Raw genomic sequence first — 43861 nt, forward strand, 5'->3', positions numbered from 1 at the left:
GCGCTTGGATGGCTCCTCAAGATCAACCCCACGAACAATTTGTATTCCCTGAGGAAGTTCTACCTCGCGGTAACGCTCTTTAATATCAAAAGCCGACTATGACACGAATTAGAGTTGTGGTTGCTAAAAATTGACACCACCCAGATTAAATAATCTCCTTGTAATAAGCCAATAAAGTGTCAATATTCCCCCTTCTCCAGTGATCTCCCATCTTTTGGTGGGGGATTTTTTTCTGTATATGGTTAATATCTCTAAATTTATGTGTTATATTAGCTGAAGGTGATAAACCCGGAGTAAATACTCTGCCCTTTTAAAACTAAGACCGCTTAGGCAATAAGGAGGTGATGCCCATGATAGAAAGTAGTAAATGCATGGGTCATCAGGTTGCAGTTAGCCGGCTGTGCGCCGGAGCTGTTCTCTAAAAGTTAGCCTTAGTCATCTTGAGAGACTAAGTTAGCTCAAGTAGCTAGGCAAGCTTGGAGTTCCTTCCGGCAGTCTGGTTGCAACCTGAAGACCCGCTAGACCGCTCTGATATTAGATCAACTGATCTAAATCAGAGCGGATAGTTTTTTGTAGGTGATTTTTATTTTATTAACGGTTTCTCTTTGTCAGATACAAGATGTAACAAATCAAATATTATATCGGAATTTTTTGATATGGCACAACTACTGACTAAAGCGGAAATTCAAGAACAGGCAAAAATTGTCTCAGGTTGGACTGTTGAAGATTCCAAGTTGCAGATTACCCGCAAATTCAAGGATTTTATCCAAGCAATCGAGTTTGTCAATAAACTGGTGGAGCCGGCTGAGTCGGCAGGACATCATCCAGATATAGAGATTTCCTATAATAAAGTAAAGATTACACTCACAACACATGATGCAGGTGGGTTGACGCAAGCAGACTTTGATTTAGCACAGGTGATTGCTAAAATCAACTAAGTGATTTCTTCTGATATCTGGCACTAGGCAAGTAAAAGTCACCGCGACACAGACAAAAGCCGACTATCCTTCTCCTGATGGAGACGTAGCTGGTAGCTTCCTTAAGAGTGGAGGTAGGGATTTGAAAAATCTTGATTCCTAATTTTGTGTTTATTCAAACAGTACCAAGCGGACTACCCTGCTAGAAGGCTTTGCCTAGGTGTTGTATAGCCGAGCCAGTATTTTCTAAGGGACTTCCAAAAAATAAATTATCCCAATTTCTGGAATCAACACGACTATTCCTCCCCCATGCTCCCTGCTCCCCTGCCTTAATGCGATGGAATATTTTTTTAGTTGGAAGTGGAAGTCCCTAACTCGTGTGCCATTTCTACTAGGGCTAAGTGCAAGAAGTAATTTTTACTGACAAGCTGCTAAGTGTCTAAAGCTTTAAGTAAATAGGGAGCGAATGACCTAAACCCTACTCCCTGCTTAGATATTTAGATAAGTAGGTGTGACAGTTATTAAGGCGATCGCTCTAATCTTGCCATCTAAATCAGATGTTTTATAATGTTAGGATATGAAGATATGTTTTTGCATAAGTTAATCACATAAGTTTTTAACCCTAAGTTAACCGTTTATTAGCTTTGCAAAAACTAAAATTGTAGTAGTGGCAACAATGCCTCATCGACAGGTTTCAATGAGATGCCGGATTTTTGAGAATTAGGTGCAATCGAAGCCAATTATCTAAACAAGGTGTGAGGAGTAAAGGAAAATGTCTAATCTATTATGGAAATCCTTAGTGGTTAGCCCAGCAGTTTTGGGAGCAACATTGTTAGTTTCGACAACAGCAATGGCGGCTCCAAGCCCAACGACTGAAGCATCAGCAACCAAACAAGCGGGTGTAACGGGAGTTGTCCAACAGCCAGATACATTAGCTCAAACAACAATAGATCAAGTTAATCGCTACAGCAACGAAGGCAAGCAAAATAACTCTCAGTCTCAAGTAACATCGGTTTCGCAATTTTCCGACGTCCAACCCACCGACTGGGCATTCCAAGCATTGCAGTCCTTGGTTGAGCGCTATGGTTGTATTGCAGGTTATCCAGATGCAACTTATCGCGGTAATCGTGCTTTAACCCGGTATGAATTTGCTGCTGGTTTGAATGCCTGTTTGAATCGGGTTAATGAATTGATTGCCACAGCAACAGCTGACATGGTGACTAAACAAGATTTAGCTACCTTACAACGGTTGCAAGAAGAATTTTCCGCAGAATTGTCAACCCTACGCGGTCGTGTAGATTCCTTAGAAGCGCGGACTGCTGAATTGGAAGCTAATCAGTTCTCGACTACTACCAAACTAGTCGGTGAAGCGGTTTTTGGCGTTACTGATGTGTTCGGTGGTAATACTGGTGACAACAACAATACCGTCTTCCAAGATCGGGTACGTTTAGACTTACAAACCAGCTTCACGGGTAGAGATGTTTTACATACTCGTCTTGCAGCAGGTAATGCAGCACCCTTTACACAATTTGATAAAGCTGGGAATCAAATCGCTACTGCTGAAGGCACACAAACGTTTCAAGTTGGTGCTGGCGATGGTAACAACAGTGTCAAGATAGACCGCTTGACCTATGAATTTCCCATCGGCCCAGCCCACGTTTACCTCGCAGCTAGTGGCGGACGACACAGCCATTATGCTTCTGTCAACAACCCTTACTTTTTCGACCAAACCGACGGCGGTAACGGCGCTTTATCTACCTTGGCTTCTGAAAGTCCGATTTATCGGATTGGTGGCGGTGCAGGTATAGCGCTCAATCTCCCCCTTGGTAAAGGTGGGGGAATTTTGGGAAATAGTTCAATCACTGCGGGTTACTTGGCATCGGAAGGTAATAATCCTGGTCTTGGTCAAGGTCTGACCAACGGCGACTATGCAGCTCTTGGACAGTTGAACTTTAGTGTAGGCGATCGCGTGGCTTTAGCTGCTACCTATGTTCACGGATATAATGGAGGCGGCAATTCTTTATTCAATTCCGGTTCCACGTCAAACCCAGAGATTCTTGCAGTAGGTACTCAACAAGCTAACACTTTAATAAATGCAGGTTCTAGCAACTCCTACGGTGTGGAGGCTGCGTTTAGACCTAGCGACAAACTCTCAGTTAGTGGCTACGTCTCTTACCACGATATCAACGGTTCCGGTGTAAATGATAATTATCAAGCCTGGAGCTATGGTCTTGGGGTAGCCTTACCTGATTTCGGTAAAAAGGGTAACGTTTTAGGTCTTTTCGCTGGTGCAGAACCCTATTCCTTTAACCGACCAGGTTTTGTTGGTAATGATATACCCTATCACTTTGAAGGCTTCTACAAGTATCGTGTATCGGATAACATCTCTGTTACCCCTGGTGTAATCTGGTTAACCTCTCCTGGTCAAAACAGCAATAACGATGATGCAATTATCGGTACACTCAGAACAACTTTCACCTTCTAGAATATTGACTATCCACTGAGAATTTTGAACTTTATTGCTCCCCGCCATCAGGCGGGGCTTTTTGTTGTCGGTAGCAACAATGAATAAACCCCAGTATCTAACCGGAGTATACTATAAAAGTTAGGAGTTGTGAGTTAGAAGTTATGAGTTATGACGGTTTTTAGATGAATAGACCAGAATAGGGTAGGCATTATAATGTCCACTCTACAAGTGACTTACGTTGTGAGCAACTTTGTCTGAGCGAGCTTTTCTAATAGAGGTTGGCGTATAAAGTTACATATTACGTAATATCCTAACTCTGCCAATTTTAGATTGAAGGAAAAGCGTTCGACTGAGCGCTCACGCCGAAGTCTAAAATCCAAATTGAATCACTCCTAACTCCTGTACAGACGCGATTAATCGCGTCTCTCCTAACTCCTAACTCCTAACTCCTAACTTATTGCTGCTTGTGGAACTATCGTGTAAATCGGAATACGCAATTCTGGCCTTATTAGAGATGGCCGCCCATTACGAAAGCGGCGAACCTCTGCAAATTCGACAAATTGCAGCACAACAAAACATACCCGATCGCTATTTGGAACAGCTGCTAGCAACCTTGAGGCGTGGGGGTATAGTCAAGAGTCAGCGCGGATCAAAAGGTGGCTATCTGTTAACGCGAGAACCCCGGAAAATCATCCTTTTTGAGATTTTGGAATGTTTAGAAGGGTTAGAGGTGCTGACTTGTGAAGAAAACGTTAATCCCAAAACGGTAGACAGTTCGGTTATAGAAGAAATTTGGCAAGAAGCAAGTCGCGCGGCAAATTCAGTGTTGCAAAAATATACGCTCCAGGATCTTTGTGAAAAACGAGATTCGCGGCGGCAGTTCGATATCATGTACTACATTTAGTCAAGAGTCATTGGTCATTTGTTGATGACTAATGACCAATGACTTATAACTAAATAACTAATAACTAAGGACTAAATTATGCGAATTGCTCGTAACATTACAGAACTGATTGGTTGTACACCCCTAGTGCAGTTGAACCGCATTCCCCAAACAGAAGGATGTGTTGCTCAAATTGTGGTGAAACTGGAAAGTATGAACCCATCGGCATCAGTTAAAGACCGAATTGGGGTGAGTATGATTAACGACGCCGAAGAAGAGGGGCTGATTACTCCTCTGAAGACAGTATTGGTAGAACCCACCTCTGGAAACACAGGAGTTGCCCTAGCAATGGCAGCAGCAGCCAAAGGTTATCGATTAATTTTGACAATGCCAGAGACAATGAGTGGGGAACGACGGGCAATGTTGCGGGCTTATGGAGCAGAACTGGAACTAACACCAGGTATGGAAGGCATGAGTGGGGCAATTAGGCGAGCGCAGCAAATAGTTAATACTACACCAAATACCTATATGTTGCAGCAGTTCCGCAATCCAGCCAATGCAAAAGTGCATCGGGAAACTACAGCAGAAGAAATCTGGGAAGATACCGATGGAGAAGTAGATATGATCGTGGCAGGGGTGGGTACAGGTGGTACGATCACTGGAATAGCAGAAGTGATTAAAGCACGCAAGCCTAGTTCTAAGGCGATCGCTGTTGAACCAGCCAATAGCCCAGTTTTATCTGGGGGACGACCAGGACCACACAAAATCCAGGGAATTGGTGCTGGGTTTATTCCCCAAGTATTAAAGATAAAATTGATTGATGAAGTAATTAGTGTCACCGATGAAGAAGCGATCGCTTATAGTCGGCGTTTGGCAAAAGAAGAAGGGCTACTATCTGGCATTTCCAGTGGAGCCGCTTTATGTGCAGCAATTCGCGTTGCCCAACGTCAAGAAAATAAGGGACGTTTAATTGTGATGATTCAGCCCAGTTTTGGGGAGAGGTATTTGAGTACGCCGTTGTTCCAAGACCTGGAGGCAAGGTTAGCCGCTAGCGTCAGTTAACGATACATTGAATTAATGGTGAATTATAAGCACGTTTCTAACCACTACGAAACTCTCAAAGTTAGTCCAAGTGCCAGCCAAACGGAGATTAAGCAAGCTTATCGCCGCTTGGTTAAATTGTTTCATCCTGACAGTCATCAGGAAACAGCCGATCACGAGCAGATTATCCGCATCAATGCAGCTTATGAAGTTTTAGGGGATAATCAAAATCGCCGCAATTATGACCAACAACTGCAAAATGAGTCTCAAACATTAAATAGCGATCGCCTACAGCGTACAGCATCAGCTCAAAAGCATTACCAGACAAGACGAAAAACAGGACGGCAAGCTGACGAGCAAGTAGACGAATGGCTGCGCCGAGTTTATCAACCAGTCAATCGCCTGCTTTGTGGTATTCTCTATTCCCTAGAAGAACAAATGGATCAATTAGCCGCTGATCCCTTTGATGATGAATTGTTAGATGAATTTCAGGAATATTTAAAAATCTGTCGAGATGACCTCAAGCAGGCACAAATTACTTTTCGCTCCCTACCGAATCCCCCTAGTCTAGCAAGAACGGCGGCTCACCTTTACTACAGCCTTAATCAAGTAGCAGATGGACTCGAAGAGTTAAGTTACTTTCCTTTAAGCTACGATGAGCGTTATTTACACACAGGTCAAGAACTATTCCGCATAGCTACGAGATTACACTCTGAGGCACAAGCGTCTGTAAATTAATCAAGCTCAGAATACACTCTAATGATTTGTTATCCCACCTTTTCTAAATTTGAACTTTCAAAGGAGACACTAAGACAGAAGCTACATTCAATAGTTTGGTTTAACGCGCTGCATTCTTTGCCTGTGGTAAGGCGAGAAAATATGCTTTTCTGATGCAGTAACATTCAAACTCCGTCCAGTGTTAAGTTAAACCACATTTATTTTGCATAATCTGAAATTGTACATTTATTGTGGGGTGGGCGACAGAGCGCCCAAGATATGCAAGTTAAATGTGGAACAGCTTATTAGATCGATTAGAAGTTTTACAACCAAATGATTGGGAAAAAGTGCGTCAACACATCCAGCAAATATGGTCTTCTCTTGAAGAATAAAAGATATGACTTCTTCTCTCCATTACATCCCTCAATCTGATCCGCCGCTTCCTCCTTGGGAAACGCTACCAACGATGTATGATTTACCAAGTGACAACCCAGAGGAACCAGGCTTGCCAGACGATTTTCACTTTTTACAACCCTTACTTTTATACTTAACTTTTCAGCCAATTAACTGGAATCCAGAACTAGTTTACAGTGCTGCTGACCTTAATCTCTACTATGATCTTCAGCATCCTTTGTGGTATAAGCGCCCAGATTGGTTTGGTGTCGTAGGGGTAGGAAAATTATACAAAGGGCAAGACTTACGGTTAAGTTATGTAACTTGGCAAGAGCCAGCAAATCCCTTCGTGGTTATTGAGTTATTATCTCCAGGTACGGAAGACGAAGATTTAGGCACAAGAAGAGAAAGTGCAGCAGATAAACCTCCTAGCAAATGGGAAGTTTATGAACGAATTTTGCGGATTCCCTACTATATTGTTTTTAGTCGCTACACTAATGAGCTTCGGGCTTTTCAGTTAGTCGGCGGTCACTATGAACCGATGAATTTGACTGATGGATGCCTACTAATGCCAGAGATAAATTTAAGTTTAGGCTTATGGCAGGGTTCATTTCGAGATATTGAAAGGTTGTGGTTAAGGTGGTTCACTTTAGAAGGAGAATTAATTCCCGCACCTACAGAAGAAGCTGTTGCTGCAACTGAACGAGCTATCATTGCTGAACTAGAAGCTACAGAAGCTAAACTAGAAGCTACCGAAGCTAAACTAGAAGCTACAGAAGCTAAACTAGAAGCTACCGAAGCTAAACGAAAAGCAGAACGATTAGCACAACGTTTGCGTCAGTTAGGTGTGAATCCTGATGAACTAGATGAATTCTTGTAGCTTGAGAAATTTTTGTCTGATACGCAGCATTATTTTCTGCTTTTGAGGAATCACCTGTACTGAAAACTTTGATAGCCGATACCAACGCAGTTATTTAATAACAATATTTGCTCTCAGAAAGATCAACTTTTGAGTGCAATGTCTACGACGAGCTGCGCTAATGCATATTCAGCACTTGAAATACATATAATATTTCCTTCAGGAAGTCTATAGCAACGTCAGTTTTTCTGAAAAACGATGATGTCATGCTATATCGTTACTGTTGCCAAAGTCATTGTAAATTTGGTTACTAGGGGTAAGATAAGCTTCAGCAGCAAATCCAAAAGGCGATATTCGCAGATATTACCGCAGACACTGCTTATGTTGTGGCTGCTAAAATACTTAAGTATAAGTAGTATGCTCAAACTACCCCGGTAAAAATCGTCTGTTTAGTCACACAAGACTATTAAAAAATTGTAGAAAAGTGTATTTCCTTGTCTCCATAGTGGTGCTAATCTCAATTTGAAGGATATTATCAGCCTTTATCTGCTAGAGTTTCTGACTTTCAGCAAACTAGATAATTTATCAATAAGAAAATCGCTAGGAGTGCCATGAAATGTCACATTACCCTATCACAAGACCAGAAATAGCTGCTGGAACTCTAATCGATAACCGCTATATTATCCAAAAACTTCTAGGACAGGGAGGATTGGGGCGAACTTACTTGGCGTTTGACACTCGTCGGTTTAATGAAGCTTGTGTTCTTAAAGAATTTGCACCCATTGGCACAGGGGAGAGTGGACTAGAACAATATCGCAACTTATTTAAAAGAGAGGCAAAAATTCTTCATCAATTGCAACATCCTCAAATTCCCAAGTTTTTGGCTTGCTTTGAAGGAGATGGTCGGTTATTCCTAGTACAAGAGTATGTTGACGGTAAAACATATTCTCGGCTGCTGGGAGAACTTCAACGTCAAGGAAGAAATTTTTCTCAAAAAGAAGTTATCCAGTGGCTAAAGAATCTGCTGCCTGTTTTGGAATATGTCCACCAGCACAACATCATCCATCGAGATATTTCTCCTGACAACATCATGTTACCTGATGGCAAGGATCTGCCAGTGCTGATTGATTTCGGTGTTGGCAAGCAAATTGTTGACATGAATGAGGGGAGAAATTCCAACCACCAGGTAACGTTTGTTGGCAAAATGTCCCTTGTAGGCAAAGTCGGATATGCTCCCCGCGAACAGATTAGCTTGGGTTTATGTTCCCCCTCTAGTGACCTTTATGCTTTGGGGGTAACTGTTATTGTACTACTCACAGGTAAAGATCCATCCTTACTAATGGATCAGAATTCCTTAGAATGGAACTGGCATTATTATACTTCTATTACTGATAGCTTTGCTCAAATACTCGATTGCATGTTGGCAGATAGACCTAACAAGCGATACCAAACAGCTAGGGAAGTTCTTATAGATTTAGAAGGGATTGAAGAACCAGAAGTGGCAATGTCTCCTGCAATCATGCTTGATGATTTACCTACTACGGTATTTAACCCTGAATTTCAGGCTATGTCGGCAATATCGCCGTCATACAACCAACCTGGAGAAACAATTTTTAGTTTATCTAGTTCACCTGCTAGTCCGCAAATTGGGCAAATTGAACAACAACCTTCACTCAAACCAGCATTTATCAAACGTTGTCAGGAACAGTTAGCCTACCACATCGGACCAATGGCAAATCTGATTATAGAAGAAATATTAGCTCAAAATCCTGACATTTTACCTGACCAATTTGTTGAACTCATCACCAGAGAAATTCCTGACTTTAAAGCAGCTTTTGAATTCAAAAAAAGCTTATTCTCATAAATATTTACACCAGCACGAATTTACGGATAAATTTTAATCTTATAACTAATTCTGTGGGTTTAAGTCAAGAGACTTAATAAAAGTGGTAAGGCTTTTTGGCGGCGTCTAAATACCCATTACGAATTAAAAATTATTTTAATCCTTTGTACCTCCCTGAGTGCGTTTGATTCTTTTCATTGCCATTTCTAAACTTAACTGCATCCGTTTAAAAGCTTTAGCTAAATTACCGATTTCATCATTAGACATCTGCTCAAATTCAACTTCCATATGTCCGGTACTGACTTCTTCGGCTATGCGAGTCATGCGTTTGAGAGGCATAACAACTTGTCGATTCAAGAACAAGTTGACTAACAGGATAGTCGCTATAAATATAGTTGATACAATTAGGATAATTAGTAAGGAAGACTGATGAGCTTTATTGATGACATTATTTGCAGGTACTGATATGATTTGGGCGCCGACAATTTCATTCAGCTTCCACCCAAATCCATTAGCTGCACCATAAAGAGTAATCATACTTTGAGGGGCAACTTCAGGTGTGCTATGACACTTCAGACAGCTTTCTTCAGAAATTGGTAGCGGACGAGCAATATAAAAGATATCCCCACCAGGAATTGAGCGAAATCCACTCACTTCTTTGAGGTCTGATTTATTTCTAAACCTTTCTACAATTTCCGTCTCAAAACCATCAGCCTTATCCCGAAGATTTGTGGGATTGAGAGTTGCTTCTTTATAAAAGAAATCACGGTAGTCTCTTGTTCTCCGTAAAATTTCAAAGACTTCCCGTGCTGAGTATGCAGGCACACTTTGCGGCAAAAACTCAGTAGCCAATTTATCAGCTAGCTGTGGATTCACTTGAGTATTGGTGTATTTCCGAACAGAGCTCATTGTTTCCATGAGCATGAGACCAGTTGAGCTAATATCTTGTTTAGCATTTTCTCTGAGCAAAGAAGAAAGAGCAAATCCACTCAAGCTCAAACCGAATGTCAGAATTACCACTAGTAGAATTGTAAATTTTTGTTTCAAATTCAGATTCTTTAGCATAATTTCAGATTACCTACAAGTCAAATTATTATGACTAAATATGGCTAAAGTCATTGTTTACTCTAGCATGAGCAATCAATTAAAGATTTTAGTGTAAAGGTGATAGTTTAGCTAAAACTATCAGGGTATACCCAACTTTATATTAGTAATTATTGAGGTTAATGAAAATGTTCTTTAAGTAACTAAGTTCCAAAAAGCGACAACAGCAAAACAAAATGGAATTTCCCAAAATTCCTGTGGGCTGTTCTGATACCGTGCCAAAATAAATACCAGGAATTGTCAAATATTACTAATGGTGTGGAATGCAGGAAAGTCTTTATTCGGTGGACGCTACATTATTCAAAGCCAACTAGGCGAAGGTGGAATTGGCATTACTTATCTTGCCAGAAATCAAGGGAATCAACTGCGAGTGATTAAAACCCTCAAAGAAGAAATCTTAAATCACCCCGCTTGGATACTCCACCGAAACAAGTTACGGCAAGACTTCCGTGATGAAGCAGTTCGACTTGCTGTGTGTCACCATCCTCATATAGTACAAATAGAAACCATCTTCGATGAGGGAAATTTGCCTTGCATGGTGATGGAGTATATCGAAGGCGAAGACTTAGGACAGCGCTTGAGACGGATGGGGGTGCTATCAGAAGCAGAAGCGCTACTGTACATCCGGCAAATTGGTAACGCTTTGACGCTAATTCACTCTAAAGGACTGCTGCATCGGGATCTCAAACCACGTAATATCATGCTCCGCATCGATAAATCAGAAGCAGTGCTGATAGACTTTGGCATCGCTAGAGAATTTATTCCCAATATTATCCAAAGGCATACAGTGTATCGCACTCCTGGTTTTGCCCCACCTGAGCAGTATGAATCAGAAGCGCCACGAGGAGAATACATTGATATCTACGCCCTAGCTGCTACTTTGTATAATTTGCTTACCGGTGTTATCCCGACAAGTGCAGACGATCGCCGTCACAATATTAATTTAGAACCACCACAATATTTTAATCCTCAGATCAGCAACAAGGTCAATCAGGCGATTATGTGCGGCATGGATTTGGAGTCAACCTATCGTCCCCAGTCTGTGCAGGAGTGGTTGGATTTACTGGGATATGATCGTGGTGAGGATGTAACAGCAATATCATCTACCTTAGTGATAACGCCTAAATTTCCACCATCTCGACCTGTTGGATTAGAGCAACAGAACTGGCAATGTGTACAGACCCTCAAAGGTCATTCTAGTATGGTTCAGGCGATCGCCATTAGCTCAGATGGGCAATTTATTGCTAGTGGCAGTAATGACAAGACGATTAAACTTTGGCAAGTGGGTACTGGCAAACTAGTGCGTCAACTGGGTCGTTGGTCTTCTGGTCATTCCAATATGGTTCATTCCGTCGCCTTTAGCCCAATCTCCCCAAACCTTTATTATCAAGAAAAGTCAGGGAAATCGGTAGGAATCGCAGATCGGAACTGGGGGATTTTGGCTAGCGGTAGTTGGGATAACACGATCAAATTGTGGGATGTAAACACAGGCAAAGAAATTCGTACTCTCATTGGTCATGCTAATTGGGTGAATTCCGTTGCCTTTAGTCCAGATGGCAAGTTTCTGGCTAGTGGCAGTGCTGACTGCACAATTAAACTGTGGCAGGTACACACAGGCATAGAAATCCAAACTATTACAGGTCATTCTGACTTAGTTTCGTCAGTCGCCTACTCTCCGAGAATGCCAACAACGAATAGCAAGGATAGACAGCTAGTGGCTAGTGGCAGTAATGACTACACCATCAAACTGTGGCAAGTATACACAGGCAAAAACATTTGCACACTTATAGGTCATTCCTTCTTCGTCAACTGTATCGCCTTCAGCCAGGATGGGGAAATTCTCGCTAGTGCCAGTGCTGACAACACGATTAAACTGTGGCATATAAATACAGGCAGAGAAATTCGTACTCTCATTGGTCATTCTGATTCAGTTTGGTCAGTCGCCTTTAGCCAGGATGGGCAATTTCTCGCTAGTGGCAGTTGGGACAAGACTATCAAACTGTGGCACGTAGAGAGTGGCAGAGAAATCAGCACACTTACAGGGCATTCCAACTATGTTAGATGCGTCGCCTTCAGTCCCAATGGCCAAACCCTCGTTAGCGGTGGTGATGACGACACTATCAAGATTTGGCGACGGGGATATTGACACTCTCCGACCTGAAGGTGCGGAGATTCTTAAGACTTTGCAATCTTAATATCCTGCTTGCACAGGTTCCCAGACTCAACACGTTTGCACAGAAGTGCGTGCTGATATCTTCTGAGCGTTTAGCTGTTTAACAGCAAGTTTCGCGGAGTCCCCACGTACTATTTCCAGACCTCTATCCCTGATTGTCTTGGCTGCACCTATGTCAGCGTGTTCGTGATACCCACACTGGGTACAAATGAATTTTTCACCATCACGATTAGACTTATCAATATGTCCACATCTTCTGCATTCTTGAGATGAGTGTCTAGGATTAATTTTAATTACGACTTTTCCTTGCTTCTCAGCCAGATACTCAATCTTTAAAATCAACTCACTCCAACCTGCATCAGAGATAGCGCGATTTAATCCTTTCTTTCTCGATTGTCCATTTTTGAGAAACCTGCCAGTATTTTCATCAACTTTAACTTTACAACGCCTCATCATTCCTGAAACATTGAGGTCTTCTAATGCAATAGCATCAACCTTTCTAGAAACTATTTTGTTAGCAACAGCCCACTGGTAAGCTACTCGTTTATCTGTAATCTTTTTATGAAAACGCCCTAATCTGCTAGCTGCTTTTTTACGATTCTTACTACCCTTAACTTTTTTACTAACTCGCCTCTGCCTAATATAAGAAGTGCGTTTAGTTTTCTTGTTGGTTGAAAACTTAGGATTATCAATTTGAAAGCTATCCGACAAGTGGACAAGTTTGGTTATTCCTAAGTCACAACCAAGAATAGAATTAACTTCATCCAATGGTTTTGACGCATAGTTAGGTATAGCTTTATCTTCTATCCTAATTGAGACATACCATCCATCCTGACGTTTCCTAATTGTTGCGGCTTTGATGGTAAATCCATCTGGTATCAAGCGGGAATTGAAAAACCGCATCCACCCCAACTTAGGAAGATAGATTTTACTGCTTTGAACTTTTACACCCATCTGGTAAGTAAATGATGTAAAGTTACTGCGGTTTTTAAACTTAGGAAAGCCCCTACCTTCAAAGAAGTTTTTGTAAGCAGTGTCTAGACGTTTGACGTTTTGCTGTAGCACTGTAGAATCAATTTCACCAAACCAAGGTCTAGCTTTCTTCAACTCTGGCAACATAGTTATTTGGATATCTCCAGCACTACGCCGTGGGTTTTTAAGTTTGCCATTCTTATCAATCTTGCTGTCCTTCCAAGGCTCTCCGCTTGCACCATTCTTGCTCACAAAACAAGTTAGTGGACAGGCTTCTCCTCTGGTTCTGATGTCGCAGTAGTCCCCTTGGATGAATTGATGATTATATTGGGCTATTCTGTCAGCCAAACTCCAGTTGTAACTAGAGCGGAGCATATTTATCCAGCTACTCATTTTGGTTGACTGAGTAATGTTAGGTCGCAACTTATAGATATAATTCGTTAGCAGTTGACATCACCCCCTGTTGTCTATTAACTTACTTGAATATACACTATATATAGACAAAGCACAATCAGCAATTACAAAAGTATGGGAAGTTTTTCTCCAGATGAATACAGACACGAAGGCAATGCAATATCACTTCTTAACTATCACTTCGTTTTTATACCCAAACGTAGAAAGAAGGTATTGGTAAATGAAATAGCACAGAGATTGCAGGAAATTATCTGTGAAGTTTGCAATGAAAATAGATGGAAAATTGTTGCAATAGAAATTATGCCTGACCATGTTCACTTATTTTTAAACGTGAAACCAACAGACAACCCGTCCCAAATCATGAACAGAATTAAAGGACGGGCTTCTCATCACTTAAGAAAAGAGTTTCCAGAATTACTTAAACTTCCAACTCTGTGGACACCTAGCTATTTTGTTTCCACTGCTGGTAATATTTCTACAAAAAATGTAATAGAGTATATTGCACACCAAAAAGATTAAATCGGAACACCGTAAACGGTGCTGCTAGCTTTCATCCCCTGCCTGAAGTACGAAATACGCAACTACGTTGCTGTTTCTCAGGGGTTTTCAGCATCTCCCTTATAAATAATTCCTAATTCGTAACTTCGTTTTTTTTACCCAAAAAGTGTAATAAACTTCTCAATTAAGCTGTCGCGCATTTAATTTCCACAACTAGGGCGGGCAAGATGCCCACCCCACAAGAGATTCATTTTTTTGAGGATGCAAATTAAAAGATTTTTAGCTTAGTAATAATATTAAGTTTTGTAATAATATTTTTGCTGAGTGTGGTTCGATACTTTTAAATCTACAGATAGAACTGCGATCGCTCTAAATTTGTGACAATAATGACGGCAACCGTGATTTTGGAACAATAATTTTTATGGGCTTTGGTATTGGTGATTTATTCTGGATTTTCCTCCTTCTGACTTCTTTGCAACCCCTTTGGCAAAAACGTCAAATAGAATATCGGCGCTTGCGTGCTTTAGAAGAATTCCAGCAGGAACGCAAAAGTCGGGTGATTTTGCTGATTCACCGCCAAGAGTCCCTTAGCTTCCTGGGAATTCCCATATCTCGCTACATTACTATCGAAGACTCAGAACAAATATTGCGAGCAATTCGCCTCACACCCCCAGATGTGCCGATTGATTTAATTTTGCACACTCCTGGTGGTTTGGTTTTGGCTACCGAACAAATCGCCAGAGCGTTAATTCGCCACCAAGCAAAAGTTACAGTTTTTGTACCCCACTATGCGATGAGTGGCGGTACAATGCTGGCGATCGCCTCTGATGAAATTATTATGGATGCTAACGCTGTCTTGGGACCAGTTGATCCCCAACTGGGTAATTATCCCGCAGCCAGTATCCTGAAAGTAGTTGAAGATAAACCCATCAGTGAGATTGATGACCAAACTCTAATTATGGCAGACCTCTCACGCAAAGCAATTCAGCAAGTACAGAGGTTTGTACGAACTCTGCTAAAAGACAGTATACCTAAACAAAAAGTTCTGCCAGAAAATATCGAATCGATTATCGAAGCCTTAACAACCGGGCGCGTCACCCACGACTATCCCATCACTATTGAAGAAGCAACAGAAATGGGGCTGCCCGTAACCGTCGGACTGCCCCATTCTATTTATGATCTCATGGATCTGTACCCACAGCCACAAGGAGGGCGCCCCAGCGTGCAGTACATTCCCATGCCTTACAATGACCTCCGTCCAATTCTACCTACACCCAAGGGCAGACCCTTGGAAGAACCAAATCAGATGACTTGAGGAGCTTTGGTATAGGAGTTTTTTGTGTGGACTAGGGTGTAGATGTTGGTGTAGACGTCGGTGTAGACGTCGGTGTAGACATCGGTGTAGACATCGGTGTAGACATCGGTGTAGACATCGGTGTAGACGTCGGTGTAGACGTCGGTGTAGATGTCGGTGTAGCTGTCGGTTTACGCGTAGGTGTAGCTGTCGGTTTACGCGTAGGTGTAGCTGTCGGTTTACCCGTAGGTGTAGCTGTTGGTTTACCCGTAGGTGTAGCTGACGGCTGACTGAAGACTGTCTTTGCTTCCTCATTCAGCTTTTGGCGGAGTGCTAAATTAGCAATTCCAGTTTCTTGCAACTGATATTTCTTCTGATACTCCTTCACCACTGCTTCCGTCTGTGAACCATAAAAATGATCGCGTGGGAGGGGAGGATTTGGTTTCACTACTGCATTCAAATTTCTGTGCAGAATTTGAACGATGTTAGCAGCAAAATCTTGGGTTTTTGGCCCTGCTATCCCATCAACTGGTTTTAGCTTATAACCCGTCTGAAATTCACGAATTGCCTTTTTAGTTTCCTCATCAGTCAAAGCATTCTTTGTTACCTTGACTTTATAGCCTAACCCCCGCAATACAGTACGGAATTGCTGGGGCGTATAGCTACGTTGAGAGGCTGCGAAACCTGTGTCTGCAATTACTACACTAGCAGTTACCAGGCAAGTAACAGCAAAGGTCGCGCTTGATTTTCCAAACCCACACCACATACTTAAAACTCCTTTGGATTAAATCAGCAGGATTATAAAGGTTAACAGCTGCATTTTAAGTTTTTTTAATAACTTTTTTCGCGATTATTTAAAGATTTTTGAATAATTTGTGATTTATTTTTGTTGAATTTAACTTAAAACACAAATCTTACTTTATATCATCCGTCTAAAGAAGTATCTTTGGGTGGCAGAGATAGTTATGATTTGAATCGAATACACCCTTGAACACTAAAATACAGGATGACTGCACAGATGTGCGCCTGTGTCAACTTAGAGCCAGGGTGAATTTTATGAGGCTGTTGGTCAATTCACTCTCTTGTTAAACATCCTATGCCTAAAACATTGGTTTTGCGTTGGTTTCCCGCCCGGCAATAAATTGGGGGCTAATAGCTCAAGTGCCTTGAAACGCATGAAATTAAAGATATTAAGATGATTGAATGGGTTAGACCCCCCGATCAATTCGCCAACACGCGCTTTTAAGGTTAAGTTGACACGTAATCTATGACAGATATGCGCCCCTACTGGCATTGGTGTCAACTTAACGTAGAAGTTAGGCAAGGCAAGCTTTCGAGGTTTGACCCTCAGCCCCAGCCCCTCTCCCAATTTTGGGAGAGGGGAGCAAATTCTCTAGTTCTCCTTCTCCCAAGTTGGGATTCTGAGTTAGGGGATGAGGGCAAAACGTCTTCTCAAAGCAGATTTTTTCTGAAGTTGACACCAATGCCCTACTCGGGTCTACTCAACTGCAAATTGCTCTAATTTCTTGGAAAGAGCCGAAAATTAATAACAGGACTTACGCACTGAAAACTTGAAAGCTTGACCCTCCCTTCAAAAGCGGGGAATCTTAAAAAGCCAACTTTTTAAGGGGGTTGAGGGATCTATAAATGCGTAAGTCCTAAATAAATGAAAGAGCTTATATTCCAAATATTCAAAAAATGTATAATATCTAACAAAAGATGAAAGACATAAAATCTTCTAAGCGGCGCAATCTTTGGTTTGAAGGGTTTATGGCAATTACCGCCACAGTAAATTTAGGTTTAGTTTTGTTTGATTTAAGTTACGTACCTTGGCGAGATTTTTACTTGCGAAAACTTCCCGAAATTATTAAGATTTATGACCCGATAAAAGGTATTGAAGCTCATCGAGACACAAAAAGTTATCTAGAAAAAGTAGACGCATTAGAAAAACAAGTCAACCAAACCGGGTTACAGTCGCCTCAAGTAAATAGCAGGCTAGAGGAAATAAGGCGTCTTAGTAGCGAGATGATTGACAGTAATCCGTTTGCGGGAGTGAATAAGAGTGGGACTTTGGAAAAAATCAAAAATCGGATGCGCGATCGCATCGGTAAGGAATCTGCAAAACAGTCCTTTGCCACTTTTTGGAGTCAGCCCTATTTAACCCAAAATGGTTGGGATCAAGAAAATAATTTTTTCAACCAGAGAATCCGCCCTTTGATTGCCTCTAACTACTACCGTCAAATCGGGGAAAGTGGCGAATTTGTTGATGATTTCTGGATGATTGACTTACCCTTTGTGATTTTATTTGGCATAGAATTGTTGGGGCATACCTTCTTAATCAGACGCGAACATCCTGGTTTTAGCTGGTTGGAAGCAGTCTTGTGGCGTTGGTACGATCTATTTTTACTCCTACCATTTTGGCGGACGTTGCGAATCATACCTGTATTAGTCCGCCTCGATCAAGCGCAGTTATTGAACCTCCATTCAGTGCGAAAGCAAGTTAATCAGGGGATTGTCGCCAATTTTGCCGAAGAACTTACAGAAATTGTCGTGGTGAGGGTAATTAATCAGGTTCAGGGTTCAATTCAGCAGGGTGAGTTAACGCGCTGGCTCTCACAACAGGAAAATTTACGTCCCTACATAGATATTAATAATGTGAATGAAGTGGAAGCGATCGCAGGTCTTTTGGTAAAAACAATTGTCTACCAAGTGCTACCGGAAATCCAACCTGCGATCGTGGCGATTTTGCGCCACAATATCGAAACCGTCTTCCATCAAGTCCCCGTCTACCGCAACCTCCAGAACCTCCCTGGCGTAGGACACGCCCAAACCCAGTTAAGTGAACAATTGGCGACCCAAATCACAACGAATCTTTACAAAACTTTACTTAGCGCAGTTGAAGATCCTGTGGGCGCAAAACTCACCAGTCAACTGGTACAAAGCTTCAGCGATGCTTTAGGATCTCAAATAAAAGAAAAACACGTACTTTCAGAAATTCAGAGTTTACTTTTTGACTTCTTAGAGGAAATAAAACTCAACTACGTCCAGCGTTTGTCCCAAGAAGACATAGACCAAATTATTGAGCAAACCAGACAGCTAAGAACACAAAGATCAGTTCTAGCAGTAGTGGATAAAAGCACCGTCCCAAAAATACGGCAAGGGTAGAGGCCGCAGGGGGAGAATAATGCCCAATGCCCAATGACTATTGACTATTGACTATTGAGTATCGAAGAAATGCGCTAAACTCGAACTAGGCGAATCATGATTGGTTCGTCACAAGACTTCTTGGAAGATATACCTATCACAGGAAGTGGGTCGATACCCACTTTTTTTATTGAATTCTCTCATGGCTCATCCTTTAGTTCCACAAATTATTGATTTGGCGACACCAGTGGCAGAAGAACTGGGATTGGAAGTGGTTGGCGTGGTTTTTCACACTAACCAAAGTCCACCAGTGTTGCGGGTAGACATTCGTAATCCTCAGCAAGACACCGGGTTGAATGATTGTGAGAGAATGAGCCGTGCTTTAGAAACCTCCTTAGATGGTGCCCAAATCGTTCCAGATGCTTATGTCTTGGAAGTGTCTAGTCCTGGTATTTCGCGGCAGCTGGTAACAGATAGGGAATTTATTTCCTTTAAAGGATTTCCTGTTATTATCTCCACTTCGCCACCCTACGACGGACAACAAGAGTGGATTGGTCAGTTGATTCGCCGGGATGAGACAGCACTTTACTTAAACCAAAAAGGTCATGTAGTCGAAATTCCCCGCTCCCTAATTACTAAGGTGCAGCTAGAGGAGCGCCGATAAACGAGTGATTAAAGGCTAGAGGCTAGGGACTAGGGACTAGGGATTGCAGGAGCAGATGAGCAGAAGAGCAGAAGAGCACAGGAGCAGAGGAGCAGAGGGGAAGTTGCTGCAAGTCTTTCCCCTTTGCACCCAATGCCCAATGCCCCATGCCCTATGCCCTATGCCCAATACTTCGGCTTCGCTCAGTACAAGTGCCCAATGCCCAGTCCCTAATTTTTAAAGGAGATTGCTTATGTCAATGGTTACTTTACCTGGATTAAAAGAATTAATTGAAAGTATAAGTCGCGATCGCAATTTACCCCGGCTTGCAGTTCAATCAGCTATTAGAGAAGCACTACTCAAAGGCTATGAACGTTATCGTCGCGCCCAAAATTTAGAACGCAAACAGTTTGACGAAGACTATTTTGAGAATTTTGAAGTAGAACTCGATATTGAAGGAGAAGGATTTCGCGTTCTTTCCACCAAAACTATTGTCGAAGAAATCAATAACACAGACCATGAAATTTCCCTAAACGAAGTTCAACAAGTAGCTCCCGAAGCGCAGTTAGGAGACTCTGTGGTGCTGGATGTTACCCCCGACCAAGGCGAATTTGGTCGGATGGCGGCGATGCAAACCAAGCAGGTACTGGCGCAAAAATTACGCGATCAACAGCGCCAGATGGTGCAAGAAGAGTTCCAAGATTTAGAAGGAACTGTCCTGCAAGCAAGAGTCCTGCGGTTTGAGCGGCAATCGGTGGTTCTAGCTGTTAGCAGTAGCTTTGGTCAGTCAGAAGTAGAAGCTGAATTACCGAAGCGGGAACAGCTGCCCAACGATAATTATCGGGCAAATGCCACCTTCAAGATATATCTCAAAAAAGTCTCTCAAGGTCAGCAACGAGGGCCACAGTTGCTTGTGTCTCGTGCTGATGCTGGTTTGGTGGTTTATCTGTTTGCCAACGAAGTCCCAGAAATCGAAGATGAAGTGGTACGGATTGTTGCCGTAGCTAGGGAGGCAAACCCCCCCTCGCGTTATGTTGGACCCCGGACTAAAATAGCAGTAGATACTCTTGACCGCGATGTAGACCCAGTAGGCGCTTGTATCGGAGCCAGGGGATCGCGAATTCAAGTGGTAGTCAACGAATTACGCGGTGAAAAAATAGATGTAATTCGCTGGTCCCCAGATCCAGCAACATACATTGCCAATGCCTTAAGTCCAGCACGGGTGGATGAAGTCCGCCTGATGGACCCAGAAACCCGGCAAACTCACGTACTCGTGGCTGAAGATCAACTGAGTTTGGCTATAGGCAAAGAAGGACAAAATGTCCGTTTAGCAGCCCGCCTGACTGGTTGGAAAATTGACATTAAAGATCAAGCTAAGTATGATTTTGCCGGAGAGGATGCCAAATTTGCAGCTGTCAGAACAAAATATCAACCAGAGGATGATGATCTTGAGTTTGAGGAAGAATTAGAGGATGAAAATCAGGACGAATTAGAAGAGGAGGATAGTTTTGACAATGACGATGATGAATAATTGATTAATTGTGTAAAGTTTTGATACTGTTGATTCTAGTCTCAGTCTCAAGGATTATTTTCTCAAAAGCTACTTGGTATAAGTAAAAAATAGTAATAATAAACTTCTTTTTACACCCAAAAAGCTGGAGTGAAATCACACAGAATCGATGAAACCAAATTATCGGCGCTGTATTAGTTGCCGGAAAGTAGGCTTAAAAGATGAGTTTTGGCGGATTGTCCGCGTCTTTCCATCGGGAAAGGTACAATTAGATCAGGGCATGGGGCGTTCTGCCTATATTTGTCCCGAAACGAGTTGCTTACAAGCGGCTCAAAAAAAAAATCGACTAGGGCGATCGCTACAAGCATCAGTGCCAGAAACACTGTACCAAAGCTTGTCGCAACGTTTAGTCCGCAGTAATACCCAAAACCAAATTTAGTTGGAACAACTTTCTGGCGTAATCACTAGAGGAATTGTGTCGAAAGCCGAAGTCGCGCTTTCATCACACCCTCTGTTGATCGTTAAGGTTAGTGCCAAAATAGTAAATAGGTGTAAAAGGGATTCGGCTCTCCAATTAATGAGGGGCGAGGCAACATTCCCAGAACAAGATGTAATCGATTGTGTTGTGGAAGACTCAAAATCAACAAAACAAGAAACTACAAAATGGCAACCTGGTAGCGCTCAGGCGCAGTTCGGTGTCAAGGGTTCCCATAAAAATCTTATATTTAAGAAATTTTTATGGATGCCTCTCAACCATCATTCCTGGTGGGGATGCCATTGTTAAACCGAAACATCTCTCTTTCCTGATTGGAGGCACCGGCAACAACTTAACGGCAATCTAAAAACAGTAATCCAAGGATGGAGATGTCGCAAACCAGGCAACCATTCGCTAAAACTGTAAATTAAAGGGGAAGAGTGGATGAACAACGGCAAAGTTAGAATCTATGAATTATCAAAGGAATTGAATTTGGATAACAAAGAGCTATTAGCAATTTGCGAGCAGCTCAGCATCTCGGTCAAAAGCCATAGCAGCACGATTTCCGAATCCGAGGCAGAAAACATCCGCGCGGCAGCAGAAAAACTGCCAGCTACGAATGTGTCGGCCAAAAAGGAACTAGGTACAACCAGCCATAAGCCAAATTCATCACCGAACGGCGGACGTAACCGACCTGCTGCACCCCACAAACAGCAAATTTTGGAAATACGCAAACCCAAAATATTGAGAAATACTACCTCCAACGCCCCAGAGGCGTCACTTGCTAACAATACCCAAGCTGCCTTGTCTGAAGCTAATCCTCCCTCTCCTCCACGGCCTTTTGCTACACCAGTCTCACCCATGAAGCCGGCGGCACCAACTCGACCCGTACCCCGGAATCAATCTGAGACTCAAGAGCAACCTCCTGTTACAGATTTGGAACAAACGCCTAATCCAAATCAGCCACCGGAAAAGACCGCATCTCAAAAACCGGAAAAAATAGTTCCACCCAGACAGAAAGCCGAAAAAGCTCCAAAACCACAACTAGTTGCTCCTCCAGCAAGACCGACGGCAGAAGTTGCCCCGGTCTTGCTGGAGGCAGATGAACAAGTATCTCAGGCAGACAAACCGATCCTCAAACGTGACCAACGATTACGCCCGGTCGAAGGCGATCGCGAGCAAATTAAGCCAAAAGTTGCGAAACTGCCAACAGACCAGTCGCCACCATCTGCACCACAAAGAACAAGTCGTCCTACCCCTTCACCCAGCAGACCAGAGCAGAGGGCTAATAGACCATCTGCACCATCACAACTAGGAGAGGGGCAACGACCTAGGCCAGCACGTCCAGGTGAAGCTGTAGCGGCCGCAATGCCGATCGCTACTCCACCCAGACAGATGTCAGGAATAGCGGGCAAATCTCAAGGAATGGGTGATGAGCCAGTCACACCCGATCTTCTCGATTTGAAACGCCCAAGTCCGCCTCGCCCGACCAAAGGCGGCAAAAAGTGGGTAGAAGAGGAAATAATTGACGAAGTTAAAGAGAAAGCGAAAGCTGGCGTCAAAGGCAAGCGGATCAAGCCGATACTTGATGATGAGTTTGAAGAAGATTTACTGGATGATGACGATCTCGACTCACCAGCCACCGTCCAAGTCAGCCTTTCCATCGCCCGTCCTCCCAAACCCAAAGCGACTCGTCCTGTACAGATGCCAGGTGCAAGCCTTGCTAGCGCTCCAACTACAAGAGCGAGAAAGTCTGGTTCCAAGTCTGGTTCCAGGTCTTCCAGCCGAGACCATCAGCAAAACCGTCGCCAAGAAGCCGAGACAAAACGTGACCGTCCCGCAAAAGTGGTGATCACAGGTCCGTTGACTGTGCAAGAACTGGCTGACGTTTTAGCCGTTGCCGATACAGAGATTGTCAAAATCCTCTTCCTTAAAGGCATGGCGGTGAGTATCACCCAAAATCTGGATATTCCCACAATTACTCTGGTAGGAAAAGAACTAGAAATAGAAGTCGAAACCGCCGAGCGAGAAGCAGAAGCTCGGAAAATTACGGAAATGGTCGGTGCAGAAGACTTAGAACATCTCCACCGCCGTCCGCCAGTCGTGACAATTATGGGTCACGTAGACCACGGTAAAACAACCCTGCTCGACTCAATCCGCAAAACAAAAGTGGCTGCTGGCGAAGCTGGTGGTATCACTCAACACATCGGCGCATACCATGTGGATGTGGTACATGAGGGCAAACCGCAGCAGATAGTCTTCCTGGATACCCCCGGTCACGAAGCCTTTACAGCTATGCGGGCACGAGGAGCGCGGGTAACAGACATTGCGGTGTTGGTAGTTGCCGCTGATGATGGTGTGCGTCCCCAAACCATTGAAGCGATTAGCCACGCTCAAGCAGCCGGAGTGCCAATTGTTGTTGCCATCAACAAAATTGATAAAGAAGGGGCACAGCCAGAGCGGGTGAAACAAGAGTTGACCCAGTATGGTCTGACCGCAGAAGACTGGGGTGGTGAAACAATCATGGTTCCGGTGAGCGCCATCAGGGGTGAAAATCTGGATACGCTCTTAGAGATGATTCTCTTAGTAGCAGAAGTTGGAGAACTATCTGCCAACCCAGATCGTTCCGCCAAAGGAACTGTGATTGAAGCACATCTGGATAAAGCCAAGGGAGCAGTTGCTACCCTGCTAATTCAGAATGGCACCCTGCATGTGGGAGATATCTTGGTAGCTGGCTCGGCTTTCGGTAAAGTCCGGGCAATGGTGGATGACAGAAGCAAGAGAGTAGACATTGCTTCTCCTTCCTTTGCTGTCGAGGTGCTAGGTTTAAGTGATGTGCCAGCAGCAGGCGACGAGTTTGAGGTCTTCTACAACGAGAAAGAAGCCAGAGCGATCGCAAGCGATCGCGCCGACAGACAACGCCTATCCCGTCTGTTACAAGGACGTGTTACCCTGACAACCCTCTCGGCTCAAGCACAAGAAGGGGAGTTGAAAGAACTCAACTTGATCTTGAAGGGAGACGTACAAGGTTCGGTAGAAGCCATTGTGGGAGCGCTCAAGCAAATCCCGCAAAACGAAGTCCAAATTCGGATGCTGTTGGCTACTGCTGGGGAAATCACCGAGACAGATATCGACTTAGCAGCTGCCAGTAACGCTGTAATTATTGGCTTCAACACTACCTTCGCCAGTGGCGCAAGACAAGCCGCCGATGAAGCAGGTGTAGATGTCCGGGAATACAACGTCATCTACAAACTCCTGGAAGATATCCAAGATGCCTTGGAAGGTCTTTTGGAACCAGAGTTGGTGGAAGAACCCTTGGGTCAAACCGAAGTACGTGCCGTCTTCCCAGTCGGTCGTGGTGCTGTTGCCGGTTGCTACGTTCAATCTGGCAAGTTAGTTCGCAACTGTAAAGTCAGGGTGCGACGCAACGGTAAGGTGATCTTTGAAGGCGTCCTTGACTCCCTAAAACGGATGAAAGAAGATGCTCGTGAGGTCAACGCCGGTTATGAATGCGGTGTCGGCATAGATAAATTCAATGATTGGGTTGAAGGTGACATCATCGAATCCTATCAAATGGTTACGAAGCGCCGCACTCTTACCTTAACGAGATAGTGTTGAGGGTAAAATGGTTAGAAGTTAGGAGTGATAAATTAGGAGTTAGGAGTGAAAGGCTGCTAATTCCTAACTCCTAACTCTTAACTCACAACTTTTTATAATATGCATTCATTTCGCTCTGAACCTATTTTGTGGATTCACGTCGCTGGATTGGCGACGTTGCCTGTTTTTTTAGTACTCTGCTTATTGTTCCTGTCTGTAGGCGAGCCGTTTTTGCCAGTCTGGATGGAGCTATTGTTAGTTGCGGCTATTGGTATTCTCCCCTTACTATGGATGCAGTTGCGTCGCCCTTTTTATATATTTGCTCTTTTAGGAATAGCCCTAAAGCCAGAAAATCTGACTGAACGGCAGCGAAAAATTCTCTGTTTAATTAATACAAAGTTAAATCGTATCCTGGCATTAGTGGCAGCACTCTTGTCGGTTTGGGTGCTGTGGTATCTTTACCAAATTGCCCCATTAGTCGCAAATTCAGCTAAATTTCTCCCACAATGGCGCAGCGTCGCACTATTGCTGGCGGGATTAGCCTTTTTAGCCAGCAATCTATTTTTACAAATTCCTGTGAGTGTAATGCGAGTTTTGGTAATTAATGAGACAGAATTCGCTGGCATAGAGCCATTATCTTTAGAAAAGATTAAGCAGGATTTCACAATTTTAGGGGTGCGGGTTAATCAAATCGTGCCCCGATTGTTGCAATCCTTGTTTAGGATTAATACAGATTCATAGCAGCCCTGAAAGTAAATAATATTACTTTCAGAGGCTACAAATAAGCAGCAGAGGAGAGTAGGGGGCAAAGGAGCAAAGGAAAATATATTAATAACCAATGCCCAATGCCCAGTTACCGTTGAACTTTAAAACAAAGGAATGAGAAACTATGGCTCAAATTCCAGCTTCTAGCGATCGCCAATTTTCTGCTGATACTAAAATTTGGTATAGCCTCAAATGCGCGATCTCCACTAGTTCCGGTTTCCAACGCTGGCAACTAGAACGTGATACTCAATTACAGGGAATTCGCTTGGAACAGCAGGTACAACGGTATTTAAGGGAAACTTTAGAAACTTTAGCTTATTAAATCCCAAGTAAATTTTGCCAGCGAGGGAGTTGACGGTATGCACTCTCCTAGCGATGCCTACGGCGGTAAACTACGCCATCAACTTCCACTTCCAGTTCATTTGTGGGATAATTCTTAATAATTTCAATCAGCGACACCAGCCGATCTTGACTCGCAGAAAGTAGCAAAGCGGCTCGCAAAGCCTGCCGGTCTGCTCTTTGAGACGGTATATAAATAACTTTACTAATTTAATTCAAAATAATCTTATCAATCGGGCGATTCAGAACCTCTAAAATCGGATATCAATTTTTGTACAATTTCGATTTCACAATGCTAGCCAGTTTCAAATGCTTGCATCTGTGAAACAATAGTTCGCTCAGGGCTGAACACCGAGACTATACTGATAAATTTTTGACATCATTGACTATAGTCTGTAACTGTGCAACAAATACTTTTACCATCTATTGCAAATATTTCATCTGCAAAGTGCAAATATCTCTCACTCTCAACTTTTGCAGCATCTATAATTAATCTTGCCCCCTGAAAGTTCGTTACCATGTCGGAAGAAGATATCCGCGCCGCTAGGCTGGAAAAAGTAGAACAACTCAAGCAGCTAGGGACTAATCCCTATGCCTATCGTTGGGAATCTACCCATCATGCAGCGCAGTTGCAAGAAAAGTTTGTCGATTTACCCAGTGGTGAAGAAGTTGATTTAGAAGTTGCGATCGCTGGACGCATTATGGCACGTCGCGTTTTCGGTAAATTGGCTTTCTTCACTTTGCAAGATGAAACCGGCACAATTCAGCTTTATCTGGATAAAAATCGCATCCAAGAAGGTATGGCAGATATTGATGCTGATGCCTTTAATCACTTGAAACAACTCACAGATGCAGGCGACATTCTGGGAGCCAAAGGTACTATTAAACGGACTGAAAAGGGGGAGTTATCTGTCTACGTTAAACAATATACTATCCTCACTAAATCCCTGTTGCCTCTACCCGACAAGTGGCATGGATTAACGGATGTAGCCAAGCGCTACCGTCAGCGCTACGTTGACTTGATTGTTAACCCGGAAGTACGGCAAACTTTCCGCCGTCGCGCCCAAATTACTGCTGGTATTCGTCGTTATTTAGAAGAACGGGATTTTCTAGAAATTGAAACGCCTGTTTTGCAAAGTGAAACTGGGGGTGCAGATGCACGTCCATTTATCACCTACCACAACACTTTAGAAATGGAGTTGTATTTGCGAATTGCCACAGAACTCCATCTCAAGCGGTTGATTGTGGGTGGTTTTGAAAAGGTGTTTGAATTAGGGCGAGTTTTCCGCAATGAGGGAATTTCGACTCGCCATAATCCCGAATTTACGACAATTGAACTTTACCAAGCCTACGCCGACTACAACGATATGATGGCGCTGACAGAAGGGATTATTACCACTGTCGCCCAAGAGGTACTCGGTACATTGCAAATCACCTACCAAGGGGAACCTATAGATTTGACACCACCTTGGCGGCGGGTGACAATGCACGATTTAGTTAAAGAATTTACGGAGTTGGATTTTAATTCTTTCCCAAGTTTGGAAGATGCAAAAACAGCAAGTAAAAATGCTGGGATTCCTGGTGGAGATGAAGCAAAATCAATTGGTAAGTTACTGAATTTAGCCTTTGAAGAGAAGGTAGAAGCTAATTTAATTCAACCTACTTTTGTAATTGATTACCCTGTAGAAATTTCGCCCTTAGCAAAACCCCATCGTTCTCAACCTGGTTTGGTGGAAAGATTTGAGTTATTTATCGTCGGGCGAGAAACTGGGAACAGCTTCTCAGAACTTACCGATCCCATTGAGCAAAGAGAACGCCTAGAAGTCCAAGCTGAAAGAAAAGCTGCTGGTGACTTGGAAGCGCAAGGTGTAGATGAAGACTTTTTAACAGCTTTAGAATACGGTATGCCGCCTACGGGTGGTTTAGGGATTGGGATTGATCGGTTAGTAATGTTATTAACAGATTGTGCCAGTATTCGGGATGCGATCGCCTTCCCGTTACTCAAGCCTGAAGGCAGCGTTATTAAGCAATTTAGCTATGATCCAAAAACTCAAACACTGACTATTGAATTTGATAGTGGAAGTGTTTACGAGTATTTCAAAGTACCTCCTAGTGTCAAGGAAGACTTAGACAATGCACCGTCTAAAGGTCAATATTTTAACAAGTTTATTAAAGGGAAATTTAAGTATGAACAATTGAGTTGAGATAGTAACTGCTATTCAACAGTAGCGTGCGTTATGGCTTTGCCTAACGCACCATTTTTATTGCCTAAGTTGCACTCCCGTAATCTATATAATATTCCTTACAAGGAATAATGTGATTGACATTCCTTATAAGGAATACTAGACTCTGAGGTAGGAAGTGATTTGGACTTGGGAACTTTATCAAGATGTCAATGGGGAAATCCCCAAAGATTTGCTAGCTTTTTTCATTAGGATGATTCCTGAAGAGGAGAAACCAGAAAATCCACCAAAGCCATTACTGAGTGCTTCCGAAACCAGGCGTTTGCAAGTTAATCTTGGCTACCTGTGCAACAAAGGACTTGCATCACTACCAGTGGCATCTTTGAGAAACTGGAAGATGATTTGTATGAGTTACGCATGACTAAGAGCGAACATAATCCCCGGTTTATCTTAACGACTGCTACTCCTCAACAATTTGTTGTGCTGCACGCCTTTATGAAGAAATACGATAACGCTATCAAAGATAGAGACAAAGAGCCTGCAAGAGTGAGATTGCGTGAATTGCAGCAGAGGGAACAATCATGAAAAAGCCTAATTTTCAAGCTTGGTTACAGCAGAAAGTCAGCGACGATTCAGAGGTGATTCTGGCAGGGAAGCTAGAGTATTTACGTCTCTATCTTACTGATGCCATGCGGGAAATACGTAATAAATCAGGATTAACTCAGACGCAGCTAGCGGAAAAACTGGGAGTACAACAAGCGGCGGTGTCCAAGTTGGAGTCAGCGTTAAAAGAACATGAGTTGGAATCAGTGTTGCACTATTTACACGCATTGGGTGCAGATTTGCTGGTAGCCGTCAAACAAGGGGATAAATTATATCAAGCCAGCGATAACGAAGGTTCATTGCTGGTAGATGTGCCAGATGTAGTTGCACAAAAGGCATTGGCGCTAAACATGAGCGTGCGGGAATATGTGCGTGTTGCGATCGAGAAGTTTTCCCGCGAGGATGATCGACTGAGAACAGCTTTGGTAAAACTGCTGGAAAGTGACGATTCGGTAGCAGTAAAAGTGAGAGCGCGTTTGGGTACAAGGACAATCGAAGAAATTGCGGCTGAGTTGGAAAAATGTTTGAGTCTAGTTAAAGAAGAAGATAGGCTTTTTTCTGTCAAAAATGTTTTGGCTGCTAATGTGACGACTGGAGAAAGTAATCGCGGAACTAGTGATGAAATTGATGAAATTGAGTTATTGGATTTAGCTGAGGAATTGCTGGAGAAATTGGCAAATTGCTCAAAAAGTGCAGGATGACATCATGAAGTATGGGCTTGAAGCTGCTCATTTATATTGTGATGATGTTGATGGAGATTGGCTATAAACATGGGGAGAAGACGAAGATGGGCAGCAAAGTTTTGTAGAATTAGTGACTAATTTCCTGCAAAGTGATGACTTGGTAGCGGTGAGGCTAAGAAAGCAGCTAAAAGATAAATCGCTACAAGAAATTGCTGTAGAGTTGGAAAAATGTTTGAGTTTATCTGAAATTCCATAGAGCAATTCCCCTTTTCACATCCTCGCTACTGGGGTGCTTTTATTTGCCACGGTTTACGGTGATAAAACACTATTAGGGTAATTACTCGCCTTACTCATCAACTTGATTTAGATTTGGTAAAAATTCAGGATTCAGAGTTTGGTCTAAACTGTAAGAGCAGATTTTTGGAAAAACCTGTTCACCCAACTCAGTTTCTCGAATCGCTAAAGCTAAACCTAGTTCATAAACAGTCAGGAAAACTTCATCTAAATAAGGTTTCAAACTAGGACTATCTTGCAGAAGCAGCTTAATTTGAACACGTTGCTCTCGAATTGTACCCAACCAGCTATTGCTACGTTTTTCTGGTTGAAATTGCCATTTCAGTAAGTGTCCTAGCAATACTCCTAGCCGATTTCTCAATTCTTGCCGTTCTCTTCTACCCAAAGTTTCAATTTCTTCAATCAGATTAACGGTATCTAATTGATCCCACTGTTGAGTTTTGAGCAAGCTAACCTGCTGTTGAGTCCAAGTATAGAAATCTGTTTCATACAGATGAGATGTGTACATCTTTTCAACAGTCATAAGCTTTTCTTTAGCAAAACCCGATAATGACTTGAAATAATTAATCGTAGAGCGATGCCGTTCGCGCAGCGTCTCGTAGAGAAGGCGGCAAGCTACGCATCACCCAACCTAAAATAATCTCAAATCTAACGACTAATTCGCTACCTCAGCCACCTCAATAACGCGCCCTTCATAGTCCTTAACTAAAAAATTCAGGGGCTTCTGGTTACGAATCTTGAATTTCAAACCGCGCATTTCGACTCGCATTAAAATCATTTCCAGGCAGTCATGGTCAAAACAAACGTGGCGTTGCTGATTTTTGCTACCTAAACTCGCGCCAGTAATGACGTGTAGCTGGGTGTTTTTCTTCAATTGATACCACAGCCCATCATTGGCATTATTCAGCATTTTGCTAGACAAGCTCGGCCCAGTAGACATATATAGTGGATCAATGCCGGTTGCGCCAATAGTTTGCTCGTAGTTGTAGTAATAGTGCAATGGCACCTCAGCTGCTGGCAAATCTAGCAGCCCTTCATACAACTGTCGGGCAATCTCCAAATCTGACACCATTACAGTGTGTACTTTTGGGGCGCTGGTGAGGAACATCCACATGGCACCAGCGTAAGCTGCTAGCAGCATTACCATAATGCCTTGGGTGGAGAACAGGCTATCTAAGGGCAGCGATGGCAGAAAGGAGCCTAAGGTAAGGGGACTGAGCAGGAACGACATCACACTAACTGCTATAACCATGAACAAATAAGGATTCTATAAAGGAGTCAATTTTATAATTGCCGATTAAGACTAAAATTAAGTCTTTGTTTCTAGTTTATCAATACTCAAGTAATCTGAGTCTCATCAACAAACTGAGCAACACCAAGATATTATGCGATTAACTACGGGAGTGCAATTCCCAAAACTATTTTAACAACTATCAACTCAAAGGCTTGTGCAAATTCCTCATTTTCCCGAAGCTAATCATCCCCTGGTGAAGTCGCTGTTCCATCACAGTGACGATGAACTACTAACTCTGTTTCAACGCTATCCTGATGCAGGGAAGTATTTTACGGTGATTTTTTGCCGCTATAGTCCCATAGTCTATACCTTAATTCGGCATTCGGCGCGATCGCCTGTCCAGGCAGATTATCTGTTTGCCCTCACCTGGCGGCATATCTACTATGAACTCGGTGGACTAAATTTAACCGACTCTCAATCAGGTGAGGAAGCCTTAACCATGCAAAATTGGTTAATTAATATGACAGCTTTCTGTATTAACGAGATTAAACTACCACCTACAGAAGCAATTCATTATTCTCTCCAAGCGACTTCGCCGCCGCTATGGTGCTATGTAGAACAGGCATTAGACCAACTACCACCAGTTTTACGATTGATGGTGTTAATGGCTCAAACTTTCCACTGGAGCGAAACTAGAATCGCTGCCTATCTGCAAGCTGAAGGAGAAGCGATCGCTCCAAGTGAAGTAGCCAATTCTCTCCAGGAAGGCTATCGTATGCTAGAGGACAAATTACCCACAGATATCCGCGCTATATACTTCGGAGAAGATTTTGCTCAAGCATAATTTAAGTATAAACGCGTATATTCGTTGTCTTCAATTTAAAAACTTAAAACTTCTTCTTAGACTTTCTAGTTAAACCCGCAACTTTACGGGTAATTTTTATGAAACCACGGCTTGTATTTCCCAGCCAAAAGCTAGGCTTAATTTGTGTAGGTGCGATTTCTCCTCCCCAGATACTTTTACACAGCATTTTACTGTTTACTTTTTTGCTGAGTCCGATAGCGGCGGGTGCGGTTGATATTACCCAACAACTCCACCGCCCTTTAAATAGTTCTGTTGGACGACAATCAAGAGATGAAGCAGACAGTTTGCTGGGTATCGGTGAACAACAATATGCCTCAGGATATGCCGATAAAACAATTACGTCTTGCTTACGGGCACTAGAACTATATCACTCAATTGGCGACCTGAAAGCACAAGGTATGACTTATAATTTGCTTGCAAAGGCTTATGTCCAGCTAGGTAGTTTCAAAGAGGTAGAAGATTCTTTACGACGAGGATTAGCGATCGCTCATGATACTCAAGACTTCCAATCTCAGATTTTTGTGCTGAATAATCTCGGTACATTTCTGCTCCAACAAGGCGAATTTGCTGCTGCTGGTAAAACAGTTGATGATGCACTCGCAATTGCTCACAATGTCAAAAATATTGAAGGTGAAGGACTATCTTTGAGTAATTTAGGTTTGGTAGCAGCTAGGTTGGGAGATTACAACAAGGCGATTAAATTGTATGAAAATGCTTTAATATTCCGCCGTCAGACTGGTAATGCCATCGGTGAAGCAAATACCCTGAATAATTTAGGTGATGCTTATTTAGCATCTAAAAATTATCAAGATACCATTGGCACTTATGGGGTAGCAATGCAGACAGCTAAAAATAACCGCGATCGCACTAATGAATTACGCGCAATTGACGGTTTAGTTACAGCTCACAGTGCTGTAGGACGTTACCAACGGGCTTTTGACTTACTAGAACAACGTTTAACACTCGCTGAAGAATTGCAAAGTTTGCCAGAAGAATTAAAATCTTTTCAGTCCTATGCTCAATTATACGAGCAGCAAGGTAATTACCTAACTGCCCGCAATTTTTACGAAAGGGCAATTATACTGGCGCGGACATTAAAAGACAGCGAACAAGAAACGCAATTGCAAGATCAGCTAAGTAAAATGCATCAGCAAAAGTAGAAGTAGGCTATCGAAAATCTTTTGCATCGTTGAGAGTAGGGGCAATTCATGTAGCTTTAGCTGACCGCAGGGTATTGCCCCTACAGTTTTAGTCCTATATAATTTAACCCACGCCTTGCCTCTACTAATTCAAAAACACTGAACCGTTTCGTTCAATTCTCAAAGCACTTCTACCCTGTGCTGCATCGGTGGCTTCGTTGAATTTAACTTCCAAGCTTCCTGGCTCTGAAGAGGGTTGTGGAGTCACTATCAACTGTCCGCCATCTGGTCGTTGAAATGTCACCGTAACTGGTGCGTTTAAATCTTGCAATATTACATCTGACTTACCTTCTAGTGATCGCGGTGCTGTATCGCCGATAACTTGATAAATTATATTCGCCGCAGTGTCATTCACAAACCTGATAGTAACTTTACCATTAGCCAGTGTGATCGTCGCGATCGGGGTTTGTGGTGGTTGGTTAGTGGAACCCCCTTCTGGTATGGGCTGTTGAGTTTGATCTCCAGAGGCTGGGCGTGGTAGTCTGACACCTGGTTCTGGAGTTTCACCGCCGACACCCAATTTTCTTTGGTCTTGTGATGGGGTAGCAGGGACGGGAACAACCCCTTGAGCAGCTTGTCTTTGTCTTTGTGTTAGTGCATTGGGAGGACATCCCTGTGGTACTACAATCTGATTATTATGTGGTTCTTCGTAAAAAATTTTCGGACAAGGGTTAATTTTGGAAGTAGATTCTTGTGCTACTGCTTGAGAAATGGCTGGCAGACTAATCAGTAAGCCCCCACAAATAGCGCCAAATAATTCAGTGGACTTGCGAATTTTTGGAAATTTCATATTCATTATTGACTCCTAAAAAAACTTCAATTTTTATTTCTTAAAATATTTTTTAAAGCACTAAGTAAGTCAAATTAAATATAAAACCTCACTCTGCCTCCAGCTTCCCTCTCCTTACTAAGGAGAGGGATTGAGGGTGAGGTTTTATCTTATATTTAATTGTGCCTTCCTACTTAAATTAAATTATGGTGTTCAATTTTTCATTAGACCTCTTGCAAAAGTCCCTAACACCCCACTAGAAAATAAATTTCCTGCCTAATAGTTAAAGTTTGCTTGAGTGGACTGAAATCTTACATCTATCAAAGGAAACAAATATTTCTTGCCGAATCAAGACTCAAGAGTTATTGGTAAAGTGACAATAAATGTGGTGCCAATGCCTTGAGTGCTTTCAACTTGAATATGACCCTGATGATGTTCCACAATAGCTTGAGCGATCGCTAATCCTAATCCTGAACCAGTAGCGATCGCTGTTGCTGTATTCCCAGTTGTATGAGTACGTGCCGGATCTACCCGATAAAAACGGTCAAACAAGCGTGGTAGTGCTGACGCTGGAATTCCAACTCCGGTATCACTCACTTTAACTTGCAATTGGGCGCTGGTGTAACGTAGTCCCGAAACCCGATTTATTCCCTCTATCCGCGCCAATTCCACTTTTACCCGTCCACCTGCTGGACTGTAATGCAAAGCGTTAGCAATTAAATTTGTGAACAGCCGCACCAGTTGATCCCAATTGCCCACCAGCGTAAACCAATTTTCCAGTAATTCCGGGCTAGTTTCCGATGCGGGAGGATCAACTAAGTCTAAAGAAAGGGCGATTTCTTTTTCAGGGACTAACAATTGTTGTTCTCCAACCACCTCCATCAGCAAAGCGTCCATCGGACAAGCTGAAAAAGTATCTTTGCTAATACCACTATCCTGCCGTGCTAAAAACAGTAAGTCATTGACTAACTTACCCAAACGCTGCGTTAACCGTTCCACCACCTTTAACTGTTGCCGATACTGCAAAGAAGTAGTTGCTTCTGCCTCTGCTAAATCCAAGTCAGCAAGGGCAACTTGCACATTTGTTTGAATCAAAGTAATCGGACTTCTAAGTTCGTGAGAAGCATCAGCAGTAAATTGTTTGAGGCGTTGATAAGACTCATCTACGGGTTCCATCGCTTTACCCGAAAGAAACCAGCCACTTGCGCCGACAGAAAGCACCATTAACCCAATACCTAGCGCCAAATCAAAAATTAACTGGCGACTGGGTTTAGTGACTTCAAACCAGGGATGACTAACACGCAGATATCCTAATACTTGCCGTCCCACTTCTACCCGTTGTGTGACTTGGCGTAATAACAGTGGGGAATTTTGAATTTTGAATTTTGAATTTTCACTCTCTGCCTTGATTACGCGCACAGTTTCACCACTGCGATCGCCATGAATGGGAATATTTAAAGGTTCGGATAAAGTTGACCAAAGTAACTTACCAGTCGGACTAAACCACTCTAAGTCAATGTGGTCATCTTCTACAGTGCCCGTATTGTCACGAAAACTAGCTTCTACATTAATCCGGAATCGATCAGCATGGTTGTTGATTGGCTCAATCACCAAAGATCGCTCGACTATTTCCACTACATGGTTAAGGGTATCATCAATCCGCTCAATTAGGGTACTACGAACATATAAATAAACGCCACTAGCAAACAATAATAGTAATACAGCAGTGACGGCAGTGTACCAAATTGCCAGACGACGGCGAGTAGCCTGAAACACATTTGTTTCCTCAATTTTTTTAACTGAATAGACCTCTTGCAAAAGTCCCTAACACCCCTCCCCCAGCCCCTAAGAGCAGGCGGGGAGGGGAGAATTTGACTTAAGTCAAAGGCGGGGTGGGGTTCTTATTTTTGATTTATGCAAGAGGTCTAATATCCTCATAATTAATTACACAATGTCATTGCGAATGGAAAGATCGCGGTAGCGTCTGCAAGAGTAGCACAATCAAGCAACCAGAAACCCTGTGATTGTTTTTCTACACGGGTTATTTTATTAAGTATTGTGTATGTATATAAAATTTTATATAGCGAATTATACTATGCACGTTTTCTAAACGTTATTATAATTTTCAGAATTTTTACTGAAGTCATCCTGCGCTATAACCCGTATCGTTGATTACATAGCCCACCGAAAAGGGTAAGCAATATTCCTAGTTAATCCCGTGTCAGATACTTTTAATTTCCTGGCACTCTACCCCGTGAAAGCCACACTTTATCTCAGTTCAAAACAAGTTCTGAGGAATTAGGGTTGGACGTTATGAATTCGACGGACACGGTATTAAGGATAGATGCCAATTTGTCAACCAGCATATCAACTATTTAGAGAATTAAGTATATGATGTTACGCCGTTTTGCTTTAGCTTCTGTTTTACTAATCGCTAGTTCTGCTGCTCCCGCAATGGCAGCTACAAACAATGCTGACCTTGATGTTTCAGCTGAGATTGTAGCTAATTGCACTATCGCTACCGCTCCCCTCGATTTTAGCGCCTATGACCCAATAGTAGCGAATAAGACTACTGCTTATAATGTCAATGCAAGTGTGACAACAAATTGTACTACTGGTGCTGTAGCTACTATTACGTTAGGGCAGGGTACAAACGATACTGCTGGCACTCCTGATGCTCCTCAACGTCAATTGAAGTCTGGAGCCAACTTATTACCGTACTACCTGTACCAAGATGCAGGTCGTGCAACTGTTTGGGGAAACACAGCACTAACAGGTGTGTTACCTATTACTGACGGTACAAATCAAATTTCCACTGTTTATGGTCAAGTTCCGGCTAACCAAAACGTCCCCGTAGGAACTTACACTGATACTGTGGTAGCTACTGTCACCTTCTAACACCAAATAATTCTAGATGCTTTAGTGTCAGCACTCTCGAAAGAAAACTTGATTTTTTCAATCATAGCGGTGCTTGCTCATGAACACCTTCTGTCACTTTGGTTCAGGTAAAAATCAAAAGCTCTGATTTTATCGGTCTTGATGAATTTAAGCCTAAGTTGGATAGCCATAGAAGTTTGCAATTGCTTGGAGTAGGGGCGCACAGATGTGCGCCCCTACTCTGTATCTCATTCAAATGAAAATTGCTATATAGCGCTTCTCGTTTCTATGCAATACACTCTGACCTCACTTCCATTCCTCTCTCCTAAAAGCAGAGCCTCTAATCAAATAAGATTGCTATAGGTGTGCCTGAGTCTCGCTAAAGCGGAATATTTCAACAATTCATTCATTATTTACAAAAACTTTAATTTCTACAGTGTTTTTATTAATTATTTCAGTATTATTACTAATGCCAATTCAGTATATTGTTCATTAGATTACAGACTTGTATAATTAATAATTTGAAATAAAAATTCAGGGTTTCATCCCTGGCGAGAAGGCAAATGGGACTATCCCAAATTGCTACAAGTTTGCAGTGTTAAACAAAATTGGTAATGTTATGTTTTTCTTTAACAAAAAAAGTTCAATAATTTTGAGTTTACTGCTGAGTATGGGGCTGGTCATACCAGAGAAAGCTGGGGCGAGTAACTTCAGAGTCTCTCCGATTACAGTATCACTTTCTTCCAGGGTATCGAGTAAAGTTCTCACGGTACACAATGACAGTAATGAGACTTTACGCTTTCAACTTCACACCTATGCTTGGAAGCAAAATGCTAAAGGTGAGATGCAGCTTGATGCTACACAAGACGTAGTAGCTTTTCCTGGCTTATTTGCCTTAAAACCTGGGCAAAATCGCATCGTGCGTGTTGGCACATTAACCCCTGTAAGTTCTATCGAAAAAACCTACCGCATTTTTATAGAAGAACTTCCCCCAGAAGCAAAACCTAATCAACAGCAAAATGTAGTCCGCATCTTAACAAAATTAGGAATTCCTATCTTTCTTCAACCTACCAAGCAAGTTGTAGAAGGAGGTGTTGAAAATATTGTTGTTAGCAAAAATCAGATAAATTTTCAGGTCACAAATAGAGGCAACGTTCACTTTATTGCTCAGAAGTTGCGGATAAAAGGTATTGATGAGTCCGATAAAAGTGTTTTTGACCGCCAACGAAATGGTTGGTATGTTCTTGCTGATTCATCTCAGTCCTATGATCTAAAAATGTCTCAACAGGAGTGTAGCAAAACTCGAACTTTAGTAATTGAGGTCAAAACAACAGATAATAAGATGTTTACAGAAAAGCGGGAAATGCCCAAAGATGCTTGTAGTGCATCAAATTAAGCGTTATCCAGAGGCTAGCACAATTAAATCGTTCAAAAAATGCTTCTAATTTCAGAGGATATTTGAAAAGCTAATTTTTATCTATCCTGGCAATTAGAAATCCCGCCCCAGTTGTTCATAGGAAGAGGAAGAACCCGCCCAACACAGTGTTTCCCCATCGCTTCGGAAAAGACCGCACTGGCTTAGGCTATACAGACAAAACTTGCCTCCGCAGGTTATGAAACTCTTAATTTTTCCTGCTTCCCACGCAGGTGGACTTTGTTTGTGTAGTAGCGTTCGCGTCAGCGTGCCGGAGGCTCTATTCTATTCGCCAAAGACTTTTAAAACATCGTCTTAGAGAAACTTATTTAGTTAATGAGAAATTGGCATTCATTACAGTTTCTTGGTAGCCTCACTTTTTTTTTAGGTTCTAGCCTTGTAATCTGCTCTCAGGTGGCAGCACAAGATCAAAAAGCTATCTTAGAACTAACTGTTAACCAGGTTTCCCAAGGGGAAATTTTTGTTATATTACGGCAGAGCGATATTCTTGTTCGCACGTCAGACTTAGAAAAAGCACGATTACAAGGTTTCTCCGGTATTCGGGAAACCATAAATAATGAAATTTATGTCTCTCTTGTTTCACTAGCTCCTAATGTTAGCTATGAATATGATGAGAATAACCTAGCTTTGCGGATAACAGCCCAACCTCAATTACTAGGTTCTACCTCAGTAAACTTAGGACAAGAGCCACCAAAAAATATTGTCTATAGCAAAGACACAAGTGCTTTTTTTAACTATGCCTTCAATGTGCCGTTCAATGGGCAAGCATTTAATAACTATACTTTCTCTGGAGAGGCTGGGCTAAGTTTGAACGGCAACCTGCTATTTAGCAGCTTTTCGCGCAACGCAGACGGCTCCTTTCTGCGAGGATTAACAAATCTTACTATAGATCGTCCCAAAAACTTGAATCGATTGGTAATTGGGGATACTTTTGCTAATACTGGGGATTTAGGGGGCGGACTGTTTTTGGGAGGTATTAGCTTCTCACGAGAATTTGAACTGAATCCTTATTTCGTTCGCCAACCAACCTTTGCACTATCTGGTGCTGTTGTCAACCCTTCTACAGTAGAGGTTTTTGTCAATGGTCAACGGGTGAGTCAGCAAGAATTGCCCCCCGGTCAGTTTCAACTAAATAATTTAGTATTACCTGTGGGTAACGATTCTACAAAACTTGTTATCCGCGATGCTTTTGGTCGAGAACAGGTAATAACCTCACCATTCTATTTGTCTACAGGGCTTCTCAAGCCGGGGTTATCTAGCTATAGTTTTAACCTGGGCTTTCGTCGGCAGAATTTGAACTCTGATAGCTTGAATTATGGATCTCCTGTCTTCCTGGGTCAATATACTCAAGGTATAAGTAAATCCCTAACATTAGGAGGGCGTTTAGAAGTCTCGAGTAATTTAATCAGTGGTGGTTCTACTCTGACAACTGCACTGCCTTTTGGTGCGCTAGAACTATCTTTAGCCGCCAGTAGTGAATCAGGAGTTCCAGGTGCGGCTGCATCAATAGCCTATAGTTACTCCGGTCGAAGTTTTGGTTTCGGTAGTTCCGTGCGCCTATTCAGTAACAAATATGCCAACTTAAGCTTAAGTGCGTTAGACGATAGACCAAACTTAGAAATTAATGCTTTTATTTCTAAATCGCTAAGTCGTAATGTGAGCTTAGGTTTACAGTATGCCTTATCTGATTTTCGCGATCGCGGGCAGAGCAATCGAATTTCTCTATTCAATACTATTCAAGTCAGCAATCGGGCAAACTTATCTATAAATCTTAGCCGTTCTTCTCAACCTACAGAGTCTTCAATAAATGAGGTATCTATTGGGTTTAATTATTCTTTGGGTAACGCCAATGCCAACGTGAATCAGACGATCAATGATAAAAAACCTGTAACTACCTTATCTTTGCAAAAATCTGCTCCTGTTGGGGAAGGCTTTGGCTACCGCTTGCAGTTGAGTCCCAGCGAGGAACAACTACCAGGTAACGGTACCTTAAGGTATCAAGCTCCCTTTGGTATTTATGAGTTAAATTATGATCACAACAGCAACGGCGGAAATGCAACTAACCTCAATGCCTCCGGTAGCATTGTAGCAATAGGAAACAATATCTTTTTTGCCCGTCCTGTCACAGACAGCTATGCACTCATTCAAGTGCCAGGAGTTAGAGGAGTGCGGGGTTATATAAGTAATCAGGAAATTGGGCAAACTAATTCCAGGGGCAACCTTTTCATCCCAAACCTACTACCATACTATGGTAATAATCTAAGAATTCAAGATGAAGATATTCCACTAGACTATAGGGTTGATGCTAACGAAAAAGTAATTGCGCCTAGCTTCCGAAGTGGAGCAATTGTTCGTTTCCCTGTACTACGTATTCAGACTATAATCGGCAATATTTCTATAGAAGCATCAGGAAAAACTATAATTCCTGCTTATGGTCAGTTAACTGTAACTAGAAATGATAAACAAGTAGATTCACCTATTGGTAATCAGGGAGAATTCTATTTAGAAAATCTTGCTCCTGGTCGCTATGTAGCTAATGTAGAATATGCACAAGGTGTGTGTACTTTTGATTTGAATATTCCGCACTCTGACCAAAAAATACTTAATTTAGGAAGCTTAAAGTGCATACAGAACTCTGGAAAATAAGTAGCAAACTATGAAGAATCAGAAATCTATATTAATATTCGGAATTATTTTAAACTGCACTACTGCGTTACCTGCTTTATGCCAATGCACTGTAAACGTTAATAGTGTAAATTTTGGTTCCTACGATGTTTTTAATAATAGTTCCACAACGACTACTGGCACTATAAATTATGATTGTTCTATGGCAAGTCCATCTCCTACCTCAATTACTATTGATCTCAGCCAAGGTAATGCTGGATCTTATACTCCCCGGCAATTGAAAAATGGAGCTAATGTTCTTAATTATAATCTTTATCTAAACGCATCAGGAGGATCGATTTGGGGCGATAATATAAATAGCCTACACTATATGAGTTCTAATCTAAAAGATACTGTAACTATTTATGGCATCATTCCAGCTAGGCAAAATGTCAGGATTGGAACTTATACAGATTCCATTACAGCTACAGTTAATTTTTAGCACTACTGAGTCTACTTTAGTCCATTACTGCCAGCAACTAACTTGACAATAGCTGGTGCATCGTCAATGGTAAGAGCTTTTATACCGGGGTTAGTACCTTTGAGGATAGCTGCAACATTATCAGAAATATGGTTTGTGGGATCTAAGTCTCTCGAAAAACCTGTATTTCAGATGATTGAAAGCTGCTGTAAAAGTTAGCTACTATTAACTGTTGCCTCAGCGTTATGCTCAAGCACCATTTAACTTAATATGTTTATTGTCCCCCAGTTAAATGGGCTACATCTGCCTGCCCTTAGGTCATTATGGCAAAATCTAAGAAAAGCGCTACTCCCATCAATCTCAGCGATCCACAATATTATCTTAACCGAGAGTTAAGCTGGTTAGAATTTAATGCCAGGGTGTTACATGAAGCCTGTGACGATCGCACGCCCCTTCTGGAACGTCTCAAGTTTTTGGCAATCTTCAACTCTAATTTGGATGAGTTTTTCATGGTACGCGTTGCTGGTTTAAAGCAACAAGTAGAGGCGAAAGTTACCCTGTTAACTCCCGATGGGCGAACACCACAACAACAGTTAGACGATATTAGGTCTACCCTCAGTCCTCATGTAAAGAAACAGCACCAACATTTTGAGCAAATACTTCGACCGTTATTAACAAATCACGGTATCCATATCCTTGATTACATAGATTTGAATCAAAAACAGCGGACTCATCTCAATAGTTATTTTGAGGAACAAGTCTTTCCAGTTTTGACTCCCCTGGCTGTTGATCCCAGTCATCCCTTTCCTTTCATTTCCAATCTCAGTCTGAATCTGGCTGTTGTCGTCAAGAACCCAGACACCGAAGAAGAATTCTTTGCCAGAGTTAAAGTCCCCAGTGTTCTACCACGATTTTTACCAATACCGCCTGAGTTGCGAACTGTGGACAATGACAAACCTGCCCATTGGACAGGAGTACCTTTAGAACAAGCGATCGCTCATAACTTGGAATCTCTATTTCCAGGGATGAACATTCAAGAATATCATCCATTCCGCATTACCCGTGACGCTGATTTGGTCTTAGAAGAAGATGAAGCAGATGATTTGTTATTAGCGATCGAACAAGAACTGCGAAAACGGCGGCTAGGTGGGAGTCCAGTCCGGCTAGAAATTCAGTCCCAGACTCCTGAAATAGTGCGATCGCGATTATTGCAAGATTTGGAATTAACCGAAGGTGATCTTTACGAAGTAGACGGTCTTTTAGGCTTGCGGGATTTGATGTATTTTATGTCCTTGCCATTGCCAGAACTCAAAGATCCACCACGCCAATCCGTTGTACCATTACGCCTGCAACGACTCAGGGAACCGAGTTTAGATCCAAATATCCTGGAGACGGACGAAGGAAAAGACTTTTTTGCTGTGATTCGGGAAAAGGATTTGCTAGTACACCATCCCTATCAATCCTTTTCGGCTACAGTGGTGCGCTTTATTACCCATGCTGCCTATGATCCGAATGTGTTAGCCATCAAGATGACCCTTTACCGGACTTCTGGCGACTCGCCCATCGTCAACGCCTTAATTGCCGCCGCCGAAAATGGCAAGCAGGTATCTGTACTGGTGGAATTAAAGGCGCGATTTGATGAGGAGAATAATATTTACTGGGCAAAACGACTAGAAAGAGTTGGAGTTCATGTTGTCTATGGTTTAGTGGGGCTGAAAACCCACAGTAAAACCGTCATGGTGGTACGGCGGGAAAAAGACCGGATACGTCGCTACGTGCATATTGGCACTGGAAATTATAACCCCAAAACAGCACGGCTGTATACAGATTTGGGATTATTCAGTTGCCGTGAAGAATTGGGTGCTGACATCACAGATTTATTTAATTTCTTAACCGGATACTCCCTGCAAAAGTCTTATCGAGAATTGCTGGTTGCACCTGTGAATATGCGCGATCGCTTTTTGGCACTAATTCACCGCGAAATCGAAAATGTTCAAAATGGATTTTCTGGACGCATTGTTGCCAAAATGAATGCCCTAGTCGATCCAGAAATTATCGCCACTTTATATGAAGCTTCCCGCGCCGGAGTACAAATCGACTTAATTATCAGGGGCGTTTGTTGTTTACGCCCAGGACTCAAAGACATTAGTGAAAACATTCACATCATCAGCATTATCGGTCGCTTTTTAGAACACTCTCGCATTTTTTATTTTCATAACAACACACAGGAGGAAATCTATATTGGCAGTGCCGATTGGATGCGCCGCAACCTAGATCGCCGAGTGGAAGTAATTACTCCAGTAAAAGACCCTGATATTGCAAAAGATTTGCAAGAAATTATGGGAATTATGCTCGCAGATAATCGCCAAGCTTGGGAATTACAAGCCGATGGCACTTACATTCAACGGCATCCCTATGATGATTCTCCCGAAGCTAATTCACAAAAAATTCTCATGAATATGGCATTACGTTCAACTGGTGTAGCCTCAAACCTGATTGATTAAAAAATAAGTTACTTCTACCTTGACAACTAAGTAAGTCGTGGAGAAAATTTATAAGTATGTAACAAAGAGTTAAGCAGAAGAA

At 42.4% G+C, this 43861-nt stretch carries 37 protein-coding genes and 1 pseudogene; 30 read left to right on the forward strand and 8 right to left on the reverse strand.

All coding sequences use genetic code 11. The annotated features are described in order from the left end of the window. The 8 genes and pseudogenes from HWQ38_RS40315 to HWQ38_RS02640 form a co-directional block, all read left to right on the forward strand. A pseudogene (locus HWQ38_RS40315) lies at window positions 1-83 on the forward strand (photosystem II protein D2); the annotation flags it as partial. 573 nt (window positions 84-656) lie between these two features. After that, a complete protein-coding gene (locus HWQ38_RS02610) occupies window positions 657-938 on the forward strand; it encodes a 4a-hydroxytetrahydrobiopterin dehydratase (RefSeq protein ID WP_292789779.1) in 282 nt (93 codons plus the stop codon). Window positions 939-1689: 751 nt separating this feature from the next. Next, complete coding sequence (locus tag HWQ38_RS02615) at window positions 1690-3402, forward strand: iron uptake porin (protein WP_292789781.1); 1713 nt, start codon at window positions 1690-1692, stop codon at window positions 3400-3402. 448 nt (window positions 3403-3850) lie between these two features. Further along, window positions 3851-4288 (forward strand): Rrf2 family transcriptional regulator, encoded by a 438-nt coding sequence (locus HWQ38_RS02620; protein WP_292789782.1) that lies wholly within the window; start codon window positions 3851-3853, stop codon window positions 4286-4288. Window positions 4289-4366: 78 nt separating this feature from the next. Then, complete coding sequence (gene cysK / locus HWQ38_RS02625) at window positions 4367-5329, forward strand: cysteine synthase A (protein WP_292789784.1); 963 nt, start codon at window positions 4367-4369, stop codon at window positions 5327-5329. Between the two features lie 15 nt (window positions 5330-5344). Next, window positions 5345-6046 (forward strand): J domain-containing protein, encoded by a 702-nt coding sequence (locus HWQ38_RS02630; protein WP_292789786.1) that lies wholly within the window; start codon window positions 5345-5347, stop codon window positions 6044-6046. Window positions 6047-6422: 376 nt separating this feature from the next. Further along, window positions 6423-7298: a Uma2 family endonuclease gene (locus HWQ38_RS02635; RefSeq protein WP_292789788.1), complete on the forward strand. Its 876-nt coding sequence runs from the start codon at window positions 6423-6425 to the stop codon at window positions 7296-7298. Between the two features lie 595 nt (window positions 7299-7893). Continuing rightward, window positions 7894-9141, forward strand: coding sequence for a serine/threonine-protein kinase (locus HWQ38_RS02640; RefSeq protein ID WP_292789790.1), 1248 nt, complete (start codon window positions 7894-7896; stop codon window positions 9139-9141). Between the two features lie 135 nt (window positions 9142-9276). On the opposite strand, the gene HWQ38_RS02645 is transcribed toward HWQ38_RS02640, so the two are convergent. Continuing rightward, the gene (locus tag HWQ38_RS02645; protein WP_292789792.1) at window positions 9277-10185 is read right to left on the reverse strand and encodes a DUF3365 domain-containing protein; all 909 of its coding nucleotides are present in this window, start codon (window positions 10183-10185) and stop codon (window positions 9277-9279) included. Window positions 10186-10477: 292 nt separating this feature from the next. On the opposite strand from HWQ38_RS02645, the gene HWQ38_RS02650 reads away from it, so the two are divergent. Continuing rightward, a complete protein-coding gene (locus HWQ38_RS02650; RefSeq protein ID WP_292789794.1) occupies window positions 10478-12370 on the forward strand; it encodes a serine/threonine-protein kinase in 1893 nt (630 codons plus the stop codon). A 75-nt stretch (window positions 12371-12445) separates the two neighbouring features. Here HWQ38_RS02650 and HWQ38_RS02655 read toward each other — a convergent pair whose 3' ends face one another. Beyond that, window positions 12446-13816 (reverse strand): transposase, encoded by a 1371-nt coding sequence (locus HWQ38_RS02655; RefSeq protein ID WP_366933217.1) that lies wholly within the window; start codon window positions 13814-13816, stop codon window positions 12446-12448. 81 nt (window positions 13817-13897) lie between these two features. Between HWQ38_RS02655 and tnpA the strand changes: the two genes are divergently transcribed. Together tnpA and HWQ38_RS02665 are read left to right on the forward strand one after the other, a co-directional pair. Further along, a complete protein-coding gene (gene tnpA, locus HWQ38_RS02660) occupies window positions 13898-14302 on the forward strand; it encodes an IS200/IS605 family transposase (protein WP_292789796.1) in 405 nt (134 codons plus the stop codon). A gap of 400 nt (window positions 14303-14702) precedes the next feature. Further along, on the forward strand, window positions 14703-15596 hold the full coding sequence (locus tag HWQ38_RS02665) for a hypothetical protein (protein WP_292789798.1): 894 nt from the start codon (window positions 14703-14705) through the stop codon (window positions 15594-15596). A 31-nt stretch (window positions 15597-15627) separates the two neighbouring features. Here HWQ38_RS02665 and HWQ38_RS02670 read toward each other — a convergent pair whose 3' ends face one another. Continuing rightward, complete coding sequence (locus HWQ38_RS02670; RefSeq protein ID WP_292789800.1) at window positions 15628-16341, reverse strand: peptidoglycan-binding protein; 714 nt, start codon at window positions 16339-16341, stop codon at window positions 15628-15630. Window positions 16342-17294: 953 nt separating this feature from the next. Between HWQ38_RS02670 and HWQ38_RS02675 the strand changes: the two genes are divergently transcribed. The 7 genes from HWQ38_RS02675 (at window position 17295) to HWQ38_RS02705 (ending at window position 26031) form a co-directional block, all read left to right on the forward strand. After that, window positions 17295-18740, forward strand: a complete 1446-nt coding sequence (locus tag HWQ38_RS02675) for a hypothetical protein (RefSeq protein WP_292789802.1) — start codon at window positions 17295-17297, stop codon at window positions 18738-18740. A gap of 181 nt (window positions 18741-18921) precedes the next feature. After that, on the forward strand, window positions 18922-19383 hold the full coding sequence (gene rimP, locus HWQ38_RS02680) for a ribosome maturation factor RimP (RefSeq protein WP_292789804.1): 462 nt from the start codon (window positions 18922-18924) through the stop codon (window positions 19381-19383). Window positions 19384-19615: 232 nt separating this feature from the next. Continuing rightward, on the forward strand, window positions 19616-20893 hold the full coding sequence (gene nusA / locus HWQ38_RS02685; RefSeq protein ID WP_292789806.1) for a transcription termination factor NusA: 1278 nt from the start codon (window positions 19616-19618) through the stop codon (window positions 20891-20893). A gap of 148 nt (window positions 20894-21041) precedes the next feature. Next, a complete protein-coding gene (locus tag HWQ38_RS02690) occupies window positions 21042-21311 on the forward strand; it encodes a YlxR family protein (RefSeq protein ID WP_292789808.1) in 270 nt (89 codons plus the stop codon). 480 nt (window positions 21312-21791) lie between these two features. Beyond that, complete coding sequence (gene infB, locus HWQ38_RS02695) at window positions 21792-24959, forward strand: translation initiation factor IF-2 (protein ID WP_292789809.1); 3168 nt, start codon at window positions 21792-21794, stop codon at window positions 24957-24959. A 105-nt stretch (window positions 24960-25064) separates the two neighbouring features. Next, window positions 25065-25685, forward strand: a complete 621-nt coding sequence (locus HWQ38_RS02700; RefSeq protein ID WP_292789811.1) for a low-complexity tail membrane protein — start codon at window positions 25065-25067, stop codon at window positions 25683-25685. Window positions 25686-25833: 148 nt separating this feature from the next. Then, on the forward strand, window positions 25834-26031 hold the full coding sequence (locus tag HWQ38_RS02705; RefSeq protein WP_292789813.1) for a hypothetical protein: 198 nt from the start codon (window positions 25834-25836) through the stop codon (window positions 26029-26031). 47 nt (window positions 26032-26078) lie between these two features. On the opposite strand, the gene HWQ38_RS02710 is transcribed toward HWQ38_RS02705, so the two are convergent. Beyond that, entirely contained in the window at window positions 26079-26258 is a 180-nt protein-coding gene (locus HWQ38_RS02710; RefSeq protein WP_366933218.1) for an alpha/beta hydrolase, read from the reverse strand. Between the two features lie 308 nt (window positions 26259-26566). Here HWQ38_RS02710 and lysS point away from each other — a divergent pair, with 308 nt between their 5' ends. The 5 genes from lysS to HWQ38_RS02735 all read left to right on the forward strand — a co-directional run bounded on the left by lysS (window position 26567) and on the right by HWQ38_RS02735 (window position 29773). Then, on the forward strand, window positions 26567-28252 hold the full coding sequence (gene lysS / locus HWQ38_RS02715) for a lysine--tRNA ligase (RefSeq protein ID WP_292789814.1): 1686 nt from the start codon (window positions 26567-26569) through the stop codon (window positions 28250-28252). 157 nt (window positions 28253-28409) lie between these two features. Next, window positions 28410-28652 (forward strand): hypothetical protein, encoded by a 243-nt coding sequence (locus tag HWQ38_RS02720; RefSeq protein WP_292789816.1) that lies wholly within the window; start codon window positions 28410-28412, stop codon window positions 28650-28652. Next, complete coding sequence (locus HWQ38_RS02725) at window positions 28649-28816, forward strand: hypothetical protein (RefSeq protein WP_292789818.1); 168 nt, start codon at window positions 28649-28651, stop codon at window positions 28814-28816. Before HWQ38_RS02720 ends, HWQ38_RS02725 begins: the two co-directional genes overlap by 4 nt. Beyond that, the gene (locus tag HWQ38_RS02730; RefSeq protein ID WP_292789819.1) at window positions 28813-29535 is read left to right on the forward strand and encodes a helix-turn-helix domain-containing protein; all 723 of its coding nucleotides are present in this window, start codon (window positions 28813-28815) and stop codon (window positions 29533-29535) included. The genes HWQ38_RS02725 and HWQ38_RS02730 overlap by 4 nt, the downstream gene beginning before the upstream one ends. A gap of 112 nt (window positions 29536-29647) precedes the next feature. Beyond that, window positions 29648-29773, forward strand: a complete 126-nt coding sequence (locus HWQ38_RS02735; protein ID WP_292789821.1) for a hypothetical protein — start codon at window positions 29648-29650, stop codon at window positions 29771-29773. A gap of 90 nt (window positions 29774-29863) precedes the next feature. Here HWQ38_RS02735 and HWQ38_RS02740 read toward each other — a convergent pair whose 3' ends face one another. Continuing rightward, entirely contained in the window at window positions 29864-30319 is a 456-nt protein-coding gene (locus HWQ38_RS02740; protein ID WP_292789841.1) for a DUF29 domain-containing protein, read from the reverse strand. 147 nt (window positions 30320-30466) lie between these two features. Further along, on the reverse strand, window positions 30467-31063 hold the full coding sequence (locus HWQ38_RS02745; protein WP_292789823.1) for a glyoxalase-like domain protein: 597 nt from the start codon (window positions 31061-31063) through the stop codon (window positions 30467-30469). Between the two features lie 196 nt (window positions 31064-31259). On the opposite strand from HWQ38_RS02745, the gene HWQ38_RS02750 reads away from it, so the two are divergent. Together HWQ38_RS02750 and HWQ38_RS02755 are read left to right on the forward strand one after the other, a co-directional pair. Then, on the forward strand, window positions 31260-31889 hold the full coding sequence (locus HWQ38_RS02750) for a sigma-70 family RNA polymerase sigma factor (RefSeq protein ID WP_292789825.1): 630 nt from the start codon (window positions 31260-31262) through the stop codon (window positions 31887-31889). A 98-nt stretch (window positions 31890-31987) separates the two neighbouring features. Further along, a complete protein-coding gene (locus tag HWQ38_RS02755; protein ID WP_292789826.1) occupies window positions 31988-33070 on the forward strand; it encodes a tetratricopeptide repeat protein in 1083 nt (360 codons plus the stop codon). A 124-nt stretch (window positions 33071-33194) separates the two neighbouring features. Here the strand turns inward: HWQ38_RS02755 and HWQ38_RS02760 are convergent, their stop codons facing one another. Together HWQ38_RS02760 and HWQ38_RS02765 are read right to left on the reverse strand one after the other, a co-directional pair. Next, window positions 33195-33905, reverse strand: coding sequence for a hypothetical protein (locus HWQ38_RS02760; protein WP_292789827.1), 711 nt, complete (start codon window positions 33903-33905; stop codon window positions 33195-33197). Between the two features lie 321 nt (window positions 33906-34226). Next, on the reverse strand, window positions 34227-35654 hold the full coding sequence (locus tag HWQ38_RS02765; RefSeq protein ID WP_292789828.1) for an ATP-binding protein: 1428 nt from the start codon (window positions 35652-35654) through the stop codon (window positions 34227-34229). 615 nt (window positions 35655-36269) lie between these two features. On the opposite strand from HWQ38_RS02765, the gene HWQ38_RS02770 reads away from it, so the two are divergent. The 5 genes from HWQ38_RS02770 (at window position 36270) to ppk1 (ending at window position 43779) form a co-directional block, all read left to right on the forward strand. Beyond that, the gene (locus tag HWQ38_RS02770) at window positions 36270-36776 is read left to right on the forward strand and encodes a spore coat U domain-containing protein (RefSeq protein ID WP_292789829.1); all 507 of its coding nucleotides are present in this window, start codon (window positions 36270-36272) and stop codon (window positions 36774-36776) included. A 631-nt stretch (window positions 36777-37407) separates the two neighbouring features. Continuing rightward, window positions 37408-38151 (forward strand): fimbria/pilus periplasmic chaperone, encoded by a 744-nt coding sequence (locus tag HWQ38_RS02775; RefSeq protein WP_292789831.1) that lies wholly within the window; start codon window positions 37408-37410, stop codon window positions 38149-38151. A gap of 432 nt (window positions 38152-38583) precedes the next feature. Continuing rightward, a complete protein-coding gene (locus HWQ38_RS02780; RefSeq protein ID WP_292789832.1) occupies window positions 38584-40836 on the forward strand; it encodes a fimbria/pilus outer membrane usher protein in 2253 nt (750 codons plus the stop codon). A gap of 10 nt (window positions 40837-40846) precedes the next feature. Next, on the forward strand, window positions 40847-41296 hold the full coding sequence (locus HWQ38_RS02785) for a spore coat U domain-containing protein (protein ID WP_292789834.1): 450 nt from the start codon (window positions 40847-40849) through the stop codon (window positions 41294-41296). Window positions 41297-41598: 302 nt separating this feature from the next. Next, window positions 41599-43779 (forward strand): polyphosphate kinase 1, encoded by a 2181-nt coding sequence (ppk1, locus tag HWQ38_RS02790; protein ID WP_292789835.1) that lies wholly within the window; start codon window positions 41599-41601, stop codon window positions 43777-43779. Window positions 43780-43861: the final 82 nt, after the last annotated feature.

The sequence above is a fragment of the Nostoc sp. NMS7 genome, from assembly GCF_017115085.1.
Classification (GTDB): Bacteria; Cyanobacteriota; Cyanobacteriia; order Cyanobacteriales; family Nostocaceae; genus Nostoc.

Excerpts from the sequence above, each read along its gene's own strand:
- HWQ38_RS02690 (WP_292789808.1), top strand. The coding sequence starts at position 21,042 with ATGAAACCAAATTATCGGCGCTGTATTAGTTGCCGGAAAGTAGGCTTA.
- infB (WP_292789809.1), top strand. The coding sequence starts at position 21,792 with ATGAACAACGGCAAAGTTAGAATCTATGAATTATCAAAGGAATTGAAT.
- HWQ38_RS02610 (WP_292789779.1), top strand. The coding sequence starts at position 657 with ATGGCACAACTACTGACTAAAGCGGAAATTCAAGAACAGGCAAAAATT.
- nusA (WP_292789806.1), top strand. The coding sequence starts at position 19,616 with ATGTCAATGGTTACTTTACCTGGATTAAAAGAATTAATTGAAAGTATA.
- HWQ38_RS02760 (WP_292789827.1), bottom strand. The coding sequence starts at position 33,905 with ATGAATATGAAATTTCCAAAAATTCGCAAGTCCACTGAATTATTTGGC.
- rimP (WP_292789804.1), top strand. The coding sequence starts at position 18,922 with ATGGCTCATCCTTTAGTTCCACAAATTATTGATTTGGCGACACCAGTG.
- HWQ38_RS02675 (WP_292789802.1), top strand. The coding sequence starts at position 17,295 with ATGAAAGACATAAAATCTTCTAAGCGGCGCAATCTTTGGTTTGAAGGG.
- HWQ38_RS02640 (WP_292789790.1), top strand. The coding sequence starts at position 7,894 with ATGTCACATTACCCTATCACAAGACCAGAAATAGCTGCTGGAACTCTA.
- HWQ38_RS02700 (WP_292789811.1), top strand. The coding sequence starts at position 25,065 with ATGCATTCATTTCGCTCTGAACCTATTTTGTGGATTCACGTCGCTGGA.
- HWQ38_RS02665 (WP_292789798.1), top strand. The coding sequence starts at position 14,703 with ATGGGCTTTGGTATTGGTGATTTATTCTGGATTTTCCTCCTTCTGACT.
- HWQ38_RS02670 (WP_292789800.1), bottom strand. The coding sequence starts at position 16,341 with ATGTGGTGTGGGTTTGGAAAATCAAGCGCGACCTTTGCTGTTACTTGC.
- HWQ38_RS02740 (WP_292789841.1), bottom strand. The coding sequence starts at position 30,319 with ATGTACACATCTCATCTGTATGAAACAGATTTCTATACTTGGACTCAA.
- HWQ38_RS02615 (WP_292789781.1), top strand. The coding sequence starts at position 1,690 with ATGTCTAATCTATTATGGAAATCCTTAGTGGTTAGCCCAGCAGTTTTG.
- HWQ38_RS02770 (WP_292789829.1), top strand. The coding sequence starts at position 36,270 with ATGATGTTACGCCGTTTTGCTTTAGCTTCTGTTTTACTAATCGCTAGT.
- HWQ38_RS02755 (WP_292789826.1), top strand. The coding sequence starts at position 31,988 with ATGAAACCACGGCTTGTATTTCCCAGCCAAAAGCTAGGCTTAATTTGT.
- HWQ38_RS02730 (WP_292789819.1), top strand. The coding sequence starts at position 28,813 with ATGAAAAAGCCTAATTTTCAAGCTTGGTTACAGCAGAAAGTCAGCGAC.
- ppk1 (WP_292789835.1), top strand. The coding sequence starts at position 41,599 with ATGGCAAAATCTAAGAAAAGCGCTACTCCCATCAATCTCAGCGATCCA.
- HWQ38_RS02645 (WP_292789792.1), bottom strand. The coding sequence starts at position 10,185 with ATGCTAAAGAATCTGAATTTGAAACAAAAATTTACAATTCTACTAGTG.
- lysS (WP_292789814.1), top strand. The coding sequence starts at position 26,567 with ATGTCGGAAGAAGATATCCGCGCCGCTAGGCTGGAAAAAGTAGAACAA.
- HWQ38_RS02745 (WP_292789823.1), bottom strand. The coding sequence starts at position 31,063 with ATGGTTATAGCAGTTAGTGTGATGTCGTTCCTGCTCAGTCCCCTTACC.
- HWQ38_RS02635 (WP_292789788.1), top strand. The coding sequence starts at position 6,423 with ATGACTTCTTCTCTCCATTACATCCCTCAATCTGATCCGCCGCTTCCT.
- HWQ38_RS02725 (WP_292789818.1), top strand. The coding sequence starts at position 28,649 with ATGACTAAGAGCGAACATAATCCCCGGTTTATCTTAACGACTGCTACT.
- tnpA (WP_292789796.1), top strand. The coding sequence starts at position 13,898 with ATGGGAAGTTTTTCTCCAGATGAATACAGACACGAAGGCAATGCAATA.
- HWQ38_RS02785 (WP_292789834.1), top strand. The coding sequence starts at position 40,847 with ATGAAGAATCAGAAATCTATATTAATATTCGGAATTATTTTAAACTGC.
- HWQ38_RS02705 (WP_292789813.1), top strand. The coding sequence starts at position 25,834 with ATGGCTCAAATTCCAGCTTCTAGCGATCGCCAATTTTCTGCTGATACT.
- HWQ38_RS02630 (WP_292789786.1), top strand. The coding sequence starts at position 5,345 with ATGGTGAATTATAAGCACGTTTCTAACCACTACGAAACTCTCAAAGTT.
- HWQ38_RS02650 (WP_292789794.1), top strand. The coding sequence starts at position 10,478 with ATGGTGTGGAATGCAGGAAAGTCTTTATTCGGTGGACGCTACATTATT.
- cysK (WP_292789784.1), top strand. The coding sequence starts at position 4,367 with ATGCGAATTGCTCGTAACATTACAGAACTGATTGGTTGTACACCCCTA.